Source organism: Segatella albensis DSM 11370 = JCM 12258, assembly GCF_000426565.1.
Lineage (GTDB): Bacteria > Bacteroidota > Bacteroidia > Bacteroidales > Bacteroidaceae > Prevotella > Prevotella albensis.
On the sequence record NZ_AUFP01000011.1, the window covers coordinates 1 to 57,671 of the forward strand.

54 protein-coding genes and 1 tRNA gene (1 of these 55 running past the window's edge) are annotated in these 57,671 nt (G+C 41.2%); 31 read left to right on the forward strand and 24 right to left on the reverse strand.

Going from position 1 to position 57,671, the window contains the following annotated elements:
• The first annotated feature begins 324 nt into the window (after window positions 1–324).
• Window positions 325–972, forward strand: coding sequence for a hypothetical protein (locus K333_RS0107520; protein WP_027452525.1), 648 nt, complete (start codon window positions 325–327; stop codon window positions 970–972).
• 102 nt (window positions 973–1,074) lie between these two features.
• Here the strand turns inward: K333_RS0107520 and K333_RS12950 are convergent, their stop codons facing one another.
• Entirely contained in the window at window positions 1,075–2,352 is a 1,278-nt protein-coding gene (locus tag K333_RS12950) for an AbiH family protein (protein WP_024990293.1), read from the reverse strand.
• Window positions 2,353–2,657: 305 nt separating this feature from the next.
• Between K333_RS12950 and K333_RS13160 the strand changes: the two genes are divergently transcribed.
• The 4 genes from K333_RS13160 (at window position 2,658) to K333_RS0107545 (ending at window position 5,054) form a co-directional block, all read left to right on the forward strand.
• Window positions 2,658–3,665: a hypothetical protein gene (locus K333_RS13160; protein ID WP_154653010.1), complete on the forward strand. Its 1,008-nt coding sequence runs from the start codon at window positions 2,658–2,660 to the stop codon at window positions 3,663–3,665.
• 10 nt (window positions 3,666–3,675) lie between these two features.
• A complete protein-coding gene (locus K333_RS0107535; RefSeq protein WP_024990291.1) occupies window positions 3,676–4,098 on the forward strand; it encodes a hypothetical protein in 423 nt (140 codons plus the stop codon).
• 200 nt (window positions 4,099–4,298) lie between these two features.
• Window positions 4,299–4,580, forward strand: a complete 282-nt coding sequence (locus K333_RS12095) for a DUF3127 domain-containing protein (protein WP_024990290.1) — start codon at window positions 4,299–4,301, stop codon at window positions 4,578–4,580.
• Between the two features lie 90 nt (window positions 4,581–4,670).
• Entirely contained in the window at window positions 4,671–5,054 is a 384-nt protein-coding gene (locus tag K333_RS0107545) for a hypothetical protein (RefSeq protein WP_024990289.1), read from the forward strand.
• On the opposite strand, the gene K333_RS13165 is transcribed toward K333_RS0107545, so the two are convergent.
• On the reverse strand, window positions 5,051–5,611 hold the full coding sequence (locus K333_RS13165; protein WP_154653011.1) for a hypothetical protein: 561 nt from the start codon (window positions 5,609–5,611) through the stop codon (window positions 5,051–5,053). The two genes, K333_RS0107545 and K333_RS13165, sit on opposite strands and share 4 nt — an antisense overlap.
• A gap of 147 nt (window positions 5,612–5,758) precedes the next feature.
• Here K333_RS13165 and K333_RS12100 point away from each other — a divergent pair, with 147 nt between their 5' ends.
• The 4 genes from K333_RS12100 to K333_RS0107560 all read left to right on the forward strand — a co-directional run bounded on the left by K333_RS12100 (window position 5,759) and on the right by K333_RS0107560 (window position 8,786).
• Entirely contained in the window at window positions 5,759–7,306 is a 1,548-nt protein-coding gene (locus K333_RS12100) for a hypothetical protein (RefSeq protein WP_161624557.1), read from the forward strand.
• A 36-nt stretch (window positions 7,307–7,342) separates the two neighbouring features.
• Entirely contained in the window at window positions 7,343–7,786 is a 444-nt protein-coding gene (locus tag K333_RS0107555; RefSeq protein ID WP_024990287.1) for a DUF5675 family protein, read from the forward strand.
• Between the two features lie 54 nt (window positions 7,787–7,840).
• On the forward strand, window positions 7,841–8,068 hold the full coding sequence (locus tag K333_RS13560; RefSeq protein WP_154653013.1) for a DUF5675 family protein: 228 nt from the start codon (window positions 7,841–7,843) through the stop codon (window positions 8,066–8,068).
• 67 nt (window positions 8,069–8,135) lie between these two features.
• The gene (locus tag K333_RS0107560) at window positions 8,136–8,786 is read left to right on the forward strand and encodes a DUF4476 domain-containing protein (RefSeq protein WP_024990286.1); all 651 of its coding nucleotides are present in this window, start codon (window positions 8,136–8,138) and stop codon (window positions 8,784–8,786) included.
• Between the two features lie 29 nt (window positions 8,787–8,815).
• On the opposite strand, the gene K333_RS0107565 is transcribed toward K333_RS0107560, so the two are convergent.
• The 4 genes from K333_RS0107565 to K333_RS0107580 all read right to left on the reverse strand — a co-directional run bounded on the left by K333_RS0107565 (window position 8,816) and on the right by K333_RS0107580 (window position 13,701).
• A complete protein-coding gene (locus K333_RS0107565) occupies window positions 8,816–9,496 on the reverse strand; it encodes an HAD family hydrolase (RefSeq protein ID WP_024990285.1) in 681 nt (226 codons plus the stop codon).
• Between the two features lie 13 nt (window positions 9,497–9,509).
• Window positions 9,510–10,709 (reverse strand): PspC domain-containing protein, encoded by a 1,200-nt coding sequence (locus K333_RS0107570; RefSeq protein ID WP_024990284.1) that lies wholly within the window; start codon window positions 10,707–10,709, stop codon window positions 9,510–9,512.
• Window positions 10,710–10,723: 14 nt separating this feature from the next.
• Window positions 10,724–11,050, reverse strand: a complete 327-nt coding sequence (locus tag K333_RS0107575; RefSeq protein ID WP_024990283.1) for a PadR family transcriptional regulator — start codon at window positions 11,048–11,050, stop codon at window positions 10,724–10,726.
• Window positions 11,051–11,226: 176 nt separating this feature from the next.
• Window positions 11,227–13,701, reverse strand: coding sequence for a GH36-type glycosyl hydrolase domain-containing protein (locus tag K333_RS0107580; RefSeq protein WP_027452527.1), 2,475 nt, complete (start codon window positions 13,699–13,701; stop codon window positions 11,227–11,229).
• A gap of 205 nt (window positions 13,702–13,906) precedes the next feature.
• Here K333_RS0107580 and K333_RS0107585 point away from each other — a divergent pair, with 205 nt between their 5' ends.
• Genes K333_RS0107585 through K333_RS0107595 form a run of 3 tightly spaced genes read left to right on the forward strand, consistent with a single transcriptional unit; the run spans window position 13,907 to window position 21,343 of the window.
• The gene (locus K333_RS0107585; RefSeq protein WP_024990282.1) at window positions 13,907–19,378 is read left to right on the forward strand and encodes an alpha-2-macroglobulin family protein; all 5,472 of its coding nucleotides are present in this window, start codon (window positions 13,907–13,909) and stop codon (window positions 19,376–19,378) included.
• Between the two features lie 7 nt (window positions 19,379–19,385).
• Window positions 19,386–20,444, forward strand: coding sequence for a DUF1573 domain-containing protein (locus K333_RS0107590; RefSeq protein ID WP_024990281.1), 1,059 nt, complete (start codon window positions 19,386–19,388; stop codon window positions 20,442–20,444).
• 29 nt (window positions 20,445–20,473) lie between these two features.
• On the forward strand, window positions 20,474–21,343 hold the full coding sequence (locus K333_RS0107595; RefSeq protein ID WP_024990280.1) for a 4-hydroxy-3-methylbut-2-enyl diphosphate reductase: 870 nt from the start codon (window positions 20,474–20,476) through the stop codon (window positions 21,341–21,343).
• Window positions 21,344–21,790: 447 nt separating this feature from the next.
• Here the strand turns inward: K333_RS0107595 and cmk are convergent, their stop codons facing one another.
• Together cmk and porQ are read right to left on the reverse strand one after the other, a co-directional pair.
• Window positions 21,791–22,480 (reverse strand): (d)CMP kinase, encoded by a 690-nt coding sequence (gene cmk / locus K333_RS0107600; RefSeq protein WP_024990279.1) that lies wholly within the window; start codon window positions 22,478–22,480, stop codon window positions 21,791–21,793.
• A gap of 5 nt (window positions 22,481–22,485) precedes the next feature.
• Complete coding sequence (porQ, locus tag K333_RS0107605) at window positions 22,486–23,430, reverse strand: type IX secretion system protein PorQ (RefSeq protein WP_024990278.1); 945 nt, start codon at window positions 23,428–23,430, stop codon at window positions 22,486–22,488.
• Window positions 23,431–23,539: 109 nt separating this feature from the next.
• Here porQ and K333_RS0107610 point away from each other — a divergent pair, with 109 nt between their 5' ends.
• The 10 genes from K333_RS0107610 to K333_RS0107655 all read left to right on the forward strand — a co-directional run bounded on the left by K333_RS0107610 (window position 23,540) and on the right by K333_RS0107655 (window position 29,708).
• On the forward strand, window positions 23,540–24,274 hold the full coding sequence (locus K333_RS0107610) for an energy transducer TonB (RefSeq protein ID WP_024990277.1): 735 nt from the start codon (window positions 23,540–23,542) through the stop codon (window positions 24,272–24,274).
• 8 nt (window positions 24,275–24,282) lie between these two features.
• Entirely contained in the window at window positions 24,283–25,257 is a 975-nt protein-coding gene (locus K333_RS0107615; RefSeq protein WP_024990276.1) for a polyprenyl synthetase family protein, read from the forward strand.
• Window positions 25,257–26,063, forward strand: a complete 807-nt coding sequence (locus K333_RS0107620; protein WP_027452530.1) for a TatD family hydrolase — start codon at window positions 25,257–25,259, stop codon at window positions 26,061–26,063. Before K333_RS0107615 ends, K333_RS0107620 begins: the two co-directional genes overlap by 1 nt.
• Window positions 26,064–26,291: 228 nt before the next feature.
• Window positions 26,292–26,379: transfer RNA gene (locus K333_RS0107625), tRNA-Ser, on the forward strand.
• A 15-nt stretch (window positions 26,380–26,394) separates the two neighbouring features.
• A complete protein-coding gene (locus tag K333_RS0107630) occupies window positions 26,395–27,126 on the forward strand; it encodes a MotA/TolQ/ExbB proton channel family protein (RefSeq protein ID WP_024990275.1) in 732 nt (243 codons plus the stop codon).
• Complete coding sequence (locus tag K333_RS0107635; protein ID WP_024990274.1) at window positions 27,123–27,635, forward strand: membrane protein; 513 nt, start codon at window positions 27,123–27,125, stop codon at window positions 27,633–27,635. The genes K333_RS0107630 and K333_RS0107635 overlap by 4 nt, the downstream gene beginning before the upstream one ends.
• Window positions 27,632–28,180 (forward strand): ExbD/TolR family protein, encoded by a 549-nt coding sequence (locus tag K333_RS0107640; protein WP_024990273.1) that lies wholly within the window; start codon window positions 27,632–27,634, stop codon window positions 28,178–28,180. Before K333_RS0107635 ends, K333_RS0107640 begins: the two co-directional genes overlap by 4 nt.
• Complete coding sequence (locus K333_RS0107645) at window positions 28,177–28,641, forward strand: ExbD/TolR family protein (protein WP_024990272.1); 465 nt, start codon at window positions 28,177–28,179, stop codon at window positions 28,639–28,641. Before K333_RS0107640 ends, K333_RS0107645 begins: the two co-directional genes overlap by 4 nt.
• 85 nt (window positions 28,642–28,726) lie before the next feature.
• On the forward strand, window positions 28,727–29,236 hold the full coding sequence (locus K333_RS0107650; protein ID WP_024990271.1) for an Lrp/AsnC family transcriptional regulator: 510 nt from the start codon (window positions 28,727–28,729) through the stop codon (window positions 29,234–29,236).
• Window positions 29,226–29,708, forward strand: a complete 483-nt coding sequence (locus K333_RS0107655) for a dihydrofolate reductase (RefSeq protein ID WP_027452531.1) — start codon at window positions 29,226–29,228, stop codon at window positions 29,706–29,708. Before K333_RS0107650 ends, K333_RS0107655 begins: the two co-directional genes overlap by 11 nt.
• 20 nt (window positions 29,709–29,728) lie before the next feature.
• On the opposite strand, the gene K333_RS0107660 is transcribed toward K333_RS0107655, so the two are convergent.
• From K333_RS0107660 to K333_RS0107675, 4 genes are all read right to left on the reverse strand, one after another.
• Window positions 29,729–30,523 carry a thymidylate synthase gene (locus K333_RS0107660; protein WP_024990270.1) on the reverse strand — a complete coding sequence of 265 codons (795 nt, stop codon included), beginning with the start codon at window positions 30,521–30,523 and terminating at the stop codon, window positions 29,729–29,731.
• 21 nt (window positions 30,524–30,544) lie between these two features.
• The gene (locus tag K333_RS0107665; protein WP_024990269.1) at window positions 30,545–31,816 is read right to left on the reverse strand and encodes a methyltransferase RsmF C-terminal domain-like protein; all 1,272 of its coding nucleotides are present in this window, start codon (window positions 31,814–31,816) and stop codon (window positions 30,545–30,547) included.
• A gap of 56 nt (window positions 31,817–31,872) precedes the next feature.
• Window positions 31,873–33,918, reverse strand: coding sequence for a PorE family type IX secretion system protein (gene porE, locus K333_RS0107670; RefSeq protein ID WP_036889114.1), 2,046 nt, complete (start codon window positions 33,916–33,918; stop codon window positions 31,873–31,875).
• A 77-nt stretch (window positions 33,919–33,995) separates the two neighbouring features.
• A complete protein-coding gene (locus tag K333_RS0107675) occupies window positions 33,996–36,053 on the reverse strand; it encodes a DNA topoisomerase 3 (protein ID WP_024990268.1) in 2,058 nt (685 codons plus the stop codon).
• Between the two features lie 108 nt (window positions 36,054–36,161).
• On the opposite strand from K333_RS0107675, the gene K333_RS0107680 reads away from it, so the two are divergent.
• Genes K333_RS0107680 through K333_RS0107690 form a run of 3 tightly spaced genes read left to right on the forward strand, consistent with a single transcriptional unit; the run spans window position 36,162 to window position 38,877 of the window.
• On the forward strand, window positions 36,162–36,899 hold the full coding sequence (locus tag K333_RS0107680; protein WP_024990267.1) for a (Fe-S)-binding protein: 738 nt from the start codon (window positions 36,162–36,164) through the stop codon (window positions 36,897–36,899).
• A gap of 20 nt (window positions 36,900–36,919) precedes the next feature.
• A complete protein-coding gene (locus K333_RS0107685; protein WP_024990266.1) occupies window positions 36,920–38,293 on the forward strand; it encodes a lactate utilization protein B in 1,374 nt (457 codons plus the stop codon).
• 2 nt (window positions 38,294–38,295) lie between these two features.
• Window positions 38,296–38,877 (forward strand): LutC/YkgG family protein, encoded by a 582-nt coding sequence (locus tag K333_RS0107690; protein ID WP_024990265.1) that lies wholly within the window; start codon window positions 38,296–38,298, stop codon window positions 38,875–38,877.
• 5 nt (window positions 38,878–38,882) lie between these two features.
• Here K333_RS0107690 and K333_RS0107695 read toward each other — a convergent pair whose 3' ends face one another.
• Genes K333_RS0107695 through K333_RS0107730 form a run of 8 tightly spaced genes read right to left on the reverse strand, consistent with a single transcriptional unit; the run spans window position 38,883 to window position 46,217 of the window.
• The gene (locus K333_RS0107695; RefSeq protein WP_027452533.1) at window positions 38,883–39,998 is read right to left on the reverse strand and encodes a DegT/DnrJ/EryC1/StrS family aminotransferase; all 1,116 of its coding nucleotides are present in this window, start codon (window positions 39,996–39,998) and stop codon (window positions 38,883–38,885) included.
• Window positions 39,999–40,006: 8 nt separating this feature from the next.
• Entirely contained in the window at window positions 40,007–40,945 is a 939-nt protein-coding gene (locus K333_RS0107700) for a GNAT family N-acetyltransferase (protein ID WP_027452534.1), read from the reverse strand.
• Window positions 40,933–41,343 (reverse strand): sugar 3,4-ketoisomerase, encoded by a 411-nt coding sequence (locus K333_RS0107705; RefSeq protein WP_024990264.1) that lies wholly within the window; start codon window positions 41,341–41,343, stop codon window positions 40,933–40,935. The genes K333_RS0107700 and K333_RS0107705 overlap by 13 nt, the downstream gene beginning before the upstream one ends.
• Entirely contained in the window at window positions 41,340–42,524 is a 1,185-nt protein-coding gene (purT, locus tag K333_RS0107710; RefSeq protein WP_262498688.1) for a formate-dependent phosphoribosylglycinamide formyltransferase, read from the reverse strand. The genes K333_RS0107705 and purT overlap by 4 nt, the downstream gene beginning before the upstream one ends.
• Before the next feature lie 26 nt (window positions 42,525–42,550).
• The gene (rfbB, locus tag K333_RS0107715) at window positions 42,551–43,717 is read right to left on the reverse strand and encodes a dTDP-glucose 4,6-dehydratase (RefSeq protein ID WP_024990263.1); all 1,167 of its coding nucleotides are present in this window, start codon (window positions 43,715–43,717) and stop codon (window positions 42,551–42,553) included.
• Window positions 43,718–43,736: 19 nt separating this feature from the next.
• Window positions 43,737–44,246: a metallophosphoesterase family protein gene (locus K333_RS0107720; protein WP_024990262.1), complete on the reverse strand. Its 510-nt coding sequence runs from the start codon at window positions 44,244–44,246 to the stop codon at window positions 43,737–43,739.
• On the reverse strand, window positions 44,243–44,860 hold the full coding sequence (locus tag K333_RS0107725) for a cytidylate kinase-like family protein (RefSeq protein WP_024990261.1): 618 nt from the start codon (window positions 44,858–44,860) through the stop codon (window positions 44,243–44,245). Before K333_RS0107725 ends, K333_RS0107720 begins: the two co-directional genes overlap by 4 nt.
• Complete coding sequence (locus K333_RS0107730; protein ID WP_024990260.1) at window positions 44,841–46,217, reverse strand: MATE family efflux transporter; 1,377 nt, start codon at window positions 46,215–46,217, stop codon at window positions 44,841–44,843. The genes K333_RS0107725 and K333_RS0107730 overlap by 20 nt, the downstream gene beginning before the upstream one ends.
• Before the next feature lie 168 nt (window positions 46,218–46,385).
• Here K333_RS0107730 and K333_RS0107735 point away from each other — a divergent pair, with 168 nt between their 5' ends.
• The 5 genes from K333_RS0107735 to K333_RS0107755 all read left to right on the forward strand — a co-directional run bounded on the left by K333_RS0107735 (window position 46,386) and on the right by K333_RS0107755 (window position 51,019).
• Entirely contained in the window at window positions 46,386–47,741 is a 1,356-nt protein-coding gene (locus K333_RS0107735) for a S8 family peptidase (RefSeq protein WP_244870418.1), read from the forward strand.
• Window positions 47,738–48,976, forward strand: a complete 1,239-nt coding sequence (gene xseA / locus K333_RS0107740; protein ID WP_027452537.1) for an exodeoxyribonuclease VII large subunit — start codon at window positions 47,738–47,740, stop codon at window positions 48,974–48,976. Before K333_RS0107735 ends, xseA begins: the two co-directional genes overlap by 4 nt.
• Window positions 48,977–48,983: 7 nt before the next feature.
• Window positions 48,984–49,178, forward strand: coding sequence for an exodeoxyribonuclease VII small subunit (gene xseB / locus K333_RS0107745; protein ID WP_024990259.1), 195 nt, complete (start codon window positions 48,984–48,986; stop codon window positions 49,176–49,178).
• Between the two features lie 97 nt (window positions 49,179–49,275).
• Window positions 49,276–50,292: a branched-chain amino acid aminotransferase gene (locus K333_RS0107750; protein ID WP_024990258.1), complete on the forward strand. Its 1,017-nt coding sequence runs from the start codon at window positions 49,276–49,278 to the stop codon at window positions 50,290–50,292.
• Between the two features lie 91 nt (window positions 50,293–50,383).
• A complete protein-coding gene (locus K333_RS0107755; protein ID WP_024990257.1) occupies window positions 50,384–51,019 on the forward strand; it encodes a DUF975 family protein in 636 nt (211 codons plus the stop codon).
• Window positions 51,020–51,590: 571 nt separating this feature from the next.
• Here K333_RS0107755 and K333_RS0107760 read toward each other — a convergent pair.
• The 4 genes from K333_RS0107760 to K333_RS12105 form a co-directional block, all read right to left on the reverse strand.
• The gene (locus tag K333_RS0107760) at window positions 51,591–52,388 is read right to left on the reverse strand and encodes a hypothetical protein (protein ID WP_024990256.1); all 798 of its coding nucleotides are present in this window, start codon (window positions 52,386–52,388) and stop codon (window positions 51,591–51,593) included.
• Between the two features lie 161 nt (window positions 52,389–52,549).
• A complete protein-coding gene (locus K333_RS0107765; protein WP_154653015.1) occupies window positions 52,550–53,485 on the reverse strand; it encodes a hypothetical protein in 936 nt (311 codons plus the stop codon).
• A 301-nt stretch (window positions 53,486–53,786) separates the two neighbouring features.
• Window positions 53,787–54,557, reverse strand: coding sequence for a tRNA (guanosine(46)-N7)-methyltransferase TrmB (trmB, locus tag K333_RS0107770; RefSeq protein ID WP_024990254.1), 771 nt, complete (start codon window positions 54,555–54,557; stop codon window positions 53,787–53,789).
• A gap of 11 nt (window positions 54,558–54,568) precedes the next feature.
• Window positions 54,569–56,461 (reverse strand): glycosyl hydrolase 115 family protein, encoded by a 1,893-nt coding sequence (locus K333_RS12105; protein WP_051230899.1) that lies wholly within the window; start codon window positions 56,459–56,461, stop codon window positions 54,569–54,571.
• 116 nt (window positions 56,462–56,577) lie between these two features.
• Here K333_RS12105 and K333_RS0107780 point away from each other — a divergent pair, with 116 nt between their 5' ends.
• A protein-coding gene (locus K333_RS0107780) for an Mrp/NBP35 family ATP-binding protein (protein WP_024990253.1) crosses the window boundary here: on the forward strand, window positions 56,578–57,671 show its 5' portion. Its footprint extends 10 nt past the window's final position; the window shows 1,094 of its 1,104 coding nt (coding positions 1–1,094); the start codon lies at window positions 56,578–56,580; the stop codon falls past the right edge of the window.

Here is a 57,671-nt window from a genome sequence, read left to right on the forward strand (position 1 = left end):
AAACAAGTCCGGAAAAGCAGAATTTATATCATTCAAAACAACTTTTGAACCCATTATGCGGTGTTTTTGAATTTTCAAAACCTATGATTTTAGAGATAGCCAACATAGTCTTTCACCCAATTTTTTGGCCATAACATCCTCTATATAAGTGTTTTAACGTGTTTGTAAAGAAATATTCAAAATTCCCGAATTATGAGGTAAAATCCCGAAAATCGAGGATTTTTTGATTTGATAATGGCGAAATCGTAAATAAAATGAGTGAAAACAAGCCTAAAATCTAAAGCAAAATTATTATCTTTGCAACGAAAATGTAACTACAAGAATATGGAAAGAAAGAAAATCGCATCATTTCTTACTCTTTTTTTTATTAGTATTTCGATCTATGCCCAGTCTTTTGTGAAGAATGATACAGTAAGGGTTGAATTCCACGACGGTATAGAATGGGCATACGCTGTAAAGAACGGCATAGCCGTGGCTGTATCCAACGTGCCAATAAAGACGGATTATGGCAATTTCTATCAGTTGAGAATGGAGATAAAGAACCTCAGAGATAGCTGTGTGTTGTATGTTCCAGATAGTACCTCCGCTTGCATCTATAACAGAGGAAGACAAAAACCTCTCAAGATTTATTCAAGTGAACAATTCCAAAGAAAGATAGAGGTAAATCAAGCTTGGGAGAGTGCTTTGTGGGGATTAGCGATGGGGTTTGATAGAAACTATAACGTGGCGAATTCTATTACAAGTTCAATTCTTCTTAGTGAGTCACAAAGCAATGCGTATAACGTTTTGAATTGTGGATATATGAAAAGGAACACGATACGTCCCCAATCAATTATCACGGGTTTTTTGAATATGAAGAAAAAAGAATTCAATACGATGGTGATTTCGATGCCTGTGGATGATACGGTGTTCTCCTTTGAATGGACTTCAGAAAATATAAGAAGATCTACAGATGATGGCGTCTACTATTGAGCGATGGTTCACGAGTCATCTATTATAATGAATAATCATCATTGGTGATATAATTACATTTTGCAAGATTGCTGGCGCCCCTTGTCGGGGCGTCAGTTTTTTTTATTTTAATGGTTCGCATTTTTCTTTAGGTACGACTCTATCTCTGTATAGATTCAGATTTGTGAAGTTACGATATATATTCTGAACAATATCGAGATAGTTGTTTTTCTTTTCCCCATTTTCCTCCCATTCATGATAGAAAGGTTTTATTGAAACACAATTCTTATGTTCAAAGATTGTGTTCAGCAACGTGCGATCAGAGTTACCACATGAATGCCCCATGATATAGACTTGGAAATAGTCCGACTCAAGGAATTCCTGTAGACGGCGATAATTCATAGTTTCAAGGTATCTTACAGATTTAGTGTACCTTAGCAGCTCGTTGTCATTCTTATCAACGATTTCTTTGTAGTCTTTATCTAGTTCATCCCCATATCCAAATATTATATTTTCAGGTTCTTTGAGTGAACCATGAATGTGAATTTCTTCTATCTCAGTACCTACACAATATAGGGAAGCAGTTTTCGTATAATTAAAATTAAGTAATGTTATACGGCCTAAATTCAACCAGTTATCATTAGACCCCAAAAATATTTCATGGGAATTAACGGAAATATCTTCCTTTTTTGGTGGGCTTACAAATTTAGGAAATATATTAAAGTTCAATTTTCCCTCATTAATATCATTCTCCGTTATTCTTAGATATTCAACTAACTTTTCCTGAAGAAAATGCAGCTGTTCATTTAATTTTTTTATAGCATTTTCTTCTTTTTCTTCTTTTAAAGTTTCTTTTAATAGTTTGTAATAATCTTTTTCAATATCTACCCATTTCTTTTCCTTAACAGATTTTATGATACTAGCCATCAAAGGGTACTCTTTAGGGGGAATAATACATTTATATAAGTTTTCTGAAAGATCTATATCATCAATGGGTGATTTTCCTTTCTTTGAAATTGTGTAAGCGATAAAGTCTAAAGCAGCAATTTGTGTCGCACCACCTTTAATTCGAGGATCTAAATTTTTAAGAAAGCTTTTATAATCACTGAATAGTCTTATTTTATTTTCATATTTATTGTCAAAATTATTTTGAATATATTCCAAATCTTTAAAATCTAATTTTAGTTTACATAAAGGATCTTTAAACTCATCTTCGCCATTGTCCAGAAGTTTTTCAAACTCGGCTTTGTCCTCATCTTTAATTCTGTCAAGATTACCAACTTCTTGAATATAAATCTTTTTTAATCTTTGATCCCAATACCAATTGATGAAATCCTTATAACTTGTCTTAAGATCATGGGCCAAGTCAAACCCGTTTCCTATTAAGATTAGTCTGTTCATTTAAAAATAGAACTTATAAATTGCAAAAGCACTATGCTCCTGCTTCCCTTACAAAGTTACGAAAAATAATAATTAGTTGTATTTATCAAGTGCAAAAATTTCTTGAAGGCCACATATCGCCCCACAAAAAAAATGAGCGTCTAAGATTTGGTTATTTCTGCGATATTTACTACTTTTGCATGACGAAAGATAAAGCACGCATCTTTTTCGATATGATGACAAGCCCGCTGACGCGTCTCCGGACCGTGTGTGGGCCACTATTTATATATAGGTATGTGTGCGAGAAATATCAGTTAAGAAGGATAATGTCGACGATAGATATAAAGATAACAGCGCTATCACATTGCAACTGGAAGGATAACCTGGCACAATTGCAGAGAAACTTTGCCTGTGGCAACGGCGTGCTACTGAAACGAGACCACGACAATGTAGACCCCTCTGCCGTACAGGCCTTCTATATGGGCAAAACAATGGGATACGTGTGCAGCGAACAGGCCTCGCTGTGCTGCGACATCATGCAGCAGAAAGGGGCGGAAACGCTTATCGCGCGCGCCGCTGACTTCGTCGAAAAACCTTATCGCCATTGCCGGGTGATGGTCGACGTGGAAGATGAAAGGATGACAACACAGACCAGTGAGAACCAAATTTATAAAGATTGGTCGTATTCCGGTCCTGTGCTGCGCCTGAACGATGAGATGCAGAATCTGAACTGTGCTTACCAGTATCTGGACTACGTCATACGTGGCGAACTCCCTTGGGACGAGACCGTGGAGGAGAGTTTCAAAACCTTCCTGAAGTTTCATCGTCATTCCTTCAGCGATGAAATCTTCCAATTTCGCATCCGTCTGAGCCGTTGGATGAACAGCAACGACGACCCCCGCGTGCAGCGATGCGCCAGTATCATGGCTACGGAATTCTTTAACCTGCGCCCGCACGAGAATAGGCAATGGGTGATAGATTTCATCAAGATGCTGCCGCATACGGAAGAGTTCCAGCACATGCTGCTGGTGAACGATATACCCGACACGTCGCTGCTGATGAGCGAACTGCAGCAATGTCCCGGCCATCTCTATCGGCTGTTCTATAAGTCGCCCGATGATTTCGCCTCCGTGGTGTATTACCATCATCCCCCACAGAACGTGCTGCGGCGAATGTTCTCCGCCCTTGCCCTGTGTGAGCATTTCCAGCTGCCATACTGCGACGAATCGGTACGATATCAGCAGCACATGGTGAACAATACTAACAACTACAACAACTATGGCGTGGTGAACAATGCCGAGAATGGCGGCGTGGTGAATGTGAAGAGACATTAAGAGAAAGAAAATGAAGATAGAACATTTCGTGAACTATGGCACAATCAACGAGGTGAACGAGGGTGCCGTACAGAACATATATATCAACGACAGCCGTGCGCATGCTGCTGTGCCCGACAAGGAGAAGCATTTCAAGACCGCCGTTAAGGCTATGGTGGAGAAGAACATCATCCACAAAAAGGCCGAATGGGCTGCCGTGAAGCGCGTCCTCGAGGACAAACGGATATACGACAACCTACAGTATACCACCTTTGTGCGCATGCTTGCCGATGCCGATGTACCCGCTGATGTGCTGCCCACTGACAGTACACTGGGCAAGGTGATCTTTAAGAACCGTCCGTTCCCGTCGTGGGAGATTGAGGACAGGCAACCTGATGACGTTCGGCGATTCGTACATATCGCTGAACTGTTCATGCAAGAGTTTGAGCAATAATAATTATTGATATATATATGATTATGCGTGCGTGAGCATGTGTGTCGTAGATTTTTTTGTAGGTGTGCGTAAAGCACGTATGATTTACTTTGTTTCCGATATTCCGGAATTCATTCCGGAGTGTCGGAATTTTTATTTTTCCCCATTTTATCCCCTTATCTTTGCATCGTCATTAAGACAGAAACATAAAAGTTACAAAGATGAGTAAAATTAGAATGAAACTGACGCATGTTCTCCCAGCGCAGACTGGTGTCAGTAAAGAGAACAAACCATGGAAGAAACAGGCCTTCGTCTTCGAAGATCCCGATGTGATGTACCCCAACGTGATCTGTGCCACAATCTTCGGCGAAGACAAGTTGGCCCGCTTCACGGCCCGCGAAGGCGACTTGGTAGATGTAGAATTTGCCTTCTCAGCCCATGAGTTCAACGGCCATTGGTACAACGAAGTAAGAGTAAGAGATTTCAGCCTTGTTACCTTTTGATTAATCTGAGTTGAAGCAGAGAAGAAGAGTTTTCGATATCATTGTGCACACCTCTTCCTTACTTTCTTCTTCTCGCAAAATTCAGTAAAAATGAAAACAAAGAAAACCAACAGAAACAATAAATCATGCCAGCATATCCAGTTGAGTGGTACCGGCGAATTTGACGAAAAAAAGTTTTTCACCTTCAACCCCGACATACCCGTGAACGGTGTCGTCGGTGGATTCCGAAAGCGCGGACACGCACAGCAGTTGACCAATGGCACCTTCTGTTTTGTGGCCGACGAGAAAAGCCATGCCTCACAGGCGTTGACGATCAAGAAACTGCTCCATGGCAGGGTGAGCCTTACCAAACAGGGATATTTCCAGCTCACGTTGAGGTTTCATCTGCCAGAGCCGAGAAGTTTTTCTGTGGCAATGATCAATGAAGCCGCCGAGGCTGCCGAGGCCATCTGCCGTTATTTACGTGAAAACTAATTTGTTGAAAAATATTTAATCGTAAAAATATGAGTTGTTTTCTTATCACATATCAGGATGGCCATAAGGTGGCGCGTCCCGTCACCTCGAGAGAGGAATACCTCGCCCTGCGAGACAGTAAAGAGCAAATACAGAACCTCGCCAAGGCGCGCCGGGGCAACGATGCCGCCAAGCGCCGACTCGTACAGATGAACTATAGTTGTATGCCCAATGCCGACGGCACGCTGAAGGGGGCAAAACAAATGACCACCACCGTGGGAATGGATGTGGACGGACTGAAACCCGAACAACTGGACGACATCGCCGCTAAGATTATCGCCAAAAAACAGTCCCTCGGACTGCTCATGCTCGAGAAGAGCGCACGTCTGCATGGCTTCCATTTGGTGTTCCGCCGCCGACAGAATCTTTCGCAAGAGGAAAATCTGCGCTGGGCAAGTGAACTGCTCGGGGTGGAATATGATAGTGGCGCAAAGGATATTACACGAATATTCTTTACAACAACAAAAGACGATCTGTTGTTCCTCGATGATGAACTGTTCTCCGTATCGCCCACACATGAGCCTGAGCAGAAGAAAGAAAAACCTAAAGTCACCCAGGAAAAGGCTGTGGTGCCAGCGTCATCTGCTCCCGCCGATGCCGAATACGACGAAGCCACCTATGCCGCCATCGTCCACGAACTCGAAAAACTGTTGGGCGGCGTGCCCATGCACGGCAGTCGCAACCAGTTTATCTTTACCATGGCGTGCAATCTGCGCTACATCTGCAATCACGACCCACAATGGGTGGCTAAGGTGCTGCCCGACTACGGAGAAAACAGGGAAAAATGGTACAACTCTATCAAGAGTGCCTGCAACAGAAGTATGACGATACACATGCCGAAGGTGATGAAGCGAGCCATAGAGCGCGTGAAGATGGCACAGGCGAAACCCTGCGACGATGCAGAGGGAACCGATGGAAGCGGCAACGGCAGTATTCCGCCGCGTATGCCCCAAACGTTGCCTGCCATGATTCGACTGCTCGTGTCGAAGACCCCCGACATCTACCAACCTGCCGTGGCGCATGCCGTGTTCCCCGCTTTGGCCACTCATCTGTGGCACACGAAATTCAGATATATCGACAATGTGGAGCACGAGGCTACGTTGATGTGTGTGCTGATGGCTGGCACCGGAGCTGGAAAAAGTTGCATCACGAAACCTATCGACTGCATCATGAAGGATGTGCGCGAACGTGACAAGATCAGTATGGAGAAGGAGCAGGAATGGAAAGATGAGATGAATACTAAGGGGGCTAACAAGGATAAGAAAAATCGCCCCGAGGGCATCGTCATCCAGGAGGTGGATGCTGACATGACCAACGCTGCCTTTGTGCTGAGGATGGCCGAGGCTGAAGATCATTTCCTCTATGTTCACATGAACGAGATTGAGCAGTTCAATGCTCTGAAGGTGTCGGCACGAAGCGACAGTCATTTTCAGATTATGTGCTTAGCCTTCGACCCCGGCAACAGTTACGGACAGACGCGCGTGGGCGTGCAGAGTGTGAGCCGACGCGTGTGTATCCGGTTCAACTGGAACGCCTCTACCACCATCCGCAAGGGACAGCAGTATTTCAGTAAGGTGCTCACCGACGGCCCTATCAGCCGCATCAACTTCTGTACCATCCCCGAACAGGAAATAGGGGCTGACATGCCGATATATGGCACGTATGATGAGCAGTTTGATAAAAGGTTGAAACCCTATATCGACAACCTGAATGCTGCCCGTGGGGTGATAGAGTGCCCGCAGGCGTTTGAACTGGCCAAGAAACTGAAGGAAGAAAATGCCGACTTTGCCCGACTTTCGCAGAGTCGCACCTTCGAGAATCTTTCGTTCCGTGCCAACGTGATTGCTTATCTCAAGGCCATGGTTCTCTATGTGGCAAATGGCTGTAAATGGGAAAGGAGTTTCGAGGATTTCATCCGCTGGAGCGAGCGCTACGACCTTTGGTGCAAGATGCATTTCTTCGGTGACGCCATCGACAATGCCAACGGTGAGGTGCAGGTGAATAAACGCGGACCGCGCAACCTGCTGGAGGAATTGCCCGACACATTTACCTATGATGATGTCGTGGAGGTTAGAAGGCAACAGAATCTTTCGGCCGACAAAACAAGATATATGTTGAACAATTGGAAAACTCGTGGGTATATTGTGAGAGACCCTAAAGGTCAAAAAGATGTATGGGTCAAGTGTAAGGGCAAAACTCATCGTAATCAGTAATCAGTTAATCAATTAATCAGTTTAATCAAATTAATTATGGAAAAGCAAATCAATATCATCCTCCAAAGAGTTCGTAGCACACGCTACGGGCTCGACGGAGAACTCTTCATAAACAATAAAAAAATCTGTGATACCGTAGAAAACACCGCTTATTGCTTGGATGAAGGCGAATATAAGATTGAGTTGAAGAAATGTAAACATCATCTGCGTCACATGCCTGTGATCATGATCAAGCGTCAGCCGGTGTGTGAGGATTGTGTGCTCGCGAAGATGAAGAGTGGTAATATGCCGATGCCGTGTCGGTGTCCTCAGATCACCACAGGCAACGGAATGTGCGGTCATAGAGACGGCGCCATCATCGTGGGCGAAGCCGTCTGCCATGGGGTGGTCATCCACTCGCGTGCCGCCTTCGACAGTGTTTACGGACAAATCATAAAGTATGTGCGGAGAGAGCAGAAGGTGGTGCTCACGATAAAGTAAACGAAAAGTAAAACAATATAAAAGTTGGAATCATGAACATAGATATCTATCGTATTGCCTCTGCTGCTGAATGTTCCCGGCTATGAGGGTATCCGTATCCATCCGGGCAACACGGTGAAGGATACGAAGGGCTGCATCCTTGTAGGGTGGAATATGGAGAGGGGACGGCTCGACGACAGTAAAATTGCAATGGGAATGTTGATGCGGAATCTAAATAACGCAAACAATAAAGGCGAAGCTATCAGGCTTCGCCTCCTTTCGTTGATGACAGATGACTATTAATTTTAGTTCAATTCCCTTGTTTTTTCAAAGAAAAAATATATCTTTGCAACAACCAAAAGATAATAATATGAAAAGAGTGCTAAGACGTAACCATGTGATTTTATTAGTACTGTTCATGCTTCTTGCTTGTAGTATGAATATGGTGGCTAAAGACGGTGTCCTGTATCGTGGGATGCCAAAGGATTTAGTTATTGAAGCTATAGGAAAACCTAGTGCAACAAGTTTTGATCAAAATGAAGAGGTGTGGACTTATATTAAAAGTTCTTTGTCGGAGAAGTATGATAAGGTGATTATCGTTACTTTTGATAATTCTGATAAAGTCGTTAGTTATCAAGAGCAACTGATGCCTTTCGGAGGAATGAGAGAACATACCAAGAGTTTACCTTCTTCATCTGTAAATGTACCGTCGCCATATCGTTTCCCTTTGTCGTATCGCCTAAACGATAAAGAATTCTCTTTACTCTACGGTAAGGTAAAGGCTGTCTCTTTTGATGATGATAAATATGTACTTCTGGAAGTCGCATCTATACGATGCTATTATACATGTGCTCAATGTGCCAAACTTATGAAGTTGTTTAGTTTCGACGACAGTAAGCTCAAGGCTTTGCGCATCATGGCTTCGCATATTGTTGATCCACAAAATGTGTATGTCATTACGGAGACGATGTCGTTCAGCGATAGCAAAGACCGCGCATTAAAGCTCTTGCAAACTTACTGACTTACTGCTTGTAGCTTTAATCTATAAAGCTATAGCGTCATGATTTCTGCAAAATCGTCGATGATATAGTCGGCTTCTGCATCCTCTAGTTCTTTGCGGGTGCCATTGCCATAAGTCACACCACAAGTCATACATCCGGCATTTCTACCCATGAGTATGTCATAAGACATGTCACCAACCACAAGGGTCTCTGCTTTGGTGATAGGTGGGGTGCCAGTTGATGATTTGCGTTGCTCGTTGATAAATTCAATGGTTTGAAGTACTGGTTCCGGTTCTGGCTTGGCGCGCTTCACGTCATCAGCACCAAGGATCAGGCTGATATAGTCATTGAGTTGGAACTCTTTGACAAAAGCCTCAAGAGAAGCATGCCCTCTGCTACTTGCCAAAGTGACGATCATACCCTCATCGTGCAGTTGTCGGATTGTGTCGATGACGTGAGGATAAACAGGAACAACACCAGGTTTATGACTTTCCATGAAAATTCGAGTATATACGTCGGCACATTGCTCTGCCGTCTCGTCGGTCATAGGCATGAGAGCCTTGAAGCAGTCGCGCAGGGGAAGTCCTATGGTAGCAGAACATTCCTGTCGACTCCTTGCAGGCAGTCCCATCTCCGATAGGGTTGCCTGCATAGTACTAGTGATAATAGAATTCGTATCTCCTATAGTTCCGTCAAAGTCTAATATTAGTAATCTGAACTTTTTCCTCATTTCGGTTGTGATGTTATTCGATAGTGGCATTATCTATATCCGCTTGAGCCTTGTCTATTTGCTGAGTGGCTTCATCTATTTGTTTTTCAGCTTTATCAAATTCATCCTCAACTTTGTCGAGTTCATCTTCAGCCGTGTTGTCGGATGACGGTGCCGGATTATTGCTATCTTGTTGGGTGATAGTGATCTTAGGGCTTATAAAATGATTGCGCTGAAAGTTATAATTGATTTTGGGTGTGAAGAGGAAGGTGAATAACATACATATCCAGATGATGATAAGTATATTCTTTTTCTTTGAAGTCATTGGCGGAATACTTCCCAAGCGAGCTTTCTTGTTCTGCTGATGCATATAGATAGGAATACCTACAAGTAAAACAAAAGATATGAGTCGGATGGTATTACGTACGCCACTGTATACGTTGAGTGTCACCCCATCGCCTAAATCAAGTGGCTCAGAGAAGAAAGGGAGTGTGAGGAATCCGAAGAAAGTTAAAATGCTTGATATGAAAGAGGCCAGAACAAGAATTAGAATGATGATAAAGGCAAACTTGAAGAAGGTCGCCATGCATCCATGTTTGACAACAGGGGCGGGGTCGTTTGCTGATTTTACTCCTTCCTGAGAGGGATTCTTCTTGAGCTCAGGGTCTTCTGGGATGATGAGTGCCAGTGCGAGATAAGCGATGAGACCGGTGCCTATGAATATCAGGGAGAACACGACCGCAGCCAATCGCCATAGCGTGACATCGCCACCGAAGTAGCGAGCCAAGCCACTCATCACACCGGCTATGATCTTGTCGTTAGGGTTGCGATAGAAGCGTTTGCCCTTTAGATTACTGAACAGATAATCACTGGATTCCTGTTGATAACTATGGGTGTTGTCTTCTTGTGTGGTGTTGTACTCTTCTCCGGTGAAAGTACCTTCAACCCTTTCGTCACTTGTCGCAGTAGATTCGCCACAGAGTTGTTCCGGACTTCCCACACGACGGATTACTTCGCGCACATTATCTATAGTAACGATACCGTTGCCCGGAGTCTTTACTTCGTTGAGAATCTCAGCGATACGTTCTTCTATATCATTGGCTGTCTCTTCACCACACTGTTGGTATTTCAGTTTGTTATGAATAGCGTTGATATAGTTCTGCAACATATTGTAAGCGTCTTCGTCAATCTGAAACAGGCGGTTGCTGATGTTTACTGTAAAGTTCTTTTTCATGAGTATGGGTGATTTTAATTGTTTTTGAGATAATCGACAGTTTGGTTTAGTTCAAGCCAGACTGCGTTCAGTCCTTCGAGGAAGTCAATGCCGGCTTGGCTGATGATGTAATACTTGCGAGGAGGCCCTTGGGGGGATTCTTGCCACTCATAGGTGAGCAAGCCATCATTCTTGAGGCGCGTGAGTAGGGGATAGAGTGTTCCTTCTACTACAAGCAGTTTGGCATCCTTAAGCCGTTGGATAATATCGCTGGCATAGAATGGCTGATGCTTCAGTAACAAGAGTACACAATATTCGAGCATACCTTTGCGCATCTGGGATTTTGCATTTTCTATGTTCATCTCATTTTGTTTGTCTGATGTTTGTTTAATGGTTCGATGATGCAAATATAAGTGTTATTATAGTACCTTGTATTGCATAGTACTATATATTTATTGTTTTTTAACAAAGAAGCCTCTCTGAGAAATCCCAGAGAGGCTTATCGTTTATGCTTCGATATACGAAGTATTGTTAAGAATTACATGATAACTTCTACCGTATGCTCACCAGTAGTGACAGGAACAATGTTACCCTCTACAGGTTTTCCATCGATGGTAATCTGCTTTACTCCCTTTTGCTTACCCTCAGGGTTGTGAACATTGATAGTGAATTCTGCACCACGGAAACGACGCTTTACGGTATATTCCTTGGCTGTTGTAGGCAGACAAGGGTCGATTTCCAAGCCCTTGTATGATGGTTTGATACCCAGAATGAATTCACTTACGGTATACCACATCCACGCAGCAGTACCGGTGAGCCAAGAGTTCTTGCCTTCGCCAGGACGGAAGGCATCTTTACCAGCTACCATCTGACAGTTTACGTATGGTTCAACTTTGTGCAGAGTCTGATATTTCTCCTCCACGTAAGAAGGTAGAATCTTGGTGTAATGCTTCCATGCATCATTGCCACGTCCGGCAACAGTCTCACCGATGATAACCCAAGGGTTGTTGTGGCAGAAGATACCAGCATTCTCCTTATAACCTTCCGGATAAGAACTGATCTCACCCATCTCTACATGATAGTGAGTATAAGCAGGGTTGTTGAGTACGATACCATGCTCACACTCCATGCGCTCTTTGACAGAGTCGAGTGCCTTATCGCAGAGTCCTTCTTCGAGTCCGATACCAGCCATGGTACACCAGCCCTGGCTTTCGATGAAGATCTTGCCCTCTTCATTTTCGTCAGAACCAATCTTGTTGCCTGCGAAGTCGTAAGCGCGGAGGAACCATTCTCCATCCCAACCGTCTTTCTTCACGGCTGCCACCATCTCGTCGATAGCCTTCTGCATGCGCTCTGCCTCATCGGTCTTGCCAATCTGCTGGCAGAGCTCTACATAATCTTTGGCTGTTACGACAAAGAGACCGGCAATCATGAGACTTTCAGCCTTTGAACCTTCGCTATTGTTCTCTGTGGTCTGGAAACTCTCGTTAGGGTCCCAGCTGAAGCAGTTCAGGTTGAGACAGTCGTTCCAGTCGGCACGGCCGATGAGAGGCAACTTGTGAGGGCCAAGGTTCTTGATGACGTGATTCATACTGATCTTGAGATGCTCGAAGAGTGTAACCTCGCTACCGGGCTGATTATCGAAAGGTACCATCTCATCGAGAATAGAGAAGTCACCGGTTTCTTTGATATAAGCTACGGTACCGAAGATAAGCCAGCATGGGTCATCGTTGAAACCACCACCAATGTCGTTGTTGCCACGCTTAGATAATGGCTGATATTGATGATAGCAACCACCGTCAGGGAACTGAGTAGAAGCAATGTCGATGATGCGCTGACGAGCACGCTCCGGAATTTGATGAACGAAGCCTACGAGATCTTGGTTAGAGTCACGGAAGCCCATTCCACGACCGATACCACTCTCGAAGAAACTTGCTGAACGGCTCATGTTGAATGTGACCATACACTGATACTGGTTCCAAATGTTCACCATACGGTCGAGTTTGTCGTTGCCTGTCTTGGCTACATAGATGCTCAACAGATTGTCCCAATAAGCATGCAACTCGTCGAATGCTTTGTCAACCTTTTCTGTTGTATCGAAATTGGCAATCATCTTTTTGGCCTGTGTCTTGTTGATGACCATGTCGAGACCATCTTTATCAGAGAAACTGCCATCTGGGGCAATCCACTTCTGTTCCTGTTTCTCCTCGACATAACCCAGCAAGAAGATAAGGTCTTTGCTCTCACCAGGTTGCAGCTCAACCTCGATGTAATGAGAAGCGATAGGGCTCCAGCCATGTGCCCAACTGTTGCGAGGCTTGCCTTCGGCAACTACGTCAGGCATAGACTTCTCGCTGTATAAACCTACGAAAGTTTCGCGGTCGGTATCGTAACCCTGAATAGGGGTGTTTACGCTATAGAAAGAATAGTGGTTTCTGCGTTCGCGATATTCTGTCTTATGATAGATTACGCTATCTTCAACTTCAACTTCACCGGTAGAGAAGTTGCGCTGGAAGTTTTCCATATCGGTAGCACCGTTCCACAAGCACCACTCTTGGAAAGACCAAACCTTCAGTTTCTTTACTTCGTTGCCAAGGTTCTTTAAAGTCATCTTCTGAACTTCTCCCCATGTGTGAAGAGGAACGAAGAATAAAACACTTGCTTCAACATCATTCTTTCGACCGGTGATGCGTGTATAACTCATACCATGACGTGCCTCGTAGAAATCCAGTGGGGTGCGGCATGGCTTGAAGCTTGGGTTCCAAACGGTATCGCCATCCTTGATGTAGAAATAACGGCCATCGTTGTCCATAGGAACGTTGTTGTAGCGATAACGGGTGATACGGCGGAATTTGGCATCCATATAGAAACTATATCCACCGGCAGTGTTTGAGATCAATGAAAAGAAATCCTCATTTCCTAGATAGTTGATCCAAGGCCAAGGGGTCTTAGGGTCGGTGATGACGTACTCACGATGTGCGTCATCAAAGTGTCCATACTTTTTTTCTTGCATGTTTGATACTATTTTATGGTTAGTCTTCCTAATTTGATGCAACAAAGATACTAATTTATCAAGAAAATGAATGTGTATTTTTGAAAAAAAACCTTGATAAAGTAGGTGTGTACGGTCTTTTTCAGTATCTTTGCAAATATAGTATTAATCGACTTTGTATAAAAGTATCATTGTCGGTCAAATAAGTATTATAAAGATTTATGATATGAAGAAATTTGTACTTTCTCTTCTCATTGCTCTAACTTTCATACCATTAAATTTAAAGGCTGATAGTTATCCTTCACTATGGAAGCAGTTTGGTAATGCTCAGAACCGAGATTTACCTAAGTCTGAACTGAAAATATTAGATAAAATCATCACGAAGGCTATGGCTGATAAAGATTATGGTCAGTTGTTGTCGGCAAGGATTCATTATATTTCGGTGCAGGGACTTATCAGTAATGATTCCGTGAAACTGTTGATTGATCGATTGGCTGATGAGGAAGTGAAATTTCGGGATACAGATCCGGTGATGTCGGATGTATATAAATGTGTGCTGGGTAAGTATTATCGCGCTTGGCTTAGTGATGAAGATAGTGCTGACGTGAAGAGTAAAACATATTATAGAGAGGCTATGCTTCATCCTGAAAGGTTGGCCGCTTGCAAGACGGGCGATTATAGTCCTCTTTTCAAAGATGGATTGGATGACCATATCTTTAATAGAGATCTACTTCATGTCATAGGTTTTGAGGTCGAAGATTATCGCACGATGTATGACTATTATACTCGCGTGGGAAATCGTGCTGCTGCATGTATTTGCGCAGCAAAGGATTTTGATAAGAATCAGAAGATTGATGGGTATCAGGCGAAAAAGTCGAAATATCTTTCAACACTGGATTCTTTGATGAAGGTATATGGTGATTTGCCGGAGGCTGGCGAGTTCGCAATACTGCGTTATTCTTATATGCAGGATTGTGAGGATGTTAGTGTCGATGAACAAGTGAAATTTCTGAAATATGCTCTTGATAAGTGGGGAAAATGGCCTCATCTGAATGTCTTTAAGAGTTACTTGCGAGACTTGACATATCCTATGTTCAATGTTGAAATACCCCAGCAGGCTATCGTTGGTAAGAAGCAGGTGGCGAAAGTACGGGAGATTAGAAACCTGTCGAGTTTGACGGTGAAAATATATAAAGTAGATTTGACGGCTGATCATAATTTGAGAATATATAATGCCAAGGATTATCAACTTATCAAGCGTAAAATAGCAAAGTCTGCTGTGTGGGAACAAACTCGTAAGTATAATTGTGAACCTGATTATCGTATTCAGGAAGATTCTTTTGAGATTGCTGGTTTACCACAAGGAACTTATTGGATAGAGGTGGCATCAGACAAGAATATCGGTGTGTCGGAGTCTTTCTATTATGTGAGTGATGTTGCTGTGGAATACGTGAAATTACCGGGGCAGAAAATGCGCCTTGCGGTGGTGAGCGCCCGTACGGGGCATCCTCTTGCTCATGCTAAGGTGAGACTCTATTGGAATAAGAAATCAGAGGAACTCTCCTGTGATGAGAATGGTGAGGTCGTATATTCTTATGATGGTCAACGACCAAACAGTATCTATGCTTTTACACCAGATGATGGGTATGCACCAAAATCAAATGTAAGTGGTAATTATTATTTTGATGGCAGTAAGAGAGTAGATGAACGCGAGCAGATTTTTACGGATCGTAGTCTTTATCGCCCCGGACAGATGGTTAAGGTAAGTGTTCTTACATATCAGGTGATGGAGCATAAAGATAGTAAGGTGTTGCCAAGTAAGAAGGTGGAAATCAAATTGTCGAATGCCAACGGAAAGGTGGTAGAGACCAAGAATGTCGTTACCGATGAATTTGGAGTTGCTGCTGTAGATTTTGTGTTGCCTAAGACGGGTTTGACCGGAATGTATTATGTGCGTTCTTCTAAAGGTCAGACTGGAATAAAAGTTGAGGAATACAAGCGTCCTACCTTTGATGTGAAGTTACCGAAAGTCGAAAAGAAATATCAGTTCGGTGATACTGTACAGGTGAAGGGCCTGGCTAAGGGCTTCAATGGCATTCCTGTACAGAATGCGTCTGTACAATATACGGTAACGAGAAGACCGATGTATCGATGGTGGGGTAATGGTTCTACGGAGATTGTACAGAAAGAGAAACTGAATACTGATGAGAATGGCAACTTTATAGTGAAGTTACCATTGACACTCGCTGTTGAAGATCAAACGAAATCCCGCATCTTCTATTCTTATCAGGTTGAGGCTCTTGTTACTTCATTGAATGGAGAGACACATTCTGCATCTATGAGCCTTCCTGTAAGTAATCATCCTACAATATTGAGTTGTAACCTGCCAACTTTGTTTGAAAAGGATTCGTTGAAGTCTGTGGTATTCAAGTATCGCAATATATCGGCGGTAGATATTCCTGCTCAAGTAAGATATAGAATTGATCAAGGGAAAGAGTTTGTCGTCAATTCTAATGAACAATGTAACATGAGTGAGAGCATCTCACATCTGACAACAGGTGAGCATACCTTATATGCTTTCTGTGGAACTGATTCCTTGAAGCAGAATTTCACAATCTTTTCTCTTCATGATCACCGTCCTGTGATAAAGACCCCAATATGGTTTTATCAAAATTCTACAAAGTTCCGAAATGATGGGAAATCCGTTGTTACTCAAATCGGTAGTTCTGAGAAAAATCTTCATGTATTATATAATGTATTCTCTGGTCATAAGGTAATCGAACAAGGAACAACAGAGATCAGTGATTCTATCATTACACGAGAATGGAAGTATAAGAAGGAATATGGTGAGGGCATAACGATCATCTACTGTTGGTTAAAAGACGGGAAGAAATATAGCGAGTCCTTCCATATCAGTTTACCGGTACCTGATAAGGAGTTGAATGTAAGATGGGAGACATTCCGTAATCATCTAGTCCCTGGTCAGAAGGAGACATGGACTTTGAAGATTTCCAATTCTGATGGCACACCAGCAAAGGCACAGATGATGGCAGTTCTCTATGATAAGAGTCTTGATGATATCTATAAGCATGAGTGGAATTTCTCGTATAATCTCTATCATAATACACCAATCGTAAGTTGGCGGAGTAATTTAGACTATTTGAGTAATAACTCATTTGTACGCTCCATGTCTTATAAGGATGACTTCCCATATAGAAACCTTGATATCGCAAGATTCTATTTAGACCCATATAGTAGTTCTTCTGAGATTATCGCGTATGGTTTTGGTAAGCATAAAATGAGAAAGAATGTAGGGACACGTGCAACGAATGTTATGTTGCTGACTAAGCAATCTTCTATGAAAGACTCCCGTAGTTATTCTTCTAAGGAAAGTCGTGTCTTTGATGTTGTAGAGCAGATGCCTGTATTCCCACGTCAATCTCAGGATATTAAAAAAGAAACTGTTCAGATGAGGGCGAACCTGAACGAAACCGCTTTTATGCAACCTCAGCTGGTGGCAGATAAGAATGGTGTTGTGGCTGTTCGTTTTACCCTTCCTGAAAGTACGACAACTTGGAAGTTTATGGGATTGGCCCATGATAAGGAAATGAAATATGGAAGTATAGAGGATGAAGTCGTCGCTAATAAGAAGGTGATGATTCAACCTAATATGCCTCGGTTTATACGTGTGGGTGACCAAGTGAAGATAACCGCTATGGTAACGAATTCCTCTTGCAAGAAGATGAAGGCCACGGCAAAACTTCTACTTCTTGATGCCGAGACAGGTAAACAAGTGTATAGTCAGACGCAGAAAGTATTGATGGCAGGAAATGTAGATTCAGAGATTTTGCCGGTTACTTTCGATTATCAGGCTACAGAGAAAACACCGGCTATCCTGGTCGCTCGGGTAAGTGTAGAAGGTGGAGATTTTAGTGATGGGGAACAACATTATCTTCCTGTGCTCAGAAATACAGAATTGGTAACCCGTACCAAGACCTTTACACAGGTGACAGCAGGTCATAAGGTGATAGATATGGCTAGTATGGTGCCATCAACGGCTCAAGGAAAGGTCAGCTATACGATAGAATATACAAATCAACCTGCATGGATGATGATACAGGCACTTCCTTCTATCAGCAATCCATGCGAGAAGGATGCTATCAGTATGGTTTCTGCTATCTATGCGAATACTATAGGTAAGTTTATCTTGAATTCCAATGAACATATCAAGAATGTGGTAGAGCAGTGGAAGACTGAAAAAGATGAGCAAAATTCGTTGACGAGTAATCTGCTGAAGAATGACGAACTGAAAGCTCTCTCTCTCGATGAAACACCATGGCTAAGTGCTGCTAATCGAGAAGTTGAAAATAAACGGAAACTGATAGAGTTTCTCGACAATACGGGTATGGATGCTCGCTTGAAAGAACAAACGAAACAATTGAGTATTCTGCAAAATGGTAATGGCTCGTGGAGCTGGTGGCCGGGAATGCCTGGAAGTTTGTATATGACTGTGGCTGTAAGTGAGACGCTTGTCAGACTAAATCACCTTGTCGGTATGCAGACCTCAACTCGTAATATGCTGACCCTTGCCTTTAAGTATATGTCAGCAGAAATCCATAAGGAGGTAGTGGAAATGAAGAAACAAGAGAAGAAAGGTTATAAGAATATCATGCCTTCTGATGTCGCTCTTCATTATCTTTATTTACTATCTGTAGATGGACGGACACTAGACATACAAGCTCAGGAGGATAAAAAATATCTGTTGAACCATCTTGCAGATGAGCATGCTATGCTATCGATTTACGGTAAGGCGAATGCTGCTGTTATCTTGTCGTTAAATGGAAATGAAAAGGCAGCAGAACATTTGCAGAGTTTGAAAGAATATACGGTCTATCGTGAAGAACTGGGGCGCTATTTTGATACGTCAAAGGCCGAATATAGTTGGTTTGACTATAAGATTCCTTCACAGACCGCTGCCATAGAAGCTTTGCAACTTCTCACCCCAACCGATAAGAATACTATAGAGGAAATGCAGCGCTGGTTGTTACAGTCGAAACGTACACAAGCATGGGATACACCTATCAATACCGTAGATGCTGTATATGCTTTCCTGAAAGGAAATGAGAGATTCTTGGAAGGAAGAAAAACAGAGAATACAGTGCTGAAGGTTGATGGAAAAGTTTTGGATGCTTCTGATAGATTAGGTTATGTAAAAACCGTTGTTGATGGTAAACATCAGACTTTGAATGCAGAGAAGACCGGTGAAGGTATTAGCTGGGGAAACATCTATGCACAGTTCCAGCAGAAGTCGAGTGATGTAGAGAATGCTTCTACAGGAATAAAGATAGAACGTAAAGTAATCGCAAAAGATGGATTTGCAATAGGTAATCGTGTAAAAGTTCAACTTACGATTCTTGCCGACCGTGATTATGATTTTGTAGAAGTTGTGGATAAACGTCCTGCTTGCTTTGAACCCGTAAACCAACTTAGTGGTTATCGTTGGGGATATTATATTACCCCACGGGATGAGACAACAAATTACTATATTGATCGTTTAAGTAAAGGAATACATAAGATAGAAACCGAGTATTATATTGATCGTGCTGGCAAGTATCAAAGTGGAAGTTGTGTAGTACAGAGTGCATACAGTCCAGAATTTAGAGGCATTGCTAAGGGCGAAGTGATAACAGTTAAATGAAAAGGTTATGAGAAGAATCATCTATATAGTTTGTGCTCTTTGTGGATTTTCTACAGCGAATGCACAAAAGATTTCTATGGTGACGGATGTCGCAGACTGTGGGCAGATAGTATATAATCGACCTGTTACTTCATCTTTTGAGATGCAGAATATAGGTTCTAAACCTTTAGTTATAAAAACTGTAAAGGTAAGTTGTGGATGTACTGTTGTTGATTATCCTCAGAAGCCAATAGGTGTAAATGAAAAGTTCTCTGTGAATGTTACTTTCGACTCCAGACAGATGGGACATTTCAATAAGTTGGTTGGGATTTATAGCAATGCAGATAAAGAACCGCTTATTTTGACGATGCGAGGCGTTGTCGTTAGGGATGTTGTTGATTTCTCGGGTAAGTATCCTTATCAGATGGGAGGACTTGGCGTTGACAAGGATAATCTGGAATACGATAATGTAAATAGAGGAGAACGACCTGTTGAGCAATTACATATCATCAATAAGAGTAATCAAGTACTGACTCCCAATATGTTGCATCTTCCTCCTTATTTGTCGGCAGTGGTTTCTCCGTCGAAACTGGCCCCTGGACTTAGTGGAACGATTTATCTGACATTGGATTCCAGAAAGCTTCGTGATTTCGGACTTACCCAGACAAATATTTATCTGGGAGATGAATTGGGTGATAAAGTTTCTGATGATAATGAGATTTCCGTATCAACCGTGTTGCTTCCTAGTTTTCAGAAGTTGACAGATGAGGAGTTGGTAAATGCTCCCAAATTGCGGTTGTCTCAAGACTCTGTCGTTCTAACGGATATAAAAAGTAAAAAGGGAAAGTGCATCATAGAGATTAGTAATGTCGGGAAGTCTACATTAGAGATACGTTCATTGCAGATGTTCACGATGGGATTGGAAGTGTCATTGAAAGATACCAAACTGGCTCCGGGAGAAAGTACAAAGATGAAAATTACGGTATTGACGAAGGCTCTTAAGAAAGCGCGTACGAAACCAAGAATTCTCATGATAACAAATGACCCCGATCACGGTAAGGTGATGATACCAGTTGTTGTAAAATAGAATAATCGAAAGAAAATATATTAGATAAAGTGGAAGAATTAAAGATTGAAATTGATAACGGAAGTGGATTCTGTTTTGGTGTGACTACTGCAATAAAAAAAGCGGAGGAAGAACTTTCTGCAGGTAAAACATTATATTGCCTTGGCGATATTGTCCATAATGGTATGGAGGTGAAACGCCTTAGTATGAACGGACTTGTTACCATCGACCATGAACAGTTAAAAGAACTTCATGATGTAAAAGTATTGTTACGAGCACATGGTGAACCACCAGAGACTTATGCTATTGCACAAAAGAACCATATTGAGATTATCGATGCAACGTGTCCCGTTGTTCTTCAGTTGCAGAAACGAATAAAGAAACAGTATGCCGAAAATCCAGATGCTCAGATTGTCATCTTTGGAAAGAATGGACATGCTGAGGTGTTGGGTTTGGTAGGACAAACAGAAAGTAAAGCTATTGTTATCGAGCGATTTGATGATGTGAAGAAACTCGATTTCTGCAAGGATATCTATCTTTATTCACAGACAACGAAAAGTCTGGATGAATTCCATCGCATTATCCAATATATACAGACCCATATAGCGGAAGGCAGAAAATTCAAGAGCTTTGATACCATCTGCAGACAGGTTGCCAATCGAATGCCTAATATAGCAGGATTTGCATCAAAACACGATCTCGTGCTTTTTGTGAGTGGACGGAAAAGCAGTAATGGTAAAGTCTTGTTTAATGAGTGCAAAAGCGTGAACCCTAACAGCTATCAGATAGAAAGTAAGGAAGAGATAGATTTAACTTGGTTTGAAGGTGTGAAAACTGTAGGAATTTGTGGCGCAACGAGTACTCCAAAGTGGCTTATGGAAGAGTGTCGTGACTATATATTGTGGAGTGTGAAGAAATAATAGGACAACAACAAAGATAAATTAGGATAATAAGGATAATTAAATACTTTGTTTGTGTTTGTTTTATCGTTATATTTGCATACGATTAGATTAATAAATTAAACTTGTCTAAGTAAAGATTGTGGAATACCTGTTCTTCAGACTTTCCATCGCTTATTCTTGCAACGTTACGGACAGTCACCTGCTGTTTATCGTAGAAATTTGAAATAGAATAAGGTAATATACATAAAAATGAAAAGGGTAGCTTCTCACGAAGCCGCCCCTTTTCTCATAAAACAGTAATTAACTCAAAATTTATAATCTATCGTTTTTACCTATCGAAGATGATAATTTAACATAAACAAAAACTTAATCATCTTACTTTAGTGCAAAGGTAAGTGATTATTATGTAACATCCAAAAAAATCAAGAAAATCCGTGATTTTTTTATTGAGTTTAGCATTTGTTATCACTTAGCGACTTTTTTGAAAGCCTCTATTAACCATTGTTTTTGTTCTGTAATTGTCATATGACTGTTGTCCAGTTCAAGCGCATCTTCTGCTTTCTTTAGAGGTGACACTTCGCGATGAGTATCGATATAGTCTCTTTCTTGGACATTCTTAAGGATGTCCTCGTAGTTGGCAGGCATACCTTTAGCCTGTAATTCATCATATCTACGTTGTGCTCTTACTTCAGGTGAAGCTGTGACATATATCTTTAGTTCCGCATCAGGGAATACTGTTGTCCCGATATCACGACCATCCATCACGATACCTTTTTCTTTTCCCATCTGCTGTTGCTGTGCTACCAAAGCCTTGCGTACGAATGGTATGGTAGCGATAGGACTTACATGATTGGAAACCTCAAGTGTACGGATTTCTTTTTCTACGAGTTCACCATTGAGGTAAGTGTCCGGACGACCTGTTGAAGGATTGAATTTGAATGAAATCTTGATTTCAGGCATCAACTTCTCCAATTCTTCAATGTTGATATTGCCGTCTGCATCGAATAAGTTGTTTCGAAGTGCGAATAAAGTTACTGAACGATACATAGCACCAGTATCGACATAGATATAACCAATCTCTTTGGCCAAGTCCTTGGCCATTGTACTCTTTCCACAAGAAGAGAAACCATCAATTGCAATTGTTATCTTTTTCATATTCTTTATAAGCTATAAGCTGCGTTTATAATCATACTATGACTTGAAATGTGATATTTCCCGTAAGCCAGATTTAGTTTAAATCTATTTAGATATAGTCCTGCACCAAGACTGAGTCCTGCGCCATGACTACTTTCTTCCTCACCGCTCTGTATTTTCATGTCGTTGGCTCTTCGGAAGTTATATCCCAGGCCTACCCATATATCTTCGGATAGAAGAATATCCATTCCTACCACAGCATGTTTGATGAATTTATAATTCCAATGGTTCAAGTCCACAAGTGTTGCTGATATGCGGAATGGAGCGTTGATGAGTCTTTTTGTCGTACCGATTTGTACATCGATGGGCATTCGTTCGAATTCTTCATTGTATGCCTTTAACTGCCCACCAAGGTTTTTTGCAGCAATAGAAACAGACCATTCCTTATCAGGATTATAATAGTTGAGGCCTAAATCCACTCCTAATGCCAGACTGTTGTAGTCTCCAATATATGAGGTAATCAACTTGGCAGCAATTCCTCCGGCAATGTTATGACCTAAGAGGTAAGAAAAATATCCGGCGATGGAAATGTCTTTGGCAGAGAATGTTCCCGAAACGATATTGTTCTCATCCACTTGTTTCATGCTTCCATAATTGATGTATTGACCAGAGAGGGCAGCAGAAGCCCGTTCGCCGAAATTCCGATTGAAAGCCACAGAAGCTGTGTTACAGCCCGACATATAGTTCATGTAGTTAAGGACAATAGTCTTGTCGCTTACGGAAGAAAGTAAAGATGGATTACTGAAAATAAGCGATTCGTCATCCTCGATCAAAGATATGTTGTCACCACCAAGAGCTGCTGCATGAGCGCTGACCGGAAGACGAAGAAAATTATATTCCGTCTGACTCTCTTGGGCCATGGATATTGTCGAAAGAAACGACGAAAGAATGACAAAAATGACTTTTTTCATTTAAAAATCCAAATTATTTTGCAAAGATACACCTTTTTTCAAATATAAGAAGTAACTTTGCGTAAGTTTTCGTTATATATAACGATAAAGTAAAAGAAATATTATCACTTTGGAAATAAAGAAATCTATACAGGTAGACCTTGAAGGAAAACGAACAACGGGTTTCCTATTAGGGTTGATATTGGCCTTATCGCTTATCTTTGTAGGCTTACAGTATACTACGAGTCCTGATGATTCTGGTGCTGATGAAGATGCTTTGGAAGATATGGCGCAAGATATGGAAATACTCCATCAAGAAGAGCAAAAGGATATGATTTCTGTAGAACCTACCGCTGGAGCTGCTTCTAAGGCGATTACAGAGAAAATGAAAGCAGTAAACCAACAGCCTCAGAGTACAGAAAAGATTAGCCCAAACACAGGCGTATCTCTGGATGCTAACGCCGAGGGAGATGGAAAAGAGCAAAAAGGCGAGGTGGCTTCTTCGAATATTACGACCGCATTACCACAACCTCTCACCTCTGATGACAATCCTTATCATTTCAGAGTTGTAGAACAGTTGCCAGAATTCCCTGGAGGATGGGTTGAACTGATGAAATATCTACATAAGAATCTGAAATATCCGGCTCTTGCGGAGAAACAGAACATCCAAGGTAAAGTCGTGATTTCTTTTATTATCAATAAAGACGGTACGATGGCTGATATCAAGGTATCTCGCTCTGTTGACCCATTATTGGATCGCGAAGCATTGCGTGTGGTAAAAGCTATGCCAAAATGGAAACCGGGTGTCATGTATAATAAACCATGTCGCACCCTCTTTGCTATTCCTGTTGTATTTAAAATCTAATAAATATTATGTTAACAGCTGATGAAATTCTTGCGATAGTAAATGATTATTTGGATAAGTTACCATATAATCGTAACCCTAAATCTTTGTATGAGCCAATAAAATATGTTCTTTCAATGGGTGGAAAACGTGTTCGTCCAACCTTGATGTTGCTGGCTTATAATCTTTATCGTGAGAATCCGGAAAAGATATTGATGAATGCAATAGCACTCGAAACATACCATAATTATACTCTGTTGCATGATGATTTGATGGATCATGCTGATGTGCGCAGAGGTAAACCTACCGTCCATCGTAAATGGGATGCCAATACGGCGATTCTGTCAGGTGACTCAATGCTTGTGCTGGCTTATGAACGTATGGCACAATGTGATGCTGAGCATTTGGGTGATGTGCTGAATCTTTTCACCGAAACAGCTTTGGAGATTGGTGAAGGTCAGCAGTTTGATATGGAGTTTGAAACCCGTAATGATGTGACAGAAGACGAATATATCGAGATGATTCGTCTGAAAACAAGTGTATTGTTAGCTTGTGCTCTGAAGATGGGTGCTATCTTGGCCGATGCCTCAAAAGAAGATCAGGAAAACTTATATAAGTTTGGTGAGCAGATAGGTTTGGCTTTCCAGTTGCAGGATGATTATCTTGACGTATATGGTGACCCGAAAATCTTCGGTAAGGCTATTGGTGGTGACATCACGTCTAATAAGAAAACCTATATGCTTATTAATGCCTTTAATCATGCTAATGCAGAACAGCGTGCAGAATTGGAGAAATGGGTTTCTGCTGTAGATTTCGATAGAAATGAAAAAGTACAGGCGATAACTCGACTTTATAATGAAATCGGTATTGATAAGATGGCGATAGACAAGATAAACTGGTATTTCGAACAGAGTAAGAAGTATTTGCAGGCTGTAAGTGTTAGTGAAGAGCGAAAAGAAGAACTGGCACACTATGCCGAGAAAATGATGAAGCGTAAGTATTGATGATGAACTATACTTTCATAGATACACATTCACATCTCGATGGCGAGGAGTTCAAAGAAGACTTGGATGAGGTCATTGCTCGTGCTAAAGAGATGGGTGTCTCAAAGATTTTTCTTCCGGGTGTCGATAAGAATAGTATCGATAGCGTCTCGAAGGTATGCCGAAGCTATCCCGAATATTGCTTGCCGATGATTGGTTTGCAACCGGAAGAGGTAAAGGCAGATTGGAAAGAGGTGCTGAATGTCATGAAAGAACGACTTGACGGTTCTATCGCCCAAGGAGATACTGTAACAAAATATATAGCAATAGGAGAGTGTGGACTGGATTTCTACTGGAGTAGGGAATTCGAGAAAGAACAGTTGCAAGCCTTTGAAGAACAGGTAAAGTGGTCTGTAGAGACTGGCCTCCCTCTGATGATTCATTGTAGAAAAGCTCAGAATGAACTACTTCATATCCTGAAAGATTATGAGAACGATCTTCCGGGTGGCGTATTCCATTGTTTTACGGGAAATCAGAAAGAGGCCGAAGAATACTTGAAGTTTGACAAATTCGTTCTAGGCATTGGAGGGGTACTCACTTTCAAGAGTAGTCATCTTCGTGAAGATCTCCCTGCAGCAGTTCCTTTGTCGCGTATTGTCTTGGAAACCGACAGCCCATATATGGCCCCTGTCCCATATCGCGGAAAACGTAATGAGAGTGGATTCGTAAAGGAAGTTCTGAAGCAGTTAGCCCTTTGCTATCAAGTATCAGAAACAGAGGTCGCACAGATTACGAATGCAAATGTAAAACGTGTTTTTGGAATCTGATTATGAAGGCGTTAGGAAAGAGCCTTTTATGCAGTTAACTACATCGGCTTATGCAGTTAACAGTATCAGTTTACGAAGTTAATTGCATCAGCTTACGAAGTTAACTGCATAAAAAGAAAAGTCTGTTCTCGATGAAAACATGAGCCGACGAATAATTAAAGATGTTTAAAATAACATGAGAATTTATAATATATAGTTTAAAAACGATATTTTTGTAAAACCAAAAAGGGAAAGATGCTCGAGTGGTTGAAGAGGCACGCCTGGAAAGCGTGTAAACGCCTAAAGCGTTTCGGGGGTTCGAATCCCCCTCTTTCCGCTAATTGATATGAATATGAAACAGAATCATCTAATAGCAAGAATTACAGCTATCACTTTTCTATTGTTTTCTTACGCACCTGTCATGATGGCGCAGGATGAAGTTGGTGAAGGTGGATTTCATCAGGCTTTGAAGACCAAGTTTATCGAAGGTAATGCCGGCTTTATGTCGCTTGTGGCATTGGCATTGATTATAGGTTTGGCCTTTTGCATAGAGCGCCTGATCTATTTAAGTCTCTCAGAAATTAATGCAAAGAATCTGATGAAAAACATAGAAGAGAAAGTACAGAATGATGATATCGAGGGTGCGAAAGATTTGTGTCGCAACACGCGTGGCCCAGTGGCTTCTATCTGTTATCAGGGATTGTTGAGAATTAATGACCGCATAGACAACATAGAACGCTCCATCAGCAATTATGGTTCTGTGCAAGCCTCTAACTTAGAGAAAGGCTGTTCGTGGATTACCTTGTTTATCGCCATGGCCCCTTCACTTGGTTTCCTAGGAACCGTGATAGGTATGGTAATGGCTTTCGACCAGATTCAGACAGCCGGTGATATCAGTCCTACAATCGTTGCTGCCGGTATGAAAGTAGCTTTGATAACAACAATCTTTGGTATCATCGTAGCCTTGATACTTCAGATGTTCTATAATTATATACTCAGTAAGATCGAGCATTTGACAAGTCAGATGGAGGAATCAGCCATCTCTATGTTAGACATCATTTCTAAATATAAGGAGGGAAAATGAAATTCGGTCGTAATTTAAGAAAGAAATCAACGGAGCAGTTGTCCCAGCGAATCTTTTATGGTTTGTTGGCCATAACGGTTCTCGTCTTCTGTTGTTTTTTCCTGATTGGTTACGATGAACCATTTGTTGATAACCCAGATTTTAATGCCCCTCTTTTCACGGATGTGCTGATTTTACTCATGTGGGTATTGTTCTTGGGCTCTGTTAGTTTGTCGGTTTATTCAATAATAAAGGATTACCGTACAGCGCCGAAGAGTGAAAAAGATGAAGACGGAATACCAGAAACCAGAATCAATCGCTTCGTTTGGGGAGGTACTGCTGTAGCACTGGTGCTGACATTCTTGGTTTCCTCTTCAACTTCGATGATTATTAATGGCAAACCTTTTGGTGATTGGATTTGGCTTAAGGTTTCAGATATGTTTATATTTACATCAATATTATTGCTCATCGTTGCATTCGGAGCTGTAATATTTGGTGCTACAAGATATATCAGGAGAGGAAGAAAATGATATTTAAGCATCGTCATCGCGAAGTTCCAGGTTTAAATACAACATCAACAGCAGATATCTCTTTTATGTTGTTGATCTTTTTCCTTGTCACAACATCAATGGACACAGACAAAGGTCTTAACAGACAGTTGCCTGCCGAAAGTAAGAATAAGAATATTGAAACATCGATGGTAGACAAGCAAACTACAATGATGCTAAAACTTACCTCGAACAATCAGATCTTAATGGACGAAAAGCCTGTTGATGTGTCGCATCTACGGCAATATGCTGTTAGTTTCATCGAGAAGCATGGTGCCAAACATCTGATATCTTTGGAGTCTGATCGGGAAGCTGACTATAACACATATTTCAAGATGCAGAATGCTTTGGTTTCAGCCTATCATGAAGTGAGAAATCGTGTTTCTGCTCGCCTATATCATAAAGCATACGATCAATTGAATCAAGAGCAAAAGAATGCTATTAATGATAAGATTCCTAATCGAATCGCTGAATCGTATGCAAACGCAAGTGTAGACTCTGTTGCAACGAAAGGAGGTAACCTATGATAGATTTTCATCATGGGAATCATCGCGTTCCAGGATTGAACACATCCTCTTTGCCAGACTTGATATTCTCTGTGCTCTTCTTCTTTATGATTGTAACCCATATGAGAAAGGTTATACTAAAGGTAAAATATCAGGTTCCGCAAGGTACAGAACTTACACGCCTAGTAAAGAAGTCAACAGTGACATCCATCTATATCGGTAAACCTGCATATGGGATGGCAACGGCAGGGGATCATTCTACAAAAATTCAAATGAATGATAAATATGTTGATGTAGCAGAAGTTACCGATTATGTTTCTGCCGAAAAAAATCGTATGTCGCCTGAAGATATGCCACAGATGATTGTATCAATAAAAGCCGATAAATCTACCAAAATGGGTGTTATTACTGATGTAAAACAAGCATTGCGTAAGGCAAAAGCCTTAAAAATTAGTTATTCTGCTACAGAGAGTAAAAAGTAGACTACTAACAATCTAAAACAAAAAAAATAGAAAAAGTTGCAAATGTCGTGTTTTTTAACTACCTTTGCAGCAAATTAATATAATAATGGCAAAACATAATTTAGATTCATTGGATAGAAAAATTCTGAAGCTGATAGCTGCAGATGCTCGTATTCCATTCTTAGAAGTAGCTCGTGCTTGTAATGTAAGTGGTGCAGCTATTCATCAGCGTATTGCTAAGTTACAGGGATTAGGTGTCCTTAAAGGTTCACAGTTTATTATTGATCCTGAGAAAATCGGTTATGAAACTTGTGCATACGTGTTACTTTATCTGAAGAATCCTGAGGATCATGACAAGGTCGTAGAGAAACTGAAGAAAATTCCAGAGGTTATTGAATGTCATGCTACTACGGGCGCAATGGACTTGTTCATCAAGATGTATGCTCGTAATAATCATAATCTGATGGAAATTATTCATGACCGTTTGCAGCCTTTAGGTTTGTCACGTAGTGAAACGATTATCTCATTCAGTACAGACATAGACCGTCAACTTCCAATTCTTGATGATTTCGAAGAGGAAGATGATGACCTAGATGATGACGAGAATGAAGATTAATGTTATTGCTGCCGTTGCGGCAAATCGCGCTATAGGCTATCAGAACCAATTGTTGTATCATATTCGTGAGGACTTAAAACGATTTAAGGCCCTCACGACTGGTCATACAGTTGTAATGGGGCGCAGAACTTTTGAGTCTCTTCCTAAAGGTGCCTTGCCTAATCGCCGTAATATCGTTCTCAGTAGAAGTAAAAACGACTTCCCGGGATGTGAGGTATATAGCTCTTTATCAGATGCTTTAAGTCATTGCGCAGAGGATGAAGAAGTTTATATTATTGGTGGGGCAAGTGTTTACGAAGAAGCCTTGAAGATAGCAGATCGTCTTTGTCTTACAGAGATTGATGCGACCCCAGAGAAAGCAGATGTCTTCTTTCCTTCGTATCAAGGGTGGAAAGAAGTAAATCGTCAGCAATATGAAATCGACGAACAACATCCTATAAGATATGCGTTCGTCGACTATGTGAAGGGATAATTTTTTTATCCCTTATTTTTTTATACAGATACTTTCCCTGGGATATGTGGCCATGGATCGTAATCTGTTAATTCAAAGTCTTCATATTTGAAATCAAACAGACTCTTTACCTCTGGATTCAAATGCATGTGGGGCAGTGGGCGAGGAGTGCGTGTCAATTGCAGCTTTGCTTGCTCAAGATGGTTCAAGTAAAGATGTGTATCACCGGTTGTATGTATGAACTCTCCTGGCTTGAGTCCTGTTACCTGTGCCATCATCATCAGTAGAAGAGCATAAGAAGCTATGTTGAAAGGTACCCCTAAGAAAGTGTCCGCACTTCTTTGATAAAGTTGAAGACTTAATTTCCCTTCGGCAACATAGAATTGGAATAAACAATGACAAGGAGGTAGAGCCATATCGTCGACCTCGGCAGGATTCCATGCAGAAACAATCATTCTGCGTGAGTTTGGATTGTTCTTAATCTGTTCGAGGACATTTTGTATCTGATCGATGGTACCACCCTTATAGTCAGGCCATGAGCGCCACTGGTGACCATATACAGGTCCGAGGTCACCATTCTCATCAGCCCATTCATTCCAAATCCTTACACCATGTTCCTGTAGATATTTCACGTTGGTATCTCCTTTGAGAAACCATAACAGTTCATAGATGATAGATTTGAGATGCAACTTTTTGGTTGTTAGAAGTGGAAAACCATCCTCAAGGTTGAAGCGCATCTGATTACCGAAGACAGAAAGAGTACCAGTACCTGTTCTGTCGCCTTTCTTGACACCTTCTGATAATATTCGGTCGAGTAAGTTTAGATATTGTTTCATTGTATTCTATTTGGTCTGTTTTTATATCAATTTAATGACTTCAGTAGCCACTTCTGGTAAGTGCGAACTCTTGATCTTCCATTCCTGCGGATAAAGGTTGTTGGCTCTGTTGCCGATGTTTTTTGCAAATCCTATAGGAATATTCTGATATGTGATAAGAACGATACCTTTAGGAGCATCCTCAGGAAGTACGATTGCTTCTTTTCTTAAATAATTGATAGCTTGTAGCCAATCAACGTTTACCTTAGCATATACATCCTTATCGGATAGGATAGACAGCGCCTTTGACTGGTCTGGAATTCTGTTCTTGCCCTTTATCGTGTCCTCTTTGATACCATGCGTTAAAACATGGAGTCCTTTGAATGTCCCCTCATAATCCTTGTGTTGATAATGATATATGTAATCCCCATGCTTGCGGAGTACAGCCATGAACAACCCTTCTCCAGAAGTTTTGCCAGGGATAAATCGATAAACAGGGTTGTCGTCGATCAAACTTCCTGTAATGTTCCATTCTTCATGAACGGGAATATCAATGAAGTCAGCTCCGAGTTCGTTTGCTATCCAATTGACATTCTCCTCATCTTCGTGAGCGTTGAATGTGCAGGTGGAATAAATCAATATGCCACCAGGCTTTAGGCATTCCCAGATGTCACTGACAATCTCACGTTGAAGTTTCCAGCATTTCTCTACATTCTGCAAACTCCATTCATTGATGGCCCCTTCATCTTTTCGGAACATACCCTCTCCGGAGCAGGGAACATCTGTGAGTATGACGTCGAATTGTAGTTTAGACTTCTTATAGTCGCGTGGGAAATTGTTGGTAACGGTGATGTCCGGATTACCATATTTCTGGATATTTTCACTCAATATTTGAGAGCGAGTCTTCATTGGCTCATTACAAAACAACGTGCTTCCTTCGGGTAATGCCGACATGGCGCATGTCGTTTTTCCTCCAGGAGCAGCACAAAGGTCGAGCATCGCAATAGGCTTCTTCACAAGTTGCCGAAGAACATGGTCTAGAAACATGGATGATGCTTCCTGCACATAATAAAGTCCTGCATGTAAGAGAGGGTCGAATGTGAAGTTTGGTCGATCTCTCAGATACCAAGCATCTTTGCACCAAGGCACAGATTTTTGGCTGTCAACGACCTGTATGTGACTGGTATCATATTTCCAAGGGTTTAATCGAATACTCACAGGAGTATCAGATTGAAGGCCGTCCATCAAAATATTGAAGAGATCTTCTCCCATCAATTTTTTGGTATATATTTTAAAGTCTTCTGGAATATTCATATCATTTGCAAATTTAGGAAAAAAAACTAATGCTTGCAATATCTGATGGAAAAACATTATTCGAAATGAACATTGAAATCTTCATCCGATTGAGCGTTCTTCTTCTGGCCAGAAGGGGAATGCTTTAAATGTCCTTTAGAATCAAACAGATTATAGGTAGTACGGAGTACGACAAATTCAGTTCTTCTATTCAGTTGATTACAAATGTCTTGATTTTCTTTTGTTTGATTTCGGATAAAGTCTTCGGTAAGTACATCATTTTCTTTGAGCCATGGATATTTCTCCGTGAGCTTTTTGCGAATGACCTTAGGTTTCTCTTTACCATATCCAACAGCCGTCAGTCGGTTCTTGTCTATACCATGCTTGATCAAGTAGTTCACAACAGCTTCTGCACGCTGTTGCGACAGTTTCTTGTTATACTCCCGAGTTCCTTTATAGTCACAGTGAGAACGCAATTCAATAGTGACATGTGGATTCTCATTGAGCAGATTGACGAGTTGGTCAAGAGCTTGCTGCGACTGAGATGTTAATGTCGCCTTATTGAATTCATAGAAGATGTTGTCGATTAATACAGGTGCAGAGATAGATGCCAACGGAAACTGGAGTGTATATTCTTGGCTCTCTTCAACTTTAGGAATCGTGATTTCTTCTTTATGATTGAGGAACCCCTTACAAGTAGCCATCATGAGATAACTGACACCAGGCTGTGCAATGATATTGAACGAACCGTCACTTAATACCGGTACTTTCTTGTTGAGCCCATTATTGCTGATGATGTAAACCTCAGCAGCCGGCAATTCGTATCCATCCATCTCATAGACCCATCCTTTGACGGTCTGTACAATTTCAGGATTATTAAAAGAGTAGATATGGTCGTAGCCACGTCCGTCTTTTCGGTTAGAACAGAAAAAGCCCTGATTCAGTGTACCTTCGAAAGTCATTCCAAAGTCATCGCCTTCAGAATTGAGGGGGTATCCAGGGTGAGAAATATGATATTTATGTGTCTGAGGATCAGTCTTGGCGATATAAATATCTAAGCCACCCATCCCGGGATGCCCGTTCGATGAGAAATAAAGTTCACCATTAGGCCGAAATGTAGGAAACTCCTCGTCACCAGGCGTGTTGATTGGTGTTCCTAGATTTTCTACACCGCCCAGTCCCGTAGGTGTAATGCGTGCCCTCCAGATATCCAGTCCCCCTAATCCACCAGGCATGTCACTTGTAAAGTAAAGCCATTTCCCATCAGGAGAGATGGCTGGGTGTGCATAACTAGACAATGTATCTCGGGTTAATTCTACGACAGCCCCCTTTCCCCATGTCGCATCAGAACGTTGCGAAACAACAATTTGGGCATATCTTGGATTTTGAGGGTCTGTGGAGCATTGCGTCAGATACATCTCTCTTCCGTCTGCAGAGAAACAACAAGCACCTTCGTCAAAAGTTGTATTTACTCCTGAGTTGAGAACCTCGGGACGACTCCATCTTCCTTTATCGTCTTTCAGAGATACATATATGTCTCCGGTCTTGGTACCCGTGATACTACTCAAATCGTCTCCCAAAGATTCGTTGCGTGTAGATGTGAAGAAAAGTTGATCATGATGGTCACCGTAGAGCATAGGCGAATAGTCATCGCGCCTAGAATTGAATATATCCATTCTCTTGACCTTATATCTGCTGCCTTGCTTCTTCCAAAGAGGAGCCTTTTGCGCGGAAATCAATCCATTGGTTACCAAGATATTCTCAGGCAGAGAGTCCTTCAATTCTAAGAATTCTTTTTCTGCCATTTTGTATTGACCGTTCTTGAGTAACAGTCGTGCATAATTTATTTTATCGTTAAGTGAAGTCTGTTTATATCTTATAGCATTAGCATATGCAGAAATTGCTTTCGGAGTAGCGTTTATCTTGTCATAGCATATAGCCATCTTTAAAGCTCGTTTGCCACGATTCTCTCGCTCCTTGACAGGTGTTTTTAGATATGCTTGTTTGAATTGTTCTGCTGCATCGTAGTATTCGCCTAACGCAAGATGCTCTTCGCCTTTTTTGAGATTGTATTCTAATCCACAATTTGCGAGACTGATGCAGGCAAATATTGTAAATGCCATCGAAAGAAATCGATGGCATAAATAATCATATGTATTTTGATGCCAATTCATATGATGATAACGTAAGAAAGGTTATTTTATTTGAAGGGAAGTCGGAAAGTACATCCATTCTTCCAGTTACTACAACCATATGCCGTTTTCCCCTTGATAATCTTACCTTTTCCACATATCGGACAAACTTGTCCTATGATAGAATCATTAGGCTCTAGTTTAACGGTAGGACTATTTGAAGATTCCTTATCTTTAGAACTCTTCTTCCTAGTCTTCTTGGAAGTTTTCTTTTTTACTTTCAAATCCTCTTCGGAGAGAACTGTTACATGTCGATTGCTGTTGTCTGAAAGAACGTCTTTGACAATCTCGTTGATCTGAACTTTGAGTTCCGAGATAAACTGCGCAGGATCATAAGTACCATGCTCAATATCACGAAGTTTCTTCTCCCATATACCCGTCAGTTCACAACTTTTAAGGAGTTCCTCATGGATAGTGTCTATGAGTTCGATACCTGTAGGTGTCGCAACGAGGTTCTTACGTTCTCTGCGGATATAGTGTCGCTTGAAAAGCGTCTCGATGATACCTGCTCTAGAAGAAGGACGTCCAATACCATTTTCTTTGAGAGCAGCACGAAGCGTTTCGTCTTCTACGAACTTTCCGGCTGTCTCCATGGCTCGTAATAATGTAGCCTCAGTATAGTATTTAGGAGGAGTTGTCTGTTTCTCAGTCAGCGTTGGCGTATGTTCTCCGCTTTCTCCCTTCGTGAAAGTAGGAAGAGTGCGCTCTTCGTCACCTTTCTTATTATCTTCGTCATCATCTTGTTTCACCTCTTTTTGATAGATGACCCTCCATCCAGGTTCTAATATTTCCTTTCCACTGACTTTGAATTCGATATCCTCTACTTTTCCTATTACTGTGGTTGTAGAGAATTTACAGTCAGGATAGAATACAGCGATAAATCTCTTTGCGATTAAGTCAAAGACGTTCTGCTCAATATTCGTAAGTCCAACGGGAGAAACTCCTGTCGGGATGATAGCATGGTGATCGGTTACTTTGCTTGTATCGAAAACCTTCTTGCTCTTGGTTAATTTCTTGCCAAGGGCAGCAAGATTCTTTATCGGTTCTAGATATATCGGTTGACTACCAATTTTAGTCTGACTTAATCCATTGAGGATGTTTGGGCATTTAGGATAGATGTCGTCACTAAGATATTGTGTGTCAACACGAGGATAAGTGGTAACCTTCTTCTCATAAAGACTTTGAACCGTGTTCAAGGTCATCTCGGCAGAATATCCAAACTTCTTGTTGCATTCCACCTGTAATGATGTAAGGTCATAAAGATGAGGAGGTGCTTCGGAACCCTTCTTCTTCTGTACAGAAGTTACGCAGAAAGGTTTCCCCGCTATTGTCTCAAAAGCCTTTTCACCCTCTTCCTTGCTGGTAAATTTACCTTTTGTTGCAGTAAACTGGGTGTCACGATAGATCGTAGCAAGTACCCAATAAGGTTCTGGCTTAAAGTTGTCTATCTCCTTCTGTCTGTTTACGATAAGTGCAAGCGTAGGGGTCTGAACCCTTCCGATACTGAGGACCTGACGGTTCTGCCCATACTTGAGCGTATAGAGGCGTGTAGCATTCATGCCGAGAATCCAGTCACCGATAGCTCGGGATAGTCCTGCAAGGTAAAGAGATTGGTATTTGTCTTCTTCTTTTAGCTCTTGGAACCCTTGTTTGATAGCTTCATCAGTCATAGAGGAAATCCACAATCTCTTTACAGGACACTTTACCTGAGCTTTTTGCATGACCCATCTTTGAATAAGTTCACCTTCCTGTCCGGCATCACCACAGTTGATGATTTCGTCAGCTTGGGAATATAACTTTTCGATGATACCAAATTGTCTCTTGATACCATCGTCATTAATCAGTTTGATGCCGAATCTTGGAGGAATCATGGGTAATGCCGCCAAACTCCAACGTTTCCACATTGGTGTGTAGTCGTCGGGCTCCTTTAATTCGCATAGATGACCAAAGGTCCAGGTCACCTGATACCCATTTCCTTCCATGTATCCATCATGCGAAGTTGTGGCTCCTAAAATGCGGGCAATGTCTTTGGCTACGCTCGGTTTCTCAGCAATACATACTATCATGAGGGCAAAGTTACTAAAAAATAATAATTTATGTACTATTTAGCTTCTTTTTTCTTTTTTTATTACTACCTTTGGGAGCTAAATATTGTATTAAACCTCATGGTTAAAATGAAAATAGGCTTATTTATCCCTTGTTATGTAGATGCTTTATTCCCGGAAGTAGGAATTGCTACTTATAAATTATTAAAGCATTTTAATTTGGATGTTTCTTATCCTGATAAGCAGACTTGTTGTGGACAGCCCATGGGAAATGCTGGCTTTGAGAATATGTCGGTGGAACTTGCAAAACGATTTGATGAGAAATTCAAGGACTTTGATTATGTGGTAGCGCCCTCTGTATCTTGTTCCGCTTATGTTCGCGTTAATTATCCAAATCTTCTTAAAGGACAGCACGAGTGTGTTACCTCAGAAAAAATTATGGATGTGGTAGAATTTATCCACGATGTAGTGAAACCGGATTCGCTTCCAGGTTCATTCCCTCATGTTGTGAGTGTACACAACAGTTGTCATGGCGTAAGGGAATTGAATTTGTCATCTCCATCGGAACAAAATATAGCTCCTTTTAATAAGATTATCGATTTGCTTCAGTTGAAGGAAGGCATCACGATAAAAGAGCCAGAACGAAAAGACGAATGTTGCGGATTTGGCGGAATGTTTGCTGTGGAAGAACCTGATGTCTCAACACGTATGGGCATTGACAAGATCAACAGACATATTGCTACGGGCGCAGAATATATAACAGGACCTGATAGTAGTTGTCTGATGCACATGAAAGGTATTGCCAATCGACAGAAAAAAGATATTAAGTTTATTCATGTCGTTCAGATTTTGGCAGCAGGTCTATAAATTGATTTCTAAGTATAGTTATGAGTACAAGTCATAGTAAAAAGTCGAAAGAAATCTTAAAGGATTTTGGGAAGATAACCCGACACGATCAAACCTTTTGGTCGGTACGTGTAAAAAGAGATATTGTGGCTAAGCAACTTCCCGAGTGGGAAGCACTTCGTCAGAAAGCTAGTGAGATCAAGCGGCACACGATTAGTCATCTCGCTGATTATCTAGAAGAGTTTTCTAAAAATTTAGAGAGTCGAGGTGTTATTGTTCATTGGGCTAAGGATGCTCAGGAGTTCAATGAGATCGTTTATGGGATCTTGGAATCGCACAAGGTAAGCAAGATGGTTAAGTCGAAATCTATGCTTACTGAGGAATGTGAGATGAACAAGTATCTCATGGAGCGTGGTATTGATGTTGTAGAAACCGACTTAGGTGAGCGTATCATCCAGTTGTTGAATGCTAAACCTGCACATATTGTTATGCCTGCCATCCATATCACTAGAGAAGAGGTTGGTAAACTATTTGAAGAGAAAGGTATCTCTAAGGAAATAGGTAATTATGATCCGACATATCTTACACGTTGTGCCCGTCATCATTTGCGCGACCAGTTTATGGACGCTCAGGCAGGTCTGACGGGATGTAACTTTGGTGTTGCAAAGACAGGTGATATTGTAGTATGTACGAATGAGGGTAATGCAGATATGACTACCTCAATGCCAAAGTTACATATCGTAGCAATGGGTCTTGAGAAGTTGATACCTGACTATGATAGTTTGGCTGTTTTCCAGCGTCTTCTCAGTAGATGTGGTACAGGACAGCCGACAACAACATTTACTTCCCATTTCCGTCAGGCACGTCCAGGTGCAGAAATGCACGTTGTCTTATTGGATAATGGGCGTAGCGATATCATAGCCAATCAGGAGCATTGGGAAACATTAAAGTGTATCCGTTGTGGTGCATGTATGAATACATGTCCAGTGTATCGACGCTCTACAGGTTATAGCTATAGTTATTTCATTCCAGGTCCTATTGGTGTTAATTTAGGTATGCTTCATGACGAGAAGAAGCATAGCGGAAATGTAAGTGCATGTTCACTTTGTTTGAGTTGTGATTTTGTTTGCCCTGTTCATGTGAATCCTGGAAGTCAGATTTATTCATGGCGTCAGCAATTGGATAAGATCGGTACGGCAAATCCAGTGAAGAAATTCATGTCGAGAGGTATGAAGGTGTTATATGAACATTATCCTCTTTATGATACGGGATTAAAGTTCGCACCTCTTATTAATAAGTTACCATGGGCTATTGTTGGTAATCCAAAGCTCAATCCTTGGTGTGTGGGACATGATACCCCTAAATTTGCAAAAGAATCATTCCATGAGTTATGGAAGAAAGGTAAAGTAAAGTAATTATGAAGAAAGAACAATTATTTGCCAAACTTCGTGCAAATACTCATGTACAGTTTGACATGCCTGATATACAAATGGATGCCATTCAATACGAAGACACTTTGAAGCAGTTTGAAACAATTACTCAGTCTGTAGGTGGTAAAGTATTGGAGGTAGAAAAGGGAGCAGACCTGAATGCTCTGATAAAGAAGAGCTATCCAGATGCAAAGATTATAGCAAGTAATGTTCCCGGAATTCTTGCACAAAGAAATCCGGATACCGTTGCTGAGGCTCAGGAACTGAATGGTACCGACGTTGGTGTTGTTCGTGGAGGTCTCGGCGTGGCAGAGAATGCCTGTGTATGGATACCACAGACCATGAAAGAGAAAGCTGTTTGTTTTATCTCTGAAAATCTTGTTATTCTTCTCAATAAGAGAGATATCGTCAATAATATGCACGAGGCATATAAACGAATAGAGATGGATCCAAAATATAATTTTGGAACCTTTATTAGTGGCCCAAGCAAGACTGCAGATATAGAACAAGCTTTGGTGATGGGAGCGCAAGCTGCCAGAGATGTAACGGTGTTCCTTTTAGACGAATAATATGATCAACCGATATGGAATCGGTTGATAACGTTTACGATATACTTAGCATCCTCTGTCGTCATGGTTTGATTGCATGGGATGCTAAGTTCTGTTTGATGAATTTGTTCTGTTATCGGTAAATCGAGATTTGCCAATTCTTTATAGCAATTCTGCTTATGTGGCGGAATAGGATAATGAATCATAGTCTCAACACCATTTTCTTCCAGATATTTTTTCAATTCATCGCGTTTGTCACAGAATATAGGAAAGATGTGATAAACATTATCAGCTATAGGATCGAATGATAGAGAAATATTTGGGTTGCAGATATGTTCTATATAATAGTTAGCAATCTTCCTTCTATAATTGTTCTCCTTATCCAGATATTTGAGTTTCATATTTAGAACAGCAGCTTGTATCTCATCAAGTCGACTGTTTTTTCCTTTGAAAGGGAAAACATATTTCTTATTGCTTCCATAGTTGCCCAAGGCTCTGATCATATCAGCCAGTTTCTTATCGTTTGTGGTTATAGCTCCAGCATCACCCAATGCTCCCAGATTTTTCCCGGGGTAAAAGCTATGGGCAGAAGCATCTCCTAAGTTACCGGTTCTTTTATCATAATATGTACAGCCCTGTGCCTGCGCATTATCTTCGATGAGCAACAGATTGTGTTTCTTGCATAATTCAGCAATAGGTTCACTCATAGCACATCGTCCATACAGATGTACCAATAAAATAGCTTTTGTTTTTTTCGTTATCGCTTTTTCTGCCAAGAAATCATCAAGTTCGAGCGAAGAATAATAAGGGTCGACGAGAACAGGTTTGAGATGATTCTCGGTGATGGAAAGTATAGATGCGATATAAGTATTTGCAGGAACGATAACTTCGTCATCATCCTTTAGCCGTCCCAATTCTTTATATGCTCTGAAGATAAGAGTCAGAGCATCAAGGCCATTGCCACATCCGACACAATAGGCAGAACCAATATAACGGGCATAGTTGTTTTCAAATTTAGAAACCATCTTTCCCCGAATATACCAACCCTCGTCTATTGTTTGAGAAACAGTTTTATGTATTTCTCCACGATGCATTGCCGTTATCTTTTTGAGCGGTAAATAAGGAATTTTATATTTCTTCATATCTCATCTTATAATGTATATTCGTACCAATCGTAGCATACACCCCTTCCACCAAATCCTTCTTTCTGAAAGATTAAGTTTCTGTTTAGTGCACGACCGTCTCCGTCTGATGACTTTCCGAAGTCAAAGTATTGCCAATCTTTATAAACCTCATTCAGGAGATAATCGATAATGATGTCGATAGCCCCGAGCATCTTTCCTTCTTTTGAGGCAGATATATATTGGGTATGCACCACCTGAGGAGTTTCGTAGATAAGTACTCCACCTATAGGTCTTGTTTCTTGATAGGCCAAATACAGTTTGATATTCTGTGGAAATCTGGATTGCAGAAGTTGTATTTCTCGAAGAGAATGTACAGGAACAGCATGATATTTCTCATGAAGGTTCTGAGAGAGAATCTTCCAGAATGTTTCCAAATCCTCGCTCTCTTCGACCCTAATATGATGATGTCGTGCTTTTCTAAGCCCTGATTTTCTGGATTCAGTCCACTTGATTCTGTTTTCCATCATGATGGTAGAAGATATATGTCTCTCGATGATGCGTGCGTTGCATATATTGATGAGCGCATACAAGTCCTCTTCTGCTGGAATGCGATGATAGATCCAAGGAATGGCTTTATAGATGACCTTATCAAAACCATTCTTTTTAAGAAATTCATTTATAGCGGTAAAAATATCGCAGACATTAGCAGTCGTAACACTCATACTTGTGATAAGTCCACCATAAGTTAATCCAGCATGAGTCCATAACGTATGCTCTTCTCTATTTGCAGGAAGAAGAGCCACAACCCTCTGTTTGTGAAGAACGAGAAGAGAATAATCAGAGAATCGGTCTTCATGGTAATCCATGTAGTTACGATAAAACAGGAAAGTTCCTTGTTTCGAAATATCAACGAAATGGTTCCAGGTTTCTTCAAACTCTTTACGATATCTTTTTATTTCGAACATTCCAGATATTTTATATATTCTTGATAATCTCTGATATAATCATCTTCGGAAAATTCATCTTCGGCTAAAACCAAGCAGACTGCTCCACTGGAGAAGTCCTCTAAAGTTCGCCAAATCCCTCTGTCAACGATTAATCCTTGGTCGGGATGATTGAGAAGATAGGTTTCTTCATCTTTTCCATTGTTGAGTATTACGGAGAAAGAACCACTTATGGCCACCAACATCTCCCTACAATGTTTGTGAGCATGCCCTCCACGGTAAGAACCACTAGGAATATCATACGTCCAATATACCCTTTTGATATTGAAGGGAACATTCTTATATTGTTCCGCGACGGTAAGGTTACCGCGCGGATCAACAATCTTAGGTAGGGTTATTAATTTCCCTAATTTCATTATTTCTTCATATAAGGATCTGTTCCCAATACAGTTTTGGCAAGGCGCTTGGCCTTATCACGAAGAGCATTAATATCGCTTCCAATCTCATCATAGCAAACGACCACACCCATACGGCGTCCGATATGTGCCTCAGGCTTTCCGAAAATTCTTACGCGAGCATGGTCTTCCTTACATACTTCCTCCAGATGATAGTCGAGAGGCTCTTTGGATTCTACAGGAGAAAGTATTACGGCAGAACATCCGTTATGTTCGAGATGAATGGCAGGAATGTTGAGACCCAATACAGCACGTAGGTGCAGTTCGAATTCGCTCATATTCGTAGAATGGCTCAATGTAACCATTCCTGTGTCATGAGGTCGTGGACTCAACTCAGAGAATATGACTTCTCCTTTCTTAGTGAGGAAGAACTCTACCCCCCAGATGCCATAACCCGTTAAAGCCTTAGTAACCTCGTCAGCCATATGTTCCGCAGCCTTCAAAGCCTCCTCGGAAATCCGATAAGGTTGCCAGCTTTCACGATAGTCTCCACCTTTTTGAATATGTCCGATAGGAGGACAGAAAAGGGTAGGGCCATTCTTTTGAGTCACCGTGAGAAGAGTAAACTCACTCTCAAAGTCGATGAATTCCTCGATGATAACCTCTTTTACGTCACCACGAGCCCCTTCCATAGCATTTTCGAAAGCCTCTTTCAGTTCATCATCGTTATGAACATAACTTTGGCCATGTCCGGATGAAGACATCAAAGGCTTTACAACGCATGGAAAACCGATTTCGTCAGCAGCATTCTTGAACTCATCAAAGGTCTTAGCGTAGAAATATTTTGCTGTTCTTAGGCCCAGTTCTTTCGCAGCGAGGTCACGGATAGCACGGCGATTCATTGTATAGTTCACCGCACGTGCAGAAGGAACCACCTGAATACCTTCCTTCTCGAAATCGAACAACCGTTCTGTTCTGATAGCCTCAATTTCTGGGACGATGATGTCAGGACGGTGCTTTTCAACGATTCGTGCCAGTTCGTCGCCGTTCAGCATGTTAATAACTTCACATTCATCGGCAACCTGCATGGCAGGTGCTTTAGGATAGTGGTCGCAAGCGATAACATATACCCCTGCACGCTTGGCCGCGATTGTGAATTCCTTGCCCAGTTCTCCTGAGCCTAACAACATAATTTTTTTCATAATGTCTTTTAGTGTTATTTTGTTGTATCTTAGAGTGTTCGTCCGTGACGATCTTCACCATACATGATATCGTAATATTTTTGATAATCACCAGATGTAACCTCTTCTATCCATTGTTGGTTTTCCAGATTCCATTTGATGGTCTTGACGATACCGTCAGCGAATTTTGTTTCAGGATACCAACCCAGTTCATCTTTTATCTTCGTTGGGTCGATAGCATACCGCTGATCATGTCCAAGTCGGTCAGCCACATGAGTTATCAAGTCATCATTGATCCAACTGATATCGATATCACCATTGGCATCTTTAACCTGTTTTTTAAGAACGTTTCTAAGTTCCTTATCATTTTCCATCATGTCATGGATAGTCTTGATGGTAAGTTTCACGATGTCGATGTTCTTCATCTCATTATGTCCACCCACATTGTAAACCTCGCCTTCGCGACCCTCGCGTACTACCATATCAATAGCCTTACAATGGTCTTCTACATACAACCAATCTCGTACGTTGAGACCTTCTCCGTAAACAGGAAGTTTCTTGCCCTCCAAGATGTTATTGATCATTAAAGGAATAAGTTTCTCTGGGAAATGGTAAGGACCATAATTGTTAGAACATCTTGTAATTGTTACAGGCATATGGTAAGTGTCTCGATAAGCCATGACAATCATGTCAGCGCTGGTCTTGCTGGCAGAATAAGGACTATGTGGACAAAGAGGAGTCTTCTCCGTGAAATATCCTTCTGCACCGAGCGAGCCATACACCTCATCGGTAGAAACCTGATGATAGCGTTTCCCGGTCTTCCATGTAGGATATCCGTTCTCATCCTTTCCGGTAATCCAGGCTCTGCGTGCAGCATCCATAAGATTCTGCGTGCCCAGGATATTTACAGAAAGGAACAATTGAGGATCTTCGATGGATCTGTCAACATGGCTTTCAGCAGCAAAGTTGACAACATAGTCGATGTCATTTTCAGCAAACAGTTGGTCAGCGAGTTTTCTGTCTCTGATATCACCTTTTACGAAGAAGCAACGCTTATTGTCGATATCATCCTTAATCGTTCCCAAGTTTCCGGCATAAGTCAATGCATCAAGAACGATAATTTTGATATCTTCATTTTTATATTTTTTGTTGAGAAGATACTTGATATAGTTTGAACCGATGAAGCCTGCAGCTCCAGTTACTAGATATGTTTTCATATTTCGTTATTTGATTATTCTATAATACAGAATTGTTTTTTCCTAATTTAATAATTTCGAGGTCTTCAAATTTGTTACCGTCAATGGTCAACCTCACTACAGTTCTTTCCAGTTGCCAGCCTTGATGTCCGGCTGCTCCCGGATTGATATGTAACAAGTGGAGGTCACGGTCGTTCATGACTTTGAGAATATGAGAATGTCCACTGATGAACAAGTCAGGTGCGGAACCGATAATCTGACTTTTCACAGAAGGATCATATTTGCCCGGATATCCTCCGATATGTTTTATCATCACGTTGACATTCTCGCATTTGAATCTGAGGAGCTCCGGATATCTGCATCTTAAATCTGTACCGTCGCAGTTTCCATAAACGGCACGGAATTTAGGTTTCATCTCCTCAAACTTGTCTGCAACATATGTGGAGCCGATATCTCCCGCATGCCAAATCTCGTCGCATTCGTTCAGATAATATTCATATTTCTCATCCCAAAAGCCATGGGTGTCGCTGATAATTCCAATCTTCTTCATAGTGAGAATCTTTTTCTGATAAAGTCTGCAATAAATTTCTCAGTATCCTCGATTCCTAAGATGGACGAATTGATACAGAGATCATAGCTTTCGCTATGTCCCCATTTCTTCCCTGTATAATAATTATAATAGGTAGCACGTTCCGATTCATGCTCTTTGATGAATTTACGAGCTTCGTTTCTTGTTAACTCCTGACGCTTGCATACACGTTGTATTCTCTGGTCGATATTGGCAGTAATAAAGACATTGACCACATTCTTCATGTCTCTGAGGATATAGTCTGCGGTGCGACCAACAAATACACAATTACCCTCTTGGGCAGCCTCGTGGATAGCATCACTCTGAAACTTATACAGACTTTCCTGTGAGAACGTGTTGTTGTAGAAGTTGCCTCCACCGATCAGAGGTAAATGTATATGGAAAAGATTTTTCAGAAATCCTTTCTGTTCATCATTTTGTTCAAAGAACTCTTCAGAGAAACCACTTTCTTGTGCAGCAAGGTTTAGAATCTCCTTATCATAGAATTTGCAATTGAACTCCTCGGCCAGTTGTTTGGCGATGATGCGCCCTCCCGAGCCTATTTGTCTTCCGATATTAATGATTATCTTTTCCATAGTCAGGTTTTATTTGATTCTTGATTTTCTTGATATACCTTGTCACTATAATAAACGCAATGACCGAAGCTAGGAAATCACTTCCAGGCATTGACATCCAGACACCGTCAAGACCTATGAATACTGGTAATATAGCGAGTAGAGGTAACAATAGTAATAATTGTCTGCTTAATGACAGGAATATACTGATTTTTACTTTTCCGATACATTGGAATAGATTGGTCGTTACCATTTGGAAACCAATGAACGGGAACATAAACATGTTGAAGTGAATCGCGGTCTTGGCGATGTTTATCAAGGTAGGGTCAGTGGTGAACATACGTGCTATGGTTCCTGGTATCAACATACTGAAGAGCCATCCCGTGGTCATGATACAAGTAGCGCCGATAACAGACAATTTGAATACTCGCATCAGGCGGTCAATCTGTTGCGCTCCGTAATTGTAACCCGCAATAGGTTGCATACCTTGGTTCAGACCGATGACGAACATGACGAACACGGTAGCTATGGCATTCGAGATGCCATAAGCGCCTACAGCCATATCCCCACCATATTTTACAAGTTGATTGTTCACGAAGATGACGATAATACAAGCGCATACGTTCATCAGGAACGGACTGATTCCTATTTCAATGATATTCTTTACGAGTTCCGTTTTCAGTTTATAGATTCCCTTTTTCAGATGCAACATTTCTTTTTTGTTGCTGAAGGCCTTCATCTGCCAGCATAATGCCAGAGCCTGTGAGATGATTGTTGCAAATGCAGCGCCACGTATTCCCCAATGCCACCATAATATGAAGATGACATCAAGCAGAATATTCATCGCCACCGTAAAGATCGTTGCCGTCATGGCCATTTTGGGTTTAGAAGCTGCACGGAGCACGGCATTCATACCAAGATACATATGACTGATGACATTTCCGGTAAGGATGACCTCCATGAAACTGCGAGCGTATGGAAGGGTAGCATCGCTTGCACCGAAAAATCTCAATATCGGGTTGAGAAAAGTAAGACATATAATCGTGAATCCAATACCGATGATCAGGTTCAAGGTAATCGTATTGCCCAGCAAGTTTTCTGCGGTCAGATAATCCTTCTGTCCTAATTTCACGGATATGGCCGTTGACGCTCCCACACCCACAGCAGCGCCGAAAGCACCGGCAAGATTCATGAAAGGAAAGGTAATGGCCAGACCGGCGATAGCATCCGGTCCTACGATCTGTCCGATAAAGATTCTGTCGATGATGTTATATAGTGATGAGGCAGTCATCGCTATAATAGCAGGGAGTGCATATTGCCAGAGCAAATGCCCTATAGGTTTTGTGCCTAATTCTAAAGTTGCTGTTTTATTACTCATACGTTTGCAAATTTACAAATTTTCTTTGATACAGATTAGAATTAAAGAATAAAAAGATAGTTATAATTTTGTATTTTGGTTTAATTGTATTATTTTTGCACATCGAACACTTTAATGATCAAGGCGATGAAGAAATGTATTCTTATTTTTTTATTAATGCTTGTGAGTATGTTTGGATATGCTAGACATATGGAACTTGTTTCTTTCCCTGGTGGAAAGTGTATTCTCTATCGTCTGTATCTCACAGATAAGAAAGGAACGCATTTCTCTCTTGATGATCCATCACAATATCTTTCTTCCCGTGCGATACAGCGACGTATCAATCAGCGCATTGCGATAGATTCTACCGACCTTCCGGTCTCTATTCCCTATTTGGCTGCTTTGAAACAGTATGGAATAGAAATCGTAGGGAAGAGTAAATGGAATAATACCGTGTTGGTTCGTCTCTCTTCGGAGAAGAAAACAAAGATATTCCACGAACTTCCTTTCGTGAAGGCATTCAAAAAGGTATTCGAGGCTCCCGATTCAGTAAAAGAAAGTGTTCGTTCCCGTTTCCATAAAGAACTGAGCCAGTGGCAAGCCATGTCCAGTGACTATGGAACTTCCGAGAAGCAAATCAAGAACCTTAACGGTATTAATTTGCATAACCAAGGCTATCGGGGTGATGGAAAGATGATAGCCATCTTCGATGGTGGATTTATGAATGTCGATCGCATATCTGCTTTCCATGATATCAATATGATAGGATATGCCGATTTTGTGTATCCCAAGTCGTCTAATATCTTTCAGGAAATGGAGCATGGCACGATGGTCCTGTCTGTTTTAGCGACCAATTCTCCTAATTACTATGTAGGAACAGCCCCTAATGCTTCTTACGTTTTGGTCCGTTGCGAGGATGATCGCACCGAAAGTCCGGCCGAAGAAGACTATTGGACAGAAGCTGCCGAATATGCTGACAGTTTAGGCGTTGATGTCATCAATAGTTCGTTGGGCTATCATGAGTTTGACGATAAGACCCAGAATTATTCTTACGAAGATCAAGATGGCCATACAGCGATGATATCCCGCACGGCATCGATGCTTGCAGACAAAGGCATCGTCCTTGTCAATAGCGCAGGCAATGAAGGTATGGGAACATGGAAGAAAATAAATTTTCCTGCCGATGCCGAGAACATCCTCACGGTAGGTGCTATAAACGACAAAGGTGTGAATGCTCCATTCAGTTCCATTGGCCCTACTGCCGATGGAAGGATAAAACCCGATGTCATGGCTTATGGAAGTCCCGTATCTGTAATCTCGGGTAGGGGAACGATCATCAATGATATAGGAACTTCATTCTCTGCACCGTTGGTTGCAGGAATGGTAGCTTGTCTCTGGGAAGCTTTACCTAATTTTACGGCCAAGCAGATTATCGAATTAGTGAAAGAGTCTTCTAATCGTTATTCCAATCCCAACAATATCTATGGATATGGTGTACCTGATTTTTGGAAGGCTTATCAGAAAGGACAAAAGCTGACGAAGTGAACAAACCTCTTACTTTATACGAATTAAATATTCAGATTCGCGACATAATAGAAGAAACGATGTCGGAATCATACTGGGTACAGGCAGAACTGTCGGATGTCAGAGAGAATAACGGCCATTGCTATATGGAACTTATTCAGAAAGACGAACGTTCCAACACACCGATAGCCAAGGCCCGAGCTTCTTGTTGGCGTAATACTTGGATGCTTATCCGACCTTATTTTGAACGGGTGACAGGACAGACCATGCATTCCGGGATGAAAGTTCTTTTGCAGGTTCATGCCCAGTTTCATGAGAACTTTGGATTTTCTTGGATTATAGAAGACATAAATCCCGAGTTTACGATTGGCGATATGGCTCGTAAGCGTCTGGAGATTATCCGTCAACTGAAAGAAGAGGGTGTATATGATTTACAGAAAGAACTTCATATTCCCATGTTCGCCCAGCATATAGCCGTAATCTCCAGTGAGACGGCGGCAGGATATGGCGATTTTTGTGATCAGTTGATAAACAATGATTTCGGTTTTCATTTTGCAACGCGTTTATATCCGGCGATAATGCAAGGTGAGGGGGTAGAGCAGAGCGTCATATCCGCCTTGAACCGGATCAACGAGGATATAGAACAGGGAGTGGCCATAGATGTTGTCGTGATTATCCGAGGTGGAGGTGCCACAAGTGACCTGTCAGGTTTTGACACCTTGGAACTTGCAGAAAATGTCGCAAACTTCCCAATACCGATCATTACCGGTATCGGCCATGAACGCGATGAGAGCGTACTTGATATGATATCCCATACGCGTGTGAAAACGCCTACGGCTGCGGCCGCCTTACTTATAGAAAACCTGATGGAAGTATGGCAGACCGTACAGAGCTTGGAAGATCGCATAACGAGTGTCGTCTCAGATCGCATCAAGCGTGAGTATCAGCAGTTGGAACATTTCTCCAAGACAATCCCACTGCAGTTTGCGATGCTCCAGCAGAAGAACCAGTTTCAGCTTGATACCATTACGAATAATCTTCGGCCTCTTCTTAAACGCTATATGATGCAGGAATCCCATCAATTGGAGATGTTAGGTCAGCGTATAAAGGCTCTCGACCCGCAAGTATTGTTGCTGCGCGGATATAGTATAACCCTTCATGACGGTAAAGCAGTGCGTGATGTGAAGAAACTGAAGTCGGGCGACGAAATAGAGACCCGAGTAGCTTATGGTACTATAAAATCAATTGTAAAATAGTAAGGATATGGATAAAGACTTGAAATATGAAGATGCAATCCGTGAACTTCAATCATTAACCTCGAGATTGGAACAAGGAAATATGGATGTTGATTCCTTAGGAGAGCAACTGAAGCGTGCAAAGTTTCTCATACAATATTGCAAGGATAAGTTGACAAAGACGGATGAAGAAATCAAAAAGATACTAGAAACGTCAAAATGATAACGCTTTTTATAAATAACTATTAAAAAGGTTGCAGTATATCAGAAAAACTTTGTAAATTTGCATCAATAACAAAGAACTTTTAAATATTTGTGTTATGAAAGATTTAGATTGGGCTAATTTGTCTTTCGGTTATCGTCAGACTGATTACAATGTCCGCTGCTACTATCGTGACGGCAAATGGGGCGAAGTTGAGGTTTGCTCCGATGAGTATTTGAAATTGCACATGGCAGCAACTTGTCTGCATTACGGACAGGAAGCTTTCGAGGGTTTAAAAGCATATCGTTGCCCAGATGGTAAGGTACGCATATTCCGTGTTGAGGAGAATGCTGCTCGTTTGCAGAGTACTTGTCGAGGAATAGTAATGCCTGAAGTTCCAACAGAACTTTTTGTTGAAATGGTAAAAAAAGTGGTTCGCTTGAATCAGGAATATATTCCTACTTATGAGAGTGGTGCCACACTTTATATCCGTCCTTTGTTGATTGGTACAAGTGCTCAGGTTGGTGTTCATCCTTCTAAAGAGTACTGCTTCTTGATTTTCGTTACTCCTGTTGGTCCATACTTCAAGGGTGGTTTTGCATGCAACAAGTATGCTATCGTTCGTGATTGGGACCGTTCTGCTCCTTTAGGTACCGGTATCTATAAGGTAGGTGGTAACTATGCGGCTTCTCTTCAGGCTCATACTTTTGCAGCCAACAAGGGTTATAGTTCAGAGTTCTATCTCGACTCTAAGGAAAAGAAATATGTAGACGAATGTGGTGCTGCCAATTTCTTTGGTATCAAGGATAATACCTATGTTACTCCTAAGAGTACATCAATACTTCCTTCTATTACCAATAAGAGTTTGATGCAGATTGCGGAAGATTTAGGATTGAAGGTGGAGCGTCGTCCTATTCCGGAGGAAGAACTTGCTACCTTTGAGGAGGCCGGAGCTTGTGGTACCGCTGCCGTTATCTCTCCAATTTCACAGTTGGATGATCTTGATACGGGTGTTTCTTACAAGTATGGTGAGAAACCGGGTCCTTGGTCTACCAAACTCTATGAGACTCTTCGTGGTATTCAGTATGGTACTGTGGAGGATAAGCATGGATGGACAACTGTTGTTATCGAATAATATTTTAAATTTAGTAATAATCTTTTAAGGAAAGGAGGGGATGTTTAAACCTTCATCTCCTTCTTCCTTTTTAATTAATCACAATCATTTTATGGATACTATTGGAAATTACAAAAATCGTGCTCTTGCATCTTTAGACTCTAATTGGGGTAAGGCCGTGTGTTGTACTCTTGTTTACATGGTTTTATCTTATGTTGCCCAGCAGATGTTTCTCAGCTTTTATGATGTGAGTACACATGAATACACTTTTTCTGTTTTTGTACCGTTAGGTGGAGTCTTTGCTTTGCTGTTGTTCCCAATGAACTGGAGTTTTCAAACTTTGTTCTTAGACATTGTTCGTGGACAGAAAGCAAGTGTTGAGAATTTGTTTGATGGTTATAAGGATGGTAAATTTGCTAAGACCTTCTGTTTGGGTTTATTGGTTTCAATTTTCGTTTTCCTTTGGACCTTGTTGCTGATCGTTCCCGGAATCATTAAGTCTTATTCATATAGCATGTCTCCTTATATATTAAAGGAAAATCCAGATATGGATGCCTTGGAGGCTATCAATGAAAGTATGCGTTTGATGGATGGTCATAAGATGGAGTTGTTCCTTCTCGATTTGAGTATGATCGGTTGGGCTATCTTGTGCTGCCTTACCTGTGGTATCGGTACTTTGTTCCTGACTCCTTATGTCTATTCATGCCACGCTCATTTCTATGAGGATCTCAAGAAAGAGAATATGTAATACGTAGTATTTCGTAAACAATATAGTAAAAACGGAAGGTTTACTTTTAGTGTAGACCTTCCGTTTTTTATGATATTTTCACTTAACGAATCTTTCATTCTTTAATTCTCAACCTATAAAGGATGCCCATAATTAGCGAATTTAGATTCAAAGATGGAATGATTAGGAATATTGAAATTACGGGTAAAATGTAATCGCTTGATTATCAATTGGTTATAATTTTGCTCATAGTTTCGTCATCAAAATATACTGGGAAAATCGACTCATTCAGTTAACTGCAGAGGGCTATACACCTACTCGCATCACTTTACGAAGTTAACTTCGTAAGCTGATGAAGTTAACTTCGTTTGAAAAGTCAATTTGTAGAGAGGGAACTTTTTGTATTTTGGAGGCTTAAGCGACTCCGGAATTTTCTAGAAGAAACAAAGAACTGTACACGATTTCTGTTAACAGTTCCCGGAGAAAGTTTAAATATTATAAAATGTTCCTTCGGGATGCCTTCTGGATGCCTTCTGGATTCGTTCGGGATCTTGCGCTTGCCAACGCCACCTAAAGAAGTCGAATTTACAAATTATAAGATTCTTCCATGAAGGCTAAATTTAAGAACCGGATATATCGTCAACTTGTTCAGAATCTTGGAAAAATCGTCATCAGCTTTCTGCTTGTCCTTTTCTTTCAACTCCTGATCGGTTCCATGTTCATCTTTATAGTACAACTTAGAAGTACCGTGGAATTGAGCACCCAACTCTACTCGGAAGGCCAGTCTACTCTTCGGTACGAGTCGGCCTACTCCTAATCCTACATACGGACGAAATCCACTCACCTTGGCATAACCGTCTACATCTCCGTTTTTGCTGATTGGAAGCACATATTTTTCGAGGTCGAGGTTGATTTCTACATCTTCAAATCTCTTACCATAGTCCAGCCACTCATGATAGTAGTGCTTGATATCCTCGCTATGTCCCTTCAGTTTAATGAGTTTGGCACCACCAAAGGAGAAACCTGCTGCGATAAAGAAGGAACTATTGTTAAAAGGATAATAATCAAGTCTGACGTGTCCTATAGTACGACCGATGTTGCCTTCTACTTCTACTTCCTTGACATTAAACGGGGTACCGTTCGGATAGGTCAGGTTATCTATGGATTTATCAATTTTCACGTTTCCTTTAATTTTGAAGGCAGGCATTTGGTCGAACCCTACGCTAATATCAAAATGGTTGCCGATAGGGGCTGCGATATTCGCTCCCCATCCTTCAGTACCTGCACCCAGACCTATACCAAAGGTATTAAAATATCCAAACGACTTTTGGGCTGACGCGCCCACGAATGGCAATAAAGTTATTGCCAACAACATCATAACCTTTTTCATCGTAATTACAGTTTTTAGTTAATAGAAGATCATTTATTTTTGGCAAAAATAAACATTAAACTGATACCAAACAAGTGTATCTTTGTTTTTCTGTTATTAAAAACTCTCATACACCAAACCGTATATGAGAGTTCTTGTTTATTTTAGCAAATCATGAATTATTAATTTCCTTTCTTCTCATTTAACTTATTATTGAAAAGTGTAGCAACAGCCTCGACACTATCAGCATGTTTATACTCCATGATTTCTGTTATGTTGTTTTCCTTATAAGCTTTAATTTTTAGAACATCACCTGACAATTGCAAAAGATCAGCTCTCATATTTTCTGTACCGACTGTTATTGTGATAATACCATTGCTCAATGTCCATGTTGCATTTGTAAGTTTCGAGTCTGCATTCCAATTATTTTCAGCACGAGCCCAATACTCTCCGAATATACAAGTACCATCGGAAGCTTTAAAGTCGATAACGCTAACAGATAATTTTTCACTAGTATTCTTTAAGCTATACCATACACCTTCAAGTTGAGCAGCGGTAATAGTAGGGTCTGGGGTATCTGAAGTATTAGGGTCACTAGGGTTACTTGGTGTTTCTCCACCCTGTCCGGTCTTATCCTTTAGCTTTGTATTGAAGACACTCAAGGCCTCTCCGGTATTATTAATGCGTTTCATTTCAACGATGTCAGTCGTTCCGTCATCAAAATGACGTTTAATCTTCAAAGTAGTTGAAGATAACTTCAAGATATCTCCCTTCATAGTATGCTTACCATCCGGTGCATCAACGACAGCCGTAAATGTGCCATTGCTCAATGCCCATGTCATCTTAAGGTCGTAGGTAGACGGAATCCAATTCTTACTTGCCTTAGCATCATTTTCAAGATATCTACCATTACCATTGGCCTGGATATTAAATATAAAAACTTCAAGGTCATGGTTGCTCTCTGTAACGCCATACCACATTCCTAAAATCTGACTTTCTGTAACTGTAGGGTCACCTCCACCACCAGTATCATCGTCATCACTACCACAAGCCACAAAGGCTACCGAACCAAATACCATGCAAAGCATAAGGGTAATTAATGAAAAAAACTTTTTCATAAGCCAAAAATAGTTAATAGATGTTTATACGAATATATTAATTATTGCTATGTTGCCATAGTCTATAGTTCTTACTGCGTAAAGAATAAGCAATTTTGTTAATTTTATAGATGTTTATGCGTTCTTATTTTTGTAACGGCAATTATAAAAAAAACTAAATAAGTTCCAAAAAAAAAGACGTTTTTTTTATCTTTTTAACTAAAATATTGCTGGCTTGCGGTAAAAAATAAGGTTCGTCGATAAAATCAATGTATTTATCAGACGAACCTTATTTTGTAATATGCAGAATTAAAATGACGCTTTATTTGTGCGTATCGTTTCCGCTTCGTTTATCTCGATGATAGCTTCTGTAATCATCGAGTTCAATTTCTACTTCAGGTTCTTTCAGTTCCCCCTCTTGAGGAAGTTGGAACTTTATATACTTAATGTTGAGGCCACGTTCTATCCACATACTCTCATAATAGGTCTGGATAGATAAAATCTTGCGAGTCTTATCATCGATACCCTCTGTGTGGTATAAGTCATCGGTAGAGAATACTACCGGCAATTTATTGACATCAACCATATATTTGGTATATGTAAATAAAAAGTTAGAATCCGTCTTCAGATGAATGATACCATTATCCTTTAAGAAGTGGCGATATCGCTCCATGAAGAAAGTACTGGAAAGACGCTTGTGCTCATTCTTCATCTGTGGATCGCTGAAGGTAAGCCAAATCTCGCTCACCTCATCCAATCCGAAGAAACGGTCGATGATTTCTATATTAGTACGCAGAAAAGCGACATTCTTCAATCCGGCTTCGATCGCCTGCTTTGCTCCTGTCCACATGCGTGCACCCTTGATGTCAACACCGACAAAGTTCATGTCAGGGTATAGCTTAGCTAACTCTACAGTATATTCACCCTTACCACATCCCAATTCGAGGACGATAGGGTTGTTGTTCTTGAAGTATTGCTCGTTCCAATGACCTTTCATCGCAAAAGGTTCATTACTGATGACAGAGAATGGATATTGAAAAACATTCTCGAAAGTTTCCATCTCGGCAAATTTGGCGAGTTTTCCTTTTCCCATAATGTTAATACTTAATATGATGTTACTGGAATTACATAAAAGATACGGCTAGGATCATGATCGAACATGATTTGGTCGAGAATGACACGATTGCTGGCCGCCTTGATATATATATGGTGACTACCCACGTAAAGATCTTTGTTGATGGTAGAGATAACCTGTCCTCTAACAAAATCTTTCTTGCTTGGGTCTATGTATATGGTCTCCCAATTACCAAAATCCACACGTATTTGTATCTGGTTGGTAACATTCGGGATGGTAGCTATTCGGATGGCATGAACCCCCTCTTGTCTTGTGTTGAAAGTGTATTCCAGCACATCGTTCTGATGGAGTACAACGGCATTGTTGCTATGACCCAACATCGGAATGGTAGTAATCTCTGCAGGCCCGGATGCGTACGAGATGGCATTGAGCGCAATACAGTTGCCCAACTGCTTTCTGAGCGGCTGCAAGTCATACTGATTGGTTGTCGCATATTGCTTCACCTGTTTATCCGTTAACTTGCCAGGGAGAATAGGTTCGACACTCTTGATGCCAAGAGGATCGTTGATTTCTTTTAGTCTTTGATAGGCCTTGAGACTGTTGGCCGCTGCAGCTAAAGCCTCCTCATCCTTATAGAATAATCCCGGACGGGCAATGTTGCGTGCCTCTTGAGCCTCGAGGTTCATCTCTGTCGTCGCTGCTGCAGCAATGACAGGATATTTGATGGTGGCGAAATAAGCAATCTTATTGTCAGAATCTACCAGACGATCTATACTTTCTATTCGTCGACTTAAATCCTGATATGCTGCAATATATCTCTCTAACTCATTACCAAATTCACTCTCATTGAAATCTGCATGAGCAAGAAGTTCCGGTTTGCATATTCCGATCAGACGATAATAGTCGCTCATCAGCGGCAAGAGTTTACGAGCCACCAAGTCACCAAACAACTGGGTGAGCCAGTTCTTGTAGTGCGCCTCCAGATTTTGTGCATTCACATATTGAGAGTTCCATGCCATATCCATGATGAGGGACAGATCGTAAGAGGCAACCTTAGGATGGTGACATCTGGTTATCCACATCTTTGTATCATGCGTATCGATGGCATTCTGCAACTGTTCATACACCACACCCGGTTGTACGGACGAAACGTTGATATCATTTTCCCTTTCCGAGATATATCCAAGATTTACGAAGACCGGATGTTTCGAGCTCTGATAGTCGAGTGTCTGTATGCCATAGTTGTCCGCTATCTTTCTGAAAGATTTGCTACAGATGAGTCTTTCCTCAGAACGATTGTTTGCCATGATGCAATTGCCCCGAAGTCGGACGAGGAGTCGGAACATCTTCTGATAGTCCTCGATCTTAAGAGTTTCCTTGCCATTAGGGAGCAGAGCGATGCCACGATAAGTTACCGATGGCCATTGAGTGGTCTGGAAAGATTTATCGATGGCAAGATACCTTACCTTCTTTGGCATAGCCTTGGTCACGTCAATCCATGGTGAGATACCGGCCATTCTGGATAATTCCAGTATGCCATAAGCAGTACCGATAGCGTTGCTTCCTACAATTACGATTCTGCCATTTCTTACACCTAAATAGAAGGCATCGGGCTTGGCAATGAAATTCTGGTAGGAGATATGATAAATTTCCAGATTCTTGAACTCCTTATTCGACATCATGTCCAACTGATAGATGTCGATGATTCCGTTATTCCGAGCGGTCGCCTTATGGCCGGTCTTAGCTTCCATATCGCTGGCAAACATGTTGACAGCCTCACGGACAACAGGTGAAACTTTTTTCTGTACATTATAGCTTACTGCATATTTGCCATTATACCAAATCAGGTCGGCTGCAGAAATTTTGGAGTGAATGGAACTAAAAAGCAAAAGTCCCAAGAACAGTATATTTTTTATTCTCATTGATTGCAAATTCATTGATTGCAAAGTTACTGAAAAACAGTGATTTACTGAAATAAATTAGTTTTTATTTGCTATTTCTTTAAATAATGGGTAACTTTGTGGCAAAAATTAAACGTATGACATTATATCCAAAATTGATAACTGATGCCCTGGCTACGGTGATTTATCCAGGTACAAAGAAAAATCTTATCGAAAGTGAAATGCTGGCCGACAGTATTCGTATCGATGGTATGACGGTAAGTTTTACTCTGATTTTTCCTCGTGATACAGATCCTTTCCTCAAATCTACGGTGAAGGCTGCCGAGGCTGCTATCCATTATCATATTTCTCCTGATGTTCAGGTGACAATAAATCTGGAGTATAAATCAGCCAAGCGTCCGGAACCGGGCAAGATGCTGCCTCAGGTAAAGAATGTTATTGCTGTAAGTTCCGGTAAGGGTGGTGTCGGTAAGAGTACGGTCTCTGCCAATCTCGCAATTGCGCTGGCTAAGTTGGGCTATAAGGTAGGATTATTGGACTGCGATATCTTCGGTCCTTCAATGCCTAAGATGTTTGGTGTTGAGGATGCCCGTCCTTGCGGGGTCGAGAAAGATGGCAGAAATCTTATCGAACCTATTGAAAAGTATGGCGTGAAGATGCTGAGTATTGGTTTCTTCGTAGATCCTGATAAGGCTACACTGTGGCGTGGCGGTATGGCTACGAGTGCCTTGAAGCAGTTGATCGGTGATGCCGATTGGGGCGATTTGGACTATTTCATCCTTGATACCCCTCCTGGCACAAGTGATATACATCTTACCTTATTGCAGACACTCGCTATAACAGGTGCTGTGATTGTAAGTACCCCTCAGAAGGTAGCCCTTGCAGATGCGCGTAAGGGTATAGATATGTATCGTAATGATAAAGTGAATGTTCCTATCTTGGGACTTATCGAAAATATGGCCTATTTTACCCCGGCAGAATTGCCTGAGAACAAGTATTATATCTTTGGTAAGGATGGTTGCAAGAATCTCGCTGCCGAGATGGGATGTCCTTTGTTGGCTCAGATTCCACTCGTACAGAGTATCTGTGAGAGTGGCGATGATGGAGCTCCTGCGGCTACAAAGGTAGATACGGTAACGGGACAGGCGTTCTTGAGCCTTGCACAGGCGGTGGTTACCGTTACCAATCGTCGTAATAAGGAAAAGCCAAAAACAAAAATCGTTCAGATTCA

Bases quoted from the DNA above. Each gene is read 5' to 3' on its own strand.
- K333_RS0107725 (WP_024990261.1), bottom strand. From the start codon at position 44,860: ATGGAAAAGATAATCATTAATATCGGAAGACAAATAGGCTCGGGAGGG.
- K333_RS0107695 (WP_027452533.1), bottom strand. From the start codon at position 39,998: ATGAAGAAATATAAAATTCCTTATTTACCGCTCAAAAAGATAACGGCA.
- K333_RS0107765 (WP_154653015.1), bottom strand. From the start codon at position 53,485: ATGAAAAAGTTTTTTTCATTAATTACCCTTATGCTTTGCATGGTATTT.
- K333_RS0107645 (WP_024990272.1), top strand. From the start codon at position 28,177: ATGATAGATTTTCATCATGGGAATCATCGCGTTCCAGGATTGAACACA.
- K333_RS0107665 (WP_024990269.1), bottom strand. From the start codon at position 31,816: ATGAATATTCCAGAAGACTTTAAAATATATACCAAAAAATTGATGGGA.
- K333_RS12950 (WP_024990293.1), bottom strand. From the start codon at position 2,352: ATGAACAGACTAATCTTAATAGGAAACGGGTTTGACTTGGCCCATGAT.
- K333_RS0107685 (WP_024990266.1), top strand. From the start codon at position 36,920: ATGAGTACAAGTCATAGTAAAAAGTCGAAAGAAATCTTAAAGGATTTT.
- K333_RS0107730 (WP_024990260.1), bottom strand. From the start codon at position 46,217: ATGAGTAATAAAACAGCAACTTTAGAATTAGGCACAAAACCTATAGGG.
- K333_RS0107655 (WP_027452531.1), top strand. From the start codon at position 29,226: ATGAAGATTAATGTTATTGCTGCCGTTGCGGCAAATCGCGCTATAGGC.
- K333_RS0107635 (WP_024990274.1), top strand. From the start codon at position 27,123: ATGAAATTCGGTCGTAATTTAAGAAAGAAATCAACGGAGCAGTTGTCC.
- cmk (WP_024990279.1), bottom strand. From the start codon at position 22,480: ATGAAAAAGATAACAATTGCAATTGATGGTTTCTCTTCTTGTGGAAAG.
- K333_RS13160 (WP_154653010.1), top strand. From the start codon at position 2,658: ATGTCGACGATAGATATAAAGATAACAGCGCTATCACATTGCAACTGG.
- K333_RS0107560 (WP_024990286.1), top strand. From the start codon at position 8,136: ATGAAAAGAGTGCTAAGACGTAACCATGTGATTTTATTAGTACTGTTC.
- K333_RS13165 (WP_154653011.1), bottom strand. From the start codon at position 5,611: ATGTGTGGGCGATACGGAGAACAGTTCATCATCGAGGAACAACAGATC.
- K333_RS0107675 (WP_024990268.1), bottom strand. From the start codon at position 36,053: ATGATAGTATGTATTGCTGAGAAACCGAGCGTAGCCAAAGACATTGCC.
- K333_RS0107735 (WP_244870418.1), top strand. From the start codon at position 46,386: ATGTTTGGATATGCTAGACATATGGAACTTGTTTCTTTCCCTGGTGGA.
- K333_RS0107630 (WP_024990275.1), top strand. From the start codon at position 26,395: ATGAAACAGAATCATCTAATAGCAAGAATTACAGCTATCACTTTTCTA.
- K333_RS0107755 (WP_024990257.1), top strand. From the start codon at position 50,384: ATGGATACTATTGGAAATTACAAAAATCGTGCTCTTGCATCTTTAGAC.
- porQ (WP_024990278.1), bottom strand. From the start codon at position 23,430: ATGAAAAAAGTCATTTTTGTCATTCTTTCGTCGTTTCTTTCGACAATA.
- K333_RS12095 (WP_024990290.1), top strand. From the start codon at position 4,299: ATGAGTAAAATTAGAATGAAACTGACGCATGTTCTCCCAGCGCAGACT.
- K333_RS0107680 (WP_024990267.1), top strand. From the start codon at position 36,162: ATGAAAATAGGCTTATTTATCCCTTGTTATGTAGATGCTTTATTCCCG.
- K333_RS0107660 (WP_024990270.1), bottom strand. From the start codon at position 30,523: ATGAAACAATATCTAAACTTACTCGACCGAATATTATCAGAAGGTGTC.
- rfbB (WP_024990263.1), bottom strand. From the start codon at position 43,717: ATGAAAACATATCTAGTAACTGGAGCTGCAGGCTTCATCGGTTCAAAC.
- trmB (WP_024990254.1), bottom strand. From the start codon at position 54,557: ATGGGAAAAGGAAAACTCGCCAAATTTGCCGAGATGGAAACTTTCGAG.
- K333_RS0107575 (WP_024990283.1), bottom strand. From the start codon at position 11,050: ATGAACATAGAAAATGCAAAATCCCAGATGCGCAAAGGTATGCTCGAA.
- K333_RS0107580 (WP_027452527.1), bottom strand. From the start codon at position 13,701: ATGCAAGAAAAAAAGTATGGACACTTTGATGACGCACATCGTGAGTAC.
- K333_RS0107720 (WP_024990262.1), bottom strand. From the start codon at position 44,246: ATGAAGAAGATTGGAATTATCAGCGACACCCATGGCTTTTGGGATGAG.
- K333_RS0107520 (WP_027452525.1), top strand. From the start codon at position 325: ATGGAAAGAAAGAAAATCGCATCATTTCTTACTCTTTTTTTTATTAGT.
- porE (WP_036889114.1), bottom strand. From the start codon at position 33,918: ATGGCATTTACAATATTTGCCTGCATCAGTCTCGCAAATTGTGGATTA.
- K333_RS0107585 (WP_024990282.1), top strand. From the start codon at position 13,907: ATGAAGAAATTTGTACTTTCTCTTCTCATTGCTCTAACTTTCATACCA.
- K333_RS0107750 (WP_024990258.1), top strand. From the start codon at position 49,276: ATGAAAGATTTAGATTGGGCTAATTTGTCTTTCGGTTATCGTCAGACT.
- K333_RS0107535 (WP_024990291.1), top strand. From the start codon at position 3,676: ATGAAGATAGAACATTTCGTGAACTATGGCACAATCAACGAGGTGAAC.
- K333_RS0107615 (WP_024990276.1), top strand. From the start codon at position 24,283: ATGTTAACAGCTGATGAAATTCTTGCGATAGTAAATGATTATTTGGAT.
- K333_RS0107690 (WP_024990265.1), top strand. From the start codon at position 38,296: ATGAAGAAAGAACAATTATTTGCCAAACTTCGTGCAAATACTCATGTA.
- K333_RS12105 (WP_051230899.1), bottom strand. From the start codon at position 56,461: ATGAGAATAAAAAATATACTGTTCTTGGGACTTTTGCTTTTTAGTTCC.
- K333_RS0107590 (WP_024990281.1), top strand. From the start codon at position 19,386: ATGAGAAGAATCATCTATATAGTTTGTGCTCTTTGTGGATTTTCTACA.
- K333_RS0107570 (WP_024990284.1), bottom strand. From the start codon at position 10,709: ATGAAAAAGAACTTTACAGTAAACATCAGCAACCGCCTGTTTCAGATT.
- K333_RS0107650 (WP_024990271.1), top strand. From the start codon at position 28,727: ATGGCAAAACATAATTTAGATTCATTGGATAGAAAAATTCTGAAGCTG.
- K333_RS0107545 (WP_024990289.1), top strand. From the start codon at position 4,671: ATGAAAACAAAGAAAACCAACAGAAACAATAAATCATGCCAGCATATC.
- K333_RS0107700 (WP_027452534.1), bottom strand. From the start codon at position 40,945: ATGTTCGAAATAAAAAGATATCGTAAAGAGTTTGAAGAAACCTGGAAC.
- K333_RS0107760 (WP_024990256.1), bottom strand. From the start codon at position 52,388: ATGAAAAAGGTTATGATGTTGTTGGCAATAACTTTATTGCCATTCGTG.
- xseB (WP_024990259.1), top strand. From the start codon at position 48,984: ATGGATAAAGACTTGAAATATGAAGATGCAATCCGTGAACTTCAATCA.
- K333_RS0107565 (WP_024990285.1), bottom strand. From the start codon at position 9,496: ATGAGGAAAAAGTTCAGATTACTAATATTAGACTTTGACGGAACTATA.
- K333_RS0107640 (WP_024990273.1), top strand. From the start codon at position 27,632: ATGATATTTAAGCATCGTCATCGCGAAGTTCCAGGTTTAAATACAACA.
- K333_RS12100 (WP_161624557.1), top strand. From the start codon at position 5,759: ATGCACGGCAGTCGCAACCAGTTTATCTTTACCATGGCGTGCAATCTG.
- K333_RS0107620 (WP_027452530.1), top strand. From the start codon at position 25,257: ATGATGAACTATACTTTCATAGATACACATTCACATCTCGATGGCGAG.
- K333_RS0107555 (WP_024990287.1), top strand. From the start codon at position 7,343: ATGGAAAAGCAAATCAATATCATCCTCCAAAGAGTTCGTAGCACACGC.